At 61.3% G+C, this 57671-nt stretch carries 42 protein-coding genes, 2 rRNA genes and 1 pseudogene (1 of these 45 running past the window's edge); 20 read left to right on the top strand and 25 right to left on the bottom strand.

Translation table 11 applies throughout. From position 1 onward, the window contains the following. From C8K63_RS26855 to C8K63_RS26840, 4 genes are all read right to left on the bottom strand, one after another. Positions 1-79, bottom strand: partial view of an amino acid adenylation domain-containing protein gene (locus C8K63_RS26855; protein ID WP_108219439.1) — the 5' end (the start) only. Its footprint begins 3020 nt before the window's first position; 79 of the gene's 3099 nt are visible here — the first part of the coding sequence; its start codon is at positions 77-79; the stop codon falls past the left edge of the window. An 11-nt stretch (positions 80-90) separates the two neighbouring features. Next, entirely contained in the window at positions 91-1149 is a 1059-nt protein-coding gene (locus tag C8K63_RS26850; RefSeq protein ID WP_108219438.1) for a TauD/TfdA family dioxygenase, read from the bottom strand. 52 nt (positions 1150-1201) lie between these two features. Further along, the gene (locus tag C8K63_RS26845) at positions 1202-10438 is read right to left on the bottom strand and encodes a non-ribosomal peptide synthetase (protein ID WP_108219437.1); all 9237 of its coding nucleotides are present in this window, start codon (positions 10436-10438) and stop codon (positions 1202-1204) included. Positions 10439-10697: 259 nt separating this feature from the next. Next, positions 10698-11432, bottom strand: coding sequence for a thioesterase II family protein (locus tag C8K63_RS26840; RefSeq protein WP_108219436.1), 735 nt, complete (start codon positions 11430-11432; stop codon positions 10698-10700). Between the two features lie 308 nt (positions 11433-11740). On the opposite strand from C8K63_RS26840, the gene C8K63_RS26835 reads away from it, so the two are divergent. The 4 genes from C8K63_RS26835 to C8K63_RS26820 all read left to right on the top strand — a co-directional run bounded on the left by C8K63_RS26835 (position 11741) and on the right by C8K63_RS26820 (position 15828). Then, the gene (locus C8K63_RS26835; protein WP_108219435.1) at positions 11741-13564 is read left to right on the top strand and encodes a glycoside hydrolase family 15 protein; all 1824 of its coding nucleotides are present in this window, start codon (positions 11741-11743) and stop codon (positions 13562-13564) included. A 303-nt stretch (positions 13565-13867) separates the two neighbouring features. Further along, positions 13868-14257 (top strand): hypothetical protein, encoded by a 390-nt coding sequence (locus C8K63_RS26830; protein WP_108219474.1) that lies wholly within the window; start codon positions 13868-13870, stop codon positions 14255-14257. A gap of 11 nt (positions 14258-14268) precedes the next feature. Further along, a complete protein-coding gene (locus tag C8K63_RS26825) occupies positions 14269-14901 on the top strand; it encodes a BRCT domain-containing protein (protein ID WP_108219434.1) in 633 nt (210 codons plus the stop codon). A gap of 24 nt (positions 14902-14925) precedes the next feature. Further along, positions 14926-15828, top strand: coding sequence for an alpha/beta fold hydrolase (locus tag C8K63_RS26820; protein WP_108219433.1), 903 nt, complete (start codon positions 14926-14928; stop codon positions 15826-15828). Here C8K63_RS26820 and C8K63_RS26815 read toward each other — a convergent pair. Beyond that, positions 15797-16780 carry a GlxA family transcriptional regulator gene (locus C8K63_RS26815; RefSeq protein WP_108219432.1) on the bottom strand — a complete coding sequence of 328 codons (984 nt, stop codon included), beginning with the start codon at positions 16778-16780 and terminating at the stop codon, positions 15797-15799. The genes C8K63_RS26820 and C8K63_RS26815 overlap by 32 nt on opposite strands. Positions 16781-16868: 88 nt before the next feature. On the opposite strand from C8K63_RS26815, the gene inhA reads away from it, so the two are divergent. Next, positions 16869-17555 carry an isonitrile hydratase gene (gene inhA / locus C8K63_RS26810; protein WP_108219431.1) on the top strand — a complete coding sequence of 229 codons (687 nt, stop codon included), beginning with the start codon at positions 16869-16871 and terminating at the stop codon, positions 17553-17555. A gap of 296 nt (positions 17556-17851) precedes the next feature. Here inhA and C8K63_RS26805 read toward each other — a convergent pair whose 3' ends face one another. Next, positions 17852-18331, bottom strand: coding sequence for an SRPBCC family protein (locus tag C8K63_RS26805; protein ID WP_108219430.1), 480 nt, complete (start codon positions 18329-18331; stop codon positions 17852-17854). 197 nt (positions 18332-18528) lie between these two features. Here C8K63_RS26805 and C8K63_RS26800 point away from each other — a divergent pair, with 197 nt between their 5' ends. Together C8K63_RS26800 and C8K63_RS26795 are read left to right on the top strand one after the other, a co-directional pair. After that, entirely contained in the window at positions 18529-18927 is a 399-nt protein-coding gene (locus tag C8K63_RS26800) for a GFA family protein (protein WP_108219429.1), read from the top strand. A 62-nt stretch (positions 18928-18989) separates the two neighbouring features. Further along, positions 18990-19391 carry a lysozyme inhibitor LprI family protein gene (locus C8K63_RS26795; protein ID WP_108219428.1) on the top strand — a complete coding sequence of 134 codons (402 nt, stop codon included), beginning with the start codon at positions 18990-18992 and terminating at the stop codon, positions 19389-19391. A gap of 139 nt (positions 19392-19530) precedes the next feature. Here C8K63_RS26795 and peaD read toward each other — a convergent pair whose 3' ends face one another. The 5 genes from peaD to C8K63_RS26770 form a co-directional block, all read right to left on the bottom strand. Beyond that, positions 19531-20649, bottom strand: coding sequence for a quinohemoprotein amine dehydrogenase subunit beta (peaD, locus tag C8K63_RS26790; protein ID WP_108219427.1), 1119 nt, complete (start codon positions 20647-20649; stop codon positions 19531-19533). 21 nt (positions 20650-20670) lie between these two features. Beyond that, entirely contained in the window at positions 20671-20994 is a 324-nt protein-coding gene (gene qhpC, locus C8K63_RS26785; protein ID WP_007971075.1) for a quinohemoprotein amine dehydrogenase subunit gamma, read from the bottom strand. Position 20995: 1 nt separating this feature from the next. Next, on the bottom strand, positions 20996-22426 hold the full coding sequence (gene peaB, locus C8K63_RS26780; protein WP_108219426.1) for a quinohemoprotein amine dehydrogenase maturation protein: 1431 nt from the start codon (positions 22424-22426) through the stop codon (positions 20996-20998). A gap of 81 nt (positions 22427-22507) precedes the next feature. Further along, the gene (peaA, locus tag C8K63_RS26775; RefSeq protein ID WP_108219425.1) at positions 22508-24088 is read right to left on the bottom strand and encodes a quinohemoprotein amine dehydrogenase subunit alpha; all 1581 of its coding nucleotides are present in this window, start codon (positions 24086-24088) and stop codon (positions 22508-22510) included. A gap of 374 nt (positions 24089-24462) precedes the next feature. Beyond that, positions 24463-24717 carry a DUF1652 domain-containing protein gene (locus C8K63_RS26770; protein ID WP_108219424.1) on the bottom strand — a complete coding sequence of 85 codons (255 nt, stop codon included), beginning with the start codon at positions 24715-24717 and terminating at the stop codon, positions 24463-24465. A 277-nt stretch (positions 24718-24994) separates the two neighbouring features. Between C8K63_RS26770 and C8K63_RS26765 the strand changes: the two genes are divergently transcribed. Next, the gene (locus C8K63_RS26765; protein WP_108219423.1) at positions 24995-26485 is read left to right on the top strand and encodes an aldehyde dehydrogenase; all 1491 of its coding nucleotides are present in this window, start codon (positions 24995-24997) and stop codon (positions 26483-26485) included. Positions 26486-26574: 89 nt separating this feature from the next. Here C8K63_RS26765 and C8K63_RS26760 read toward each other — a convergent pair whose 3' ends face one another. The 6 genes and pseudogenes from C8K63_RS26760 to C8K63_RS26735 all read right to left on the bottom strand — a co-directional run bounded on the left by C8K63_RS26760 (position 26575) and on the right by C8K63_RS26735 (position 34867). Next, the gene (locus C8K63_RS26760; RefSeq protein WP_108219422.1) at positions 26575-27873 is read right to left on the bottom strand and encodes an NAD(P)/FAD-dependent oxidoreductase; all 1299 of its coding nucleotides are present in this window, start codon (positions 27871-27873) and stop codon (positions 26575-26577) included. Beyond that, positions 27870-28547 carry a S8 family serine peptidase gene (locus C8K63_RS26755; protein WP_108219421.1) on the bottom strand — a complete coding sequence of 226 codons (678 nt, stop codon included), beginning with the start codon at positions 28545-28547 and terminating at the stop codon, positions 27870-27872. Before C8K63_RS26755 ends, C8K63_RS26760 begins: the two co-directional genes overlap by 4 nt. Further along, positions 28537-30255 carry an ABC transporter ATP-binding protein gene (locus tag C8K63_RS26750; RefSeq protein WP_108219420.1) on the bottom strand — a complete coding sequence of 573 codons (1719 nt, stop codon included), beginning with the start codon at positions 30253-30255 and terminating at the stop codon, positions 28537-28539. The genes C8K63_RS26755 and C8K63_RS26750 overlap by 11 nt, the downstream gene beginning before the upstream one ends. After that, the gene (locus C8K63_RS26745) at positions 30255-32159 is read right to left on the bottom strand and encodes a sigma-54-dependent Fis family transcriptional regulator (RefSeq protein WP_108219419.1); all 1905 of its coding nucleotides are present in this window, start codon (positions 32157-32159) and stop codon (positions 30255-30257) included. The genes C8K63_RS26750 and C8K63_RS26745 overlap by 1 nt, the downstream gene beginning before the upstream one ends. A 210-nt stretch (positions 32160-32369) precedes the next feature. Continuing rightward, positions 32370-32552 (bottom strand): annotated as a pseudogene (locus C8K63_RS26740) (M20/M25/M40 family metallo-hydrolase); the annotation flags it as partial. Positions 32553-32929: 377 nt separating this feature from the next. After that, positions 32930-34867: a potassium transporter Kup gene (locus C8K63_RS26735; protein WP_371920812.1), complete on the bottom strand. Its 1938-nt coding sequence runs from the start codon at positions 34865-34867 to the stop codon at positions 32930-32932. A gap of 543 nt (positions 34868-35410) precedes the next feature. Between C8K63_RS26735 and C8K63_RS26730 the strand changes: the two genes are divergently transcribed. From C8K63_RS26730 to C8K63_RS26715, 4 genes are all read left to right on the top strand, one after another. Continuing rightward, positions 35411-36262: a sugar phosphate isomerase/epimerase gene (locus tag C8K63_RS26730; RefSeq protein WP_108219417.1), complete on the top strand. Its 852-nt coding sequence runs from the start codon at positions 35411-35413 to the stop codon at positions 36260-36262. 14 nt (positions 36263-36276) lie between these two features. Further along, positions 36277-37347, top strand: a complete 1071-nt coding sequence (locus tag C8K63_RS26725; RefSeq protein WP_108219416.1) for an isopenicillin N synthase family oxygenase — start codon at positions 36277-36279, stop codon at positions 37345-37347. Positions 37348-37393: 46 nt separating this feature from the next. After that, entirely contained in the window at positions 37394-38188 is a 795-nt protein-coding gene (locus C8K63_RS26720) for an ABC transporter substrate-binding protein (protein ID WP_108219473.1), read from the top strand. Positions 38189-38252: 64 nt separating this feature from the next. Continuing rightward, positions 38253-39800: an amino acid ABC transporter permease/ATP-binding protein gene (locus C8K63_RS26715; protein ID WP_108219415.1), complete on the top strand. Its 1548-nt coding sequence runs from the start codon at positions 38253-38255 to the stop codon at positions 39798-39800. A gap of 24 nt (positions 39801-39824) precedes the next feature. Here C8K63_RS26715 and C8K63_RS26710 read toward each other — a convergent pair whose 3' ends face one another. From C8K63_RS26710 to C8K63_RS26690, 5 genes are read right to left on the bottom strand one after another with little or no spacing between them, the layout of a single operon-like run. After that, on the bottom strand, positions 39825-40658 hold the full coding sequence (locus C8K63_RS26710) for a class I SAM-dependent methyltransferase (RefSeq protein ID WP_108219414.1): 834 nt from the start codon (positions 40656-40658) through the stop codon (positions 39825-39827). Further along, positions 40652-41809, bottom strand: coding sequence for an acyltransferase (locus tag C8K63_RS26705; RefSeq protein ID WP_108219413.1), 1158 nt, complete (start codon positions 41807-41809; stop codon positions 40652-40654). Before C8K63_RS26705 ends, C8K63_RS26710 begins: the two co-directional genes overlap by 7 nt. Continuing rightward, positions 41806-42672 carry a bifunctional 2-polyprenyl-6-hydroxyphenol methylase/3-demethylubiquinol 3-O-methyltransferase UbiG gene (locus C8K63_RS26700; protein WP_108219412.1) on the bottom strand — a complete coding sequence of 289 codons (867 nt, stop codon included), beginning with the start codon at positions 42670-42672 and terminating at the stop codon, positions 41806-41808. Before C8K63_RS26700 ends, C8K63_RS26705 begins: the two co-directional genes overlap by 4 nt. Next, positions 42669-43973, bottom strand: coding sequence for a glycosyltransferase (locus C8K63_RS26695; RefSeq protein ID WP_108219411.1), 1305 nt, complete (start codon positions 43971-43973; stop codon positions 42669-42671). Before C8K63_RS26695 ends, C8K63_RS26700 begins: the two co-directional genes overlap by 4 nt. Then, on the bottom strand, positions 43967-45673 hold the full coding sequence (locus tag C8K63_RS26690; protein WP_108219410.1) for a glycosyltransferase: 1707 nt from the start codon (positions 45671-45673) through the stop codon (positions 43967-43969). The genes C8K63_RS26695 and C8K63_RS26690 overlap by 7 nt, the downstream gene beginning before the upstream one ends. A 424-nt stretch (positions 45674-46097) precedes the next feature. Here C8K63_RS26690 and C8K63_RS26680 point away from each other — a divergent pair, with 424 nt between their 5' ends. From C8K63_RS26680 to C8K63_RS26645, 8 genes are read left to right on the top strand one after another with little or no spacing between them, the layout of a single operon-like run. Beyond that, positions 46098-47012 (top strand): GDP-mannose 4,6-dehydratase, encoded by a 915-nt coding sequence (locus tag C8K63_RS26680; RefSeq protein WP_108219408.1) that lies wholly within the window; start codon positions 46098-46100, stop codon positions 47010-47012. Further along, positions 47009-47980: a GDP-mannose 4,6-dehydratase gene (gene gmd / locus C8K63_RS26675; RefSeq protein ID WP_108219407.1), complete on the top strand. Its 972-nt coding sequence runs from the start codon at positions 47009-47011 to the stop codon at positions 47978-47980. The genes C8K63_RS26680 and gmd overlap by 4 nt, the downstream gene beginning before the upstream one ends. Before the next feature lie 3 nt (positions 47981-47983). Beyond that, positions 47984-49426 carry a mannose-1-phosphate guanylyltransferase/mannose-6-phosphate isomerase gene (locus C8K63_RS26670; protein WP_108219406.1) on the top strand — a complete coding sequence of 481 codons (1443 nt, stop codon included), beginning with the start codon at positions 47984-47986 and terminating at the stop codon, positions 49424-49426. Further along, on the top strand, positions 49427-50224 hold the full coding sequence (locus tag C8K63_RS26665) for an ABC transporter permease (protein ID WP_108219405.1): 798 nt from the start codon (positions 49427-49429) through the stop codon (positions 50222-50224). Next, positions 50224-51483 carry an ABC transporter ATP-binding protein gene (locus C8K63_RS26660; protein ID WP_108219404.1) on the top strand — a complete coding sequence of 420 codons (1260 nt, stop codon included), beginning with the start codon at positions 50224-50226 and terminating at the stop codon, positions 51481-51483. The genes C8K63_RS26665 and C8K63_RS26660 overlap by 1 nt, the downstream gene beginning before the upstream one ends. Then, positions 51480-52856 carry a glycosyltransferase family 1 protein gene (locus C8K63_RS26655; protein ID WP_108219403.1) on the top strand — a complete coding sequence of 459 codons (1377 nt, stop codon included), beginning with the start codon at positions 51480-51482 and terminating at the stop codon, positions 52854-52856. Before C8K63_RS26660 ends, C8K63_RS26655 begins: the two co-directional genes overlap by 4 nt. Then, positions 52840-53970, top strand: coding sequence for a glycosyltransferase family 1 protein (locus C8K63_RS26650; protein WP_108219402.1), 1131 nt, complete (start codon positions 52840-52842; stop codon positions 53968-53970). The genes C8K63_RS26655 and C8K63_RS26650 overlap by 17 nt, the downstream gene beginning before the upstream one ends. Further along, entirely contained in the window at positions 53971-55101 is a 1131-nt protein-coding gene (locus C8K63_RS26645) for a glycosyltransferase family 4 protein (protein WP_108219401.1), read from the top strand. Positions 55102-55137: 36 nt separating this feature from the next. Here the strand turns inward: C8K63_RS26645 and mrdA are convergent, their stop codons facing one another. The 3 genes from mrdA to C8K63_RS26630 all read right to left on the bottom strand — a co-directional run. Further along, complete coding sequence (mrdA, locus tag C8K63_RS26640) at positions 55138-57030, bottom strand: penicillin-binding protein 2 (RefSeq protein WP_108219400.1); 1893 nt, start codon at positions 57028-57030, stop codon at positions 55138-55140. A gap of 294 nt (positions 57031-57324) precedes the next feature. Next, positions 57325-57440 (bottom strand): 5S ribosomal RNA (gene rrf / locus C8K63_RS26635). Positions 57441-57592: 152 nt separating this feature from the next. Continuing rightward, a 23S ribosomal RNA gene (locus C8K63_RS26630) occupies positions 57593-57671 on the bottom strand; the annotation flags it as partial.

The raw sequence follows: 57671 nt of genomic DNA, 5'->3' as shown, positions 1-57671 counted from the left end.
CCTGGGCACGCAAATAAAAGGCCTGCTGGGCCGAAGTCTGGAATACGTCTACCGAAGGTTCGAGGGCGGTGGTGTTCATGTCGGGTGTCCTTATTCCTGATCCAGGTCGGCGCTTTTCTGCGCGATGGCCATGGCCGTGAGGATTTTTCTGTAGCCAGTGAATTCGTTGCGCGCATGCACGCTGAGGATGTTGTCGAGCAGCACCACGTCGCCCTTCTCCCAGGCGAACTCGACCATCACCTCGCGGTAGATGCCTTGCAGGTGGCGAATCACCTCGTCGGGAATCGGCGAGCCGTCGCCGAAGAAGGTGTTCTGCGGCAAGTCTTGCGGGCCGAATTCACGCCGCAGGTTGTCGCGGATGCTGTCCGGCAGGGTCAGTGCGTTGAAGAAGGTGCCGTGGTTGAACCAGATGCGCTCGCCGGTCAGTGGATGGCGCACGATGGCCGGGCCGTTCTGCCGGGTGCGCAGGCGGTTGCCCGGTTTCCACTCGGCCTGGATGCCGATTTTGCCGCAGTAGGCTTCGACCTCGGCGCGGTCCTCGCTCTGGAACACGGTCTGCCATGGCAGGCCCATGCCGTCGCCGTAGTTGCGCACGTACATGATGCGTTTGCGGGCAAACTCTTCGCGCACCGCCGGGTCGATCCGCGCGAGGATCCGGCGGGTATCGCCAAAGGGTGTTTCGCCACCGGTAGTCGACGGCGTGTCGCAGTAGAAATACAGGTGACGCGGGAACACCGGCGAATAGGAGTGTTCGTTGTGCGGGAAGATTTTCTCCGGCGCCGGGTAATCGGTGGAGCTGTAGATCTTGAACTGGCCGCTGATCTGGGTCCGTGGCGAGGCGCGGAACAGGTACTCCAGGGCTCCGCCGGAAATCCCGTCGACGCAGCGATTGAACTCGCCGATATCGGCCACCTGGAAGCCTCGAAACAGGATCACCGCGTGTTCCAGCAGCTTGCTGTCGATCAGCGCGCGATTCTGGCTCGCCCATTCCACCAGGCTTACGCCGGACACAGCCGGACGGCACACCAGCGGCATGCTGAGGCCTTCGAACATCGGTGCGAAACTCACCAGCCGCGTCGGATCGGTGGACAGGCTTTTGCGGGCACCACGACCCATCTTGGGCATGGACCTGGTCGTTGAAACGGTCATAAACCCCTCCAGAAAATGATGACGGCGGCGCTCGATGGCACCACCGACTGAATCAGTCCGCTGCGATCTGTGGTGTCGGCGCGCCACGGTTCGCCGAGCGACGCTTGATCGCCTTGGCGCCGCCGAGCAAGGCCTTGCGTTGCTCGTTCAAGCGCGTATCGGCACGGCGTTGCACATCGGCCGCCAGCTCCAGCAACTCGCCAACCTGCCCCCCGTCAGCGCGTATCAGCGCCTGGAGCACCGCCCGAATCTGTTCGAACAAACACTCCAGCGTGCTCGGCTGGTACTGGCCCACCGGCGTTTCGAAACTCAAGTGAATGTGCTCGGCATCGTTGTAGAACGCGGCGACCATGCCGATCTCGGCGGCCTGACGCCCGGACGGGAAGTCCTCGACCTGCAGCCCCTCCATCGACGGCAGGCGACCGACGCCTTCCTGGTAAATCAGCTTGATGTCGAACAGCGGCGAACGGCCGGCCCGGCGCGGCAGGCGCAAGGCCTCCACCAGGCGCTCGAACGGCAGGTCCTGATGGTCCGAAGCCTCCAGTACCGCCCGGCGACAAGCGTCCAACAACTGCGCCGCCGACTGCTCGGCATCGACCTCCACTTGCAGTACTAATTGGTTAACGAAGAAGCCGACCATTTCTTCAAGCCCGGCTTGATTTCGGTTGGCAATATCGGTGCCGATGCGCACCCGACTGACCTCGGTACGCTGGCGCAGGACCAGGGTGAAACCTGTCAGCAGCAGCATGAACAGCGACAGATCGTGCTGCTGGGCAAAGTCGCGCAACTGCTGGCTGAGTTCGCCGCTGAAGGTGAAATGGGCGCTGGCGCCTTCCTGTGTAGTGCGCCGGTCGCCATCGGCGGGCAACTCGAGCACCGCTTGTGGCTCGGCAAGGCGCTGCTGCCAGTAATCGAGCTGGCGCTGCAACTCGCCGCCCTGCTCCAGCCACTGGCGCTGCCATTTGGCGAAGTCGGCGTACTGCACGCTGTGTGCCGGCAGTTGCGGGGTCTGGCCACGGTCGAGGGTTGGATACAGCGTGACGAATTCATTGATCAGCACGCGGAACGACCAGTCATCGGCGACGATGTGATGCACCGTCAGCAACAGCACATGCTCCTCATCCGCGACCCGCAGTACCCGCACCCGCAGCAACGGACCGTGGCGCAGGTCGAATGGCCGGGCGACTTCCTCGCGGGCCAGCTGTTGCGCTTCGACGTCCGGAACCGGCAGATGCCGCAGGTCGCTGTCGACAAAACTCAATGGCAGTTGCGAATGCACCCGCTGCCAGGCCTGGCCGTCCTCTTCGTAAAAGGTGGTGCGCAGCACGGCGTGGCGCTGCACCAGGGTTTCGAAGGTCTGGCGCAAGGCCGCCAGATTCAACTCGCCCCGCAGGCGCAAGGCACCCGGCATGTTGTACATCGAACTGTCCGGTTCCAGGTTCCACAGGAACCACAGGCGCTGCTGGGCAAAGGCCAACGGCTGGCGTTCGCCAGAGGTATCGGCCACCAGCGCCGGGCGTTCACAGGTGCGTTGCAGCATCTGCACCTGAGCGGCGAAATCCTCGAGGCGCGGATGTTCGAACAGGCTGCGCAAACTCACCGACAGGCCCAGGCGCTGGCGGATCTGCGAGACGATTTGCGTCGCCAGCAACGAATGCCCACCCAATTCGAAGAAGCTGTTTTCGCGGTCGACGCTATTGACCTGCAACACCTGTTGCCAGATCTGCGCCAGTTCGATTTCCAACTCACCTTGCGGGGCGCTGCCGGCTTCGGCCTCCCAGACCTGCGGGGCCGGCAGCGCTGCGCGGTCGAGTTTGCCATTGCGGTTAAGCGGCAATGCGACCAGCAACACCAGTTGCGCCGGCAGCATGTAGTCCGGCAGGCGCTCGCCCAAGGCGCGGCGCACGGTGTCGGTGAGTTGACGCGCATCAGCGTCCAGCAGTTCATCCGAGGCCGGCACCACATAGCCGATCAATTGCTTGCCGCCGACGCCTTCGTGCACCAGCACCGCGGCTTCGCTGATCATCGGCAGGCCTTGCAGGTGCGCTTCCAGCTCACCCAGCTCGACCCGGAAACCACGGATTTTCACCTGATGATCGATACGCCCCAGGTACTCCAGGGCACCGTCCTCGCGATAGCGCGCCAGGTCGCCGCTGCGGTACAGCCGCGCCCCCTGGGTGCTGGAAAACGGATCGGCGATGAAGCGCTCGGCGCTCAGGCCCGGACGCTGGTGATAGCGCTGGGCAAGGCCGGCGTCGCCGCCGATGCACAATTCACCGACGCAACCGGTGGGCAGCAGGTGCCCTTCGCTGTCCAGCACATACAGCGCACGCCTCGGCAGCGCTTTGCCGATGGGTACGCCAAGGTGATTGCGGGTATCGGCCAGCGTGCATTCGTGGGTGCTGGACACCACCGTGGCTTCGGTCGGCCCGTAAGTGTTGAGCAGGCGCACATCACCCAAACCGGCGGCGTGCCACAGCTTCAGGCCTTCGAGGGACATGGCTTCACCGCCGACATGGACCTGACGCAAGCGCCCCTTGTCCCGCTGCGGTTGCGCGGCCCACTCCTGAGCCAGCAGGAACCAGTAGGCCGCCGGCAAATCCGCCAGGGTCACGCCCTGTTCGATGATTTGGCGATAGAGGGTGTCGGTGTCCCACAGCTCATCGCCGCGCATCACCAGCGCCGCGCCCACGCACAAGGGCGGGTAGCACTGCTCGACAAAGCCGTCGAAGCTGAACGTGGCGAATTGCAGCACGCGGTCTTGCGGGGTGAGTTGTGAATAGTCCGCCGCGATCACGCAAAACTCGCGCAGTGCGGCATGGGCCAGGCACACGCCCTTGGGCCGTCCGGTGGAGCCGGAGGTGTAGATCAGGTAGGCGAGGTCTTCGGCGCTGGCGAGGTTGACCAGGTTGTCGGTGCAATACCCGGCGTCTGCGCCCGGCTCCAGCGCCAGGCACGGCAAACCTTGCGGCAGTGCTACATCGATCAGCAACCCCGGTTGCGCCAGCAGCAGGTGCATGCCGCTGTCTTCGATCATGTAGGCCAGACGCTCGGCCGGGTAGTCCGGGTCCAGCGGCACATAACCGGCGCCGGACTTGAGGATCGCCATCAGGCTGACAATCATCTGCGCATTGCGTCGCACCGACAGGCCCACCCGCTGCCCCGGCGCCACACCCTGGGCGCGCAGGCGATGGGCGAGCTGGTTGGCTTGTGCATTCAACTGGGCGTAGGTCAGGCGCTCGTCACCGACCATCACCGCCAGTGCATCGGGGGTGCGTGCCGCTTGCTGCTCGAAACGCTGATGGGCCAGCAACGAGCTAGCGATTGGCGGTGCAGGCGGACGGGAACACGCCAACACCTTTGCTCGGGCCTGTGCATCCAGCAAGCTGACCGCGCCCAATGCCTGTTGGGGCCGTGCGACGAACTGCTCCAGCACCTGCAACAGGCTGGCGCCCAACTGGCTGATCTGCGCGGCGCTGAACCGGGAACGGTCGAAACTGAAATCCAGACGCAGGCTGGCGCCGACTTCGATACCCAGGGTCAGCGGGTAACTGGTGATTTCGTGATTGTGCAGCGCGCCGAAGGTCAGGCCCGCCGGTGCCCCTTGCTTGAGGGCTTCGGCCACCGGGAAGTTCTCGAACACCAGCAGGCTGTCGAACAGCGCCCCCTGCTGCCCGGCCCAGCCCTGAATGTCGTACAGCGGCACGTGTTCGAACTCGCGCAGGCTCAGGTTCAGGGCTTGCAGGTCGTTGAGCCACCGGGCCACGGACTGGCTCGCTGGCGGACTGGCAATGATCGGCAAGGTGTTGATGAACAGCCCCAACTGCTGCTCGATGCCCGGCAACGGCGCGGAGCGTCCGGCAACGGTTGCGCCGAACGCCACACAGGGCTGGCCGGTGTAGCGCTGCAACAACAGACCCCAGGCGCCTTGCAGCAGTGTATTGAGGGTGATTTTCTGCTGGCGGGCGAAATCGCTCAGGCGCTGTAGCGCGGCGCTTTCAAGGGTCAATTGATGCTCGCCCATGCCGTGCCCTTCGGCTGGCGTCGGCAAGGCTTGCGCCAGCAGCGTCGGCGTTTCCAGCGGCGCCAGCGCCTGTTTCCAGAACTGCTCGCCGGCCAGCAGCGGCTGCTGTTGAATCCAGCCCAGGTAGTCGCGGTACTGTCCCAACGGTTTGGTCAGCGTCTGGCCGGCATAATGCTGGATCACTTCGCCGAGCAACTGGGCGTTGCTCCAGCCGTCCATGAGGATGTGATGGCTGGTATGGATCAGGTGCCAGTCTTCACTGCCCCGACGCACCAGCAGCAAGCGGAACAGCGGCGCGGCGCTGAGTTCGAAGCCACGGCTGCGCTCCTCGGCGGCCAGTACATCGAGGTCGATGTCGGCTGCTTCGATCACTTGCAGTTGCAGGTCGATCTGGCGATGAATCACCTGATGCGCGGATTCCAGTCCCAGCCAGTGGAAACTGCTGCGCAGGATGTCATGCCGGTTGATCGCCGCTTGCCAGGCCCGGCCGAATGCCGCCAGGTCCAGGCCCAGGATGTCCAGGCGCAATTGATTGATGTAGGCCTCGGCCTGGGGTTCGTACAGGGTGTGGAACAGCATGCCCTGCTGCATCGGCGTCAGCGGGTAAACGTCCTCGATGGCCGGCGCAGGGACAGGCAAGGCATCGAGTTGTGCCTGGGTGATGCGCGCCAGCGGGAAGTCCGATGGCGTGACCTGGCCTGCCGCTGTCGTGCAGCAATGCTCGATCAGTGTCTTGAGCTCTTCGGTGTAGGCATCGGCCAGTCGTTGCACTGTGGACTCGGCAAACATGTCACGGCTGAAGCCCCATTGCAGCGAGAGCTGGCCGCCATAGACCTGGCCCTCCACGGTCAGCCAGTTGGCCAGCGGCGCATCGTCGCCTTGGGCCTGGCCACCGCTTTCCGGGGCCGGGACGAACAGCGCAGCGTCGTCGAACTGACGGTCGAACTGCCCCAGGTAGTTGAAAGTGATCCTTGGCGCCGGCAGGTCTTGCAGGGCCTGGCGCTGCGCCGGTTCACCGAGGTAGCGCAGCAGTCCATAACCCAGGCCTTTGCCGGGAATGGCGCGCAGTTGTTCCTTGATCGACTTGATTGAGTTCGCCGCCCCGGCCTCGGGTTGCAGGCGCAGCGGAAACAGGCTGGTGAACCAGCCGACCGTGCGGCTCAGGTCGATGTCGTCCGACAGGTCTTCGCGGCCGTGGCCCTCAAGCTGGATCAGCGTCGAGCCCTGCCCGCTCCAGCGGCAGATGACCCGCGCCAGCGCCGTGAGCAACAGATCATTGACCTGGGTGCGATAGGCCGCCGGGGCCTGTTGCAGCAGCAGTCGGGTCAGTTCGGCGTCCAGTTTCGATTCGATCTTGTGCCCGTGGCGCTGCTGCAAGCTGCCCTGCGGGTTGTCGCATGGCAGGTTCTGGGCATCCGCCAGTTGCGCCTGCCAGTACGGCATTTGCTGATCGAGTGTGCGGGCGTGCTGTTGCAGATGCATGGCCCAGGTTTGAAAGGCGCTGGTTTTCGCGGGCAACGCCACTTGCCGGTAGGCCTGTTGCAAGTCTTCAAGCAACACCCGCCACGACACCCCGTCCACCGCCAGGTGATGAACCACCAGCAGCAGGCGCTGGCTGCCATCGTCGAGGCAAACCAGCAAGGCGCGCAGCAACAGCCCGTTTGCCAGATCGAGACTGCGTTGCGCCTCACCGCAGAGGGCAGTCAAGGCTTCGGACGAAGACGCCCGACGCTGCCACAATCCAGCGGACTCGACTTGCGGCGCATGGCGTTGCTGCCAGCCTTCGGCACCGTCGATGAAACGCAGGCGCAAGGCGTCGTGGTGGTTGATGACGGTAACCAACGCCCGCTCCAACGCCTCAGGATTCAGCGCTTCCCGGGGCGTCAGCAGCAGCGACTGATTCCAGTGTTGACGCTGGGCGATGGCCTGTTCGAAGAAGTAATGCTGCGCTGGGGTCAGGATCACCTCGCCACTGACCGGGCCTTGATCGATGGTGCTGCGGCTGTCGAATGCCGCGACCAATGCCAGGCTGCGCACGGTCTGGTACTGGAACAGGTCACGCGGGCTGAGGCGGATACCCGCCTGGCGGGCGCGGCTGACCACTTGAATGGAAATGATCGAGTCGCCACCGAGTTCGAAGAAATTGTCTTCGAGGCTCACTCGCTCCACGCCCAGTACGTCTTGCCAGATCTGCGCCAGCGCGGTCTGCATCGCATCCTGCGGCACGACGAATGCCTGTCGCGGCACAGCGTCGGGTGACGGCAGGGCCTTGCGGTCGAGCTTGCCATTGGCGGTCACCGGCAAGGCGTCCAGCGGCATCAGGTAAGTGGGCACCATGTATTCCGGCAGGCTGCCGAGCAGCCAGGCCTTGAGGGATTGCGGCCACTGCGAGTCGGCATCGGGATTTTCCAGCACCAGATACGCCACCAGATGCTTGCCGCCCTGCACCAGCACCACGGCTTCGCGCACCAGGGCATGCTGCATCAGGCGGGTTTCGATTTCTCCCAGTTCGATGCGCAGGCCACGCAATTTGACTTGATGGTCGAGGCGCCCCAGGTATTCGATCACCCCATCGGCACGCTGGCGCACGCGGTCGCCGGTACGGTACAAGCGCGCGCCGTCATGGAAGGGGCACGGCACGAAACGCTCGGCGCTGAGCGCCGGACGCCGGTGATAACTGCGCGCCAGCCCGGCGCCGCCGAGGTACAACTCCCCCGCCACGCCGGCCGGAACCGGCAGCAATTGCGCATCCAGCACATGGGTGCGCAGGTTGGCGATGGGCCGGCCGATGGGCACGCTGTCGGCGCCTTCGTCGATGCAGGTCCAGTGGGTGACGTCGATGGCCGCCTCGGTCGGGCCGTACAGGTTGTACAACCCGGCGCCCGGCAGCTTTTTGAACACCTGCAATTGCGCATCCAGCGGCAAGGCTTCACCGCTGCAGACGATGCGCTTGAGGCCGTTACAAGCCTCCACACCCGGTTCGTGGATGAACGCCTGGAGCATCGACGGCACAAAGTGCAGCGTACTGATGCCATGGTCATCGATCAGGCGGATCAACTGCGCCGGTTCACGATGCGCCCCCGGCGGCGCTACCACCAGGCGCGCGCCGGTCATCAGCGGCCAGAAGAACTCCCACACCGACACGTCGAAACTGAACGGGGTTTTCTGCAGCACCGAGTCGCTGCCATCCAGCCCGTAAGCCTGCTGCATCCAGCACAAGCGGTTGACCAGCGCCGCATGACTGTTGCCCGCGCCTTTAGGCTTACCGGTAGAGCCGGAGGTGTAGATCACATAGGCCAGGTTCAACGGATGCACGTCGACCCGCGGGCAGATGTCGCTGTAGCCGTCGAGCCAGTCTTGCACCTGATCCAGGGCGATGACCGTGACGCCATCGGTAGGCAGTGCGCCGAGCAAGGCGCTTTGCGTGAGCAGCAAGCCAATCGCGCTGTCTTCGATCATGTAGGCCAGGCGTTCGGCCGGGTACTCCGGGTCCAGCGGTACGTAAGCGCCACCGGCCTTGTGAATCGCCAGCAGGCCTATGACCATCTCCAGGGAGCGCTCAAGGCAGATGCCCACCAGCACATCCGGGCCGACGCCCTGCTCGCGCAAGCAGTTCGCCAGTTGATTGCTGCGGGCATCGAGTTGCGCATAGCTGAGCTGACGATCGCCAAACACCAGTGCCGGCACCTCGGGGGTGCGTCGGGCCTGGGCCTGGATCAACGGGTGCAGGCACTGCTCGACCGGATAGACCTCGGCGGTGCGGTTCCAGTCCTGCACCAGCACTTGCTGCTCATCCGCCGTCAGCATCGGCAACTCGCCGACTTTTTGCGCCGAATCGTCGACTATCGCCTGCAACAGGCGCGTCCAGTGCCCGGCCATGCGCGCAATGGTATCGGCCTCGAACAGGTCGCTGGCGTAGGTCAGCGCGGCATGCAGCTTGCCGCCCTTCTCCCAGGTGTCGAGGGTCAGGTCGAACTGGGTGGTGCGGCTTTGCCAATCGATGCTGCCCAACTCCAGACCGGACGCGGTGCTGACCGAGGCCATGTCGGCCACCTGCGGCTGATGGTTGTACATCACCTGGAACAACGGCGTGTGGCTGAGGCTGCGCTCCAGTTTCAGCGCTTCGACCAGGCGCTCGAACGGCAGGTCCTGATGGGCCTGGGCACCGAGGGCGGTTTCCTTGATCGCGCGCAGCAGGTCGTCGACCCGGGTCTGGCCGTCCAGTTGCGTGCGCAGCACCTGGGTGTTGACGAAGAAGCCGATCAGGCCTTCGATTTCCGCGCGATTGCGGTTGGCGATGGGCACGCCGACGCGGATGTCGGTTTGCCCGGTGTAGCGATGCAGCAGCGCGTTGAAGGCGCCGAGCAGCAGCATGAACAGGGTGATGTTGTGCTTCTTCGCGGTGCTGCGCAGTCGCTCGGCCAGTTGCGCCTCGACCGCGAATTCGTAACGGGTGCCGCGATAGCTCGGCATCGCCGGGCGCGGATGGTCCAGGGGCAATTCCAGCACCGGATGTTCATCACCCAATTGCGCCTGCCAATACGCCAGTTGCCGCGCCTGCTCGCCCGCCTCCAGCCAGCGGCGCTGCCACAGGGCGTAGTCGCTGTACTGGATCGGCAATGCTGTCAGCTGCGGTTGTGCACCCGCATCGAAAGCGTCGTAGCAGCGGGTGAATTCGTCGATCAGCACGTTCATCGACCAGCCGTCGGAGACGATGTGGTGCAGGGTCAGCAACAGCACGTGTTCTTGGTCGGCGAGCTTGAGCAAGGTGACCCGCAGCAGCGGACCGGTCGACAGATCGAACGGCAGCGCCGATTGCTGCTCGGCGGTTTCAGCCACGGCACGTTCGCGTTCATTGGCAGGCAATGCGCTGAGATCCACCTGCTCGATCCGCAGCGGCGCCGTGGCAGGAACTTGCTGCAAGCTGTCGTCGGACTGACGCTGGAACACCGTACGCAGGGTTTCATGCCGTGCCACCAGGCTGGCGAACGCCTGCTCCAGCGCCGGCAGGTTCAAGCACCCGGTCAGCCGCACCGCGCCCGGCAGGTTGTACGCGCCGCTGAGGGGATCCAGTTGCCAGATAAACCACATGCGTTGCTGGGCGTACGACAGCGCCTGGCGATCCTCGGCCTCGATGCCGGCGGGAATCGGAAAACGGGCGAAATCCACGCCCTCCTGGTGCAAGGCCGCAAGGAACATCTGGCGCTTTTCCAGGGGCAACCCGATAAACCGGCAAGCGAGTTTCAAGGAGTCTTCAGCATTCATCTATCGGCATCCGCATCAGTAGGCAGCAGGCGCAAAGGCGCGTCGTGCCTATAAAACGAATGCAGGCGGGAAAAATTAGCGGATGGGGACAAGTATCAGGACGGAGTAAACCGCGAAATTCAGGGCTGCTGAAAATCAAAAATGTGGGAGCGAGCCTGCTCGCGAAAGCGGTGGATCAGCCAACATCAACATTGATTGATAAACCGCATTCGCGAGCAGGCTCGCTCCCATAGGGATCGGATGAAATTTGGGAGTGGTGTTAACCCACGGCGGCCATGGAAAGCCGTCGATGATGCCCCTCAAGCTGATCCTTGATCACCCGCAGCACCTTGGCTTCCTGTTCATGAATGAAGAAGTGCCCGCCGGCCAGCATGTCCACCGAGAAACTGCCACGGGTTTCCTGGCTCCAGCCGATCAACTGTTCGGCGGTGGCGCGGTCGGTCTTGCCGCCGAGCACGTGCACCGGGCACTTGAGCAACGGGCGCTGCACCGGTTCGAAACGTCCGCACAGCAGGAAGTCCGCGCGCAGCACCGGCAGGGTCAGGCTCATCAACTCTTCATTGGCCAGGATCTCTTCGCTGGTGCCGTTGAGGGTACGCAGTTGCTCGATCAGTTCGGCGTCGGTTTTCGGCTGGGCAAAGCCCCGGTCGTAGTCGGCGCGCATCGTCGGTGCGGCGGTGCCCGAGGCGAACAGTGCCACCGGTTCCGGGCAACCCAGCGCGCGAAACGCGTGGGCCATCTCACAAGCCAGCAGCGCCCCCATGCTGTGCCCGAACAGCGCGTACGGCGCCTTGAGCATGGCTTTCTGTTCGAGGGCCAGTTGCAACGCCAGGCGGCGCATGTCGGTGTGCAAGGGCTCGCCGTACCGTGCGCCCCGCCCCGGCAGTTCCACCGGTTGCAACGTGAGCCACTGCGGCAGTTTGCGTCGCCAGCGGCTATAGACCATGGCACTCGCGCCCGAATAGGGCAGGCACAGCAATGTCAGCGGGGTCACCGGGATTTCCTCGAAAGTTGTCTGTTTGGAGAACGGATGAGGTGTAGCCGGAATTAGCCATACAGTGATCCCCTGTAGGAGCGAGCCTGCTCGCGATAGCAGTGTGTCAGGCACTGATGATGTCAACTGATAGTCCGCTATCGCGAGCAGGCTCGCTCCCACAGTTGATTTGTGTACACCGTCCCATGTGGGAGCGAGCCTGCTCGCGATGGGGCCAGCAAAACCACCACAACCACCCCGCCAAATGAACTCTCGGCCACCCAAACCAGTCACCTACTTAGGCCCCAGTTTCCCGGAGCACTGCGACAATGGCTGATCACCCCGAACGCCAAAGCTCCATCGACGCCCACGGCATCATCGGCGACATGCGCAGTGCGGCGCTGGTCAACGATAAAGGCAGTGTGGATTTTTTCTGCTGGCCGGAATTCGACAGTCCGTCGATCTTCTGCTCGCTGCTGGACACCCCCGAGGCGGGGATTTTCCAGTTGTCGCCGGACTTGCCCGATGCCCGCCGCGAACAGATTTACCTGCCCGACACCAATGTGCTGCTGAGCCGCTGGCTCAGTGATCGCGCCGTGGTCGAAGTCACCGATCTGCTGCCGGTCGGCGACACCGAAGATGACCTGCCGCTGCTGATGCGGCGGATCCGCGTGGTCAGCGGCAGCGCCACTTTCCACATGCGTTGCGCTGTGCGCCATGACTACGCCCGTGCCACGACCCACGCACGCGTGGACAAGCGGGACGTGATCTTCGAGGCCGCCAGTCAACCGTCGCTGCGGCTATCTTCGGATCAGGCCTTACGCATCGACGCCAATGTGGCGGTCGCCGAATTCACCCTCGAACAAGGCCAGACCGGCCAGTTCCTGCTCGGCGCCGTCAACGATGCTCGCTTCAAGGAAGGCGCTGCCGAACTGTGCCTGCAACGTACCCTCAAGTTCTGGCGCGACTGGGTCGGCCAGTCCAACTACCGCGGCCGCTGGCGCGAGATGGTCAACCGCTCGGCCCTGGCAATGAAGCTGCTGACCTCGCGCAAACACGGCGCCATTCTCGCCGCCGCGACGTTCGGCCTGCCGGAAAGCCCCGGTGGCAAACGCAACTGGGATTACCGTTTCACCTGGATCCGCGACGCCTCGTTCACTGTCTATGCATTCATGCGCCTGGGCTTCGTCGAAGAGGCCAACGCCTACATGCGCTGGTTGCGCGGGCGGCTCAGCGACTGTCAGGGCAGGCCGATGAAGCTCAACATTCTCTACGCCATCGACGGTCGTCAGGAGTTGCCGGAGGTCGAGCTGCCGCACCTGTCCGGCCATGCTGGCGCACAACCGGTGCGCATCGGTAATCAGGCGTACGAACAGGTTCAGCTCGATATCTTTGGCGAGCTGATGGACGCGATTTACCTGGTCAACAAATACGGCGAAGCCATTTCCCATGAAGGCTGGAAACACACGGTGGAAGTGGTGGATCAGGTCTGCGAAACCTGGGCGCAAAAGGATGTCGGCATCTGGGAAATGCGCGGCGGGCAATACCATTTCCTGCATTCACGGCTGATGTGCTGGGTCGCCCTGGACCGCGCCATCCGCCTCGCCTCAAAACGTTCGCTGCCGGCACCGTTCGCGCGTTGGGACCAGACCCGTCAGGCGATCTACGCCGACATCTGGGAGAACTTCTGGAATGAAGAGCGCGGGCATTTCGTCCAGCACATCGGCGGCACCGGCCTGGATGGCTCGATGCTGCTGATGCCACTGGTGCGTTTCGTCAGCGCCCGCGACCCGCGCTGGCTGGCGACCCTGCAGGCCATCGAAAAGAACCTGGTACGCGACGGCATGGTCTACCGCTACCGCAACGACGACCGTCAGATCGACGGCCTGCCCGGCAGCGAAGGCGCCTTCGCTGCCTGCTCGTTCTGGTACGTCGAATGCCTGGCCCGTGCCGGCCAATTGGACAAGGCCCATCTGGAGTTCGAACAGTTGCTCAGGTACGCCAACCCGCTGGGGTTGTATGCCGAAGAGCTCGACAGCCATGGGCGGCACATGGGCAATACACCGCAAGCGCTGACGCACCTGGCGTTGATCAGTGCGGCGTGTTTTCTGGACCGGAGGTTGAGTGGGGAGAAAAGCTTCTGGCAGCCTTAACACCGCTTTTCCCTTGTGGCGAGGGGGCTTGCCCCCGTTGGGCTGCGCAGCGGCCCCAAACCTATCGATCAAGTCTCTCGGTTGCCTGACTTTACGACTGCTACGCAGCCGAACGGGGCGGTGCGGCGGTCCGACAAGCCCCCTCGCCACAGGTCTTGTGCAATCCAAGTCTTACGTTTCTTAAACAAAACAGCTTCCAACATCCCGAAAATGTCCGGTTGCCTGCTGTTAAATCCCCACCTAACATCGACCATCAAGGATACAGCGGAGCTGTCCAGAACAGCCCGAATTCAAGGAACCAGAATGACCCAACGCATCCAGCGCAGTATCGATTCCCCGCTCCGAACCGGTTTGAACCGCGAAGAACTCTGGGAGGCCGGTGACAAGGGCCTGATCAAATGCTGGGAAGTCGGCCGCCAGCGCGCCACCCGCTTCCCCGACCTCGCCCGACAGTGCCTCGCCGGCGAGTTACCGGTACTAGGCTGGAAAGGTGGCGTGAGCCGCAGTCTGAAGAAACTCGAAAAATATGGCTCCCTCAAATACCTCGCACAGTGGCAAGGGTTGCGTGGGGAAGACCTGGACGTGGATCTGGCACAGGAACGAGCACTGACATGTACTCGGACCGGCATGGTGGTGACGTTTACGCCGGATCGGGCGAAGTATTTCAATCAAATAGCGGAAGTTGAATCCTAGGAGCATGGACGATGGTCGATTTGCATCAGGAATTTCAAAACAGTGGATTCTTCCACGAAGCGCGCATTGATAAACGTTCAGCCGACGCACTGGTAGGTATTGCGGCTGGGCTCGCTGCCGATGGCAAGATCAACCAGCAGGAAGCCGAGTTTCTCAAGAGCTGGATCGAAGTTCATTTGTGTCATCTGGGTGATCCAGTCGTGAACATCCTCTATAAACGCCTCTCCAACATGCTGAGTGATGGCGTGCTGGACTCCGAAGAATCGGCTGAGCTACTGGACATGCTGCACCAGTTTGCAGGTCTGCCGATTGGCTCTGACCAGATCTTCACAACGCCTTGCAGTCTTCCACTCGATAACCCTGCACCCGCACTGAACTGGATTGATCGGGTTTTCCTGTTCACCGGCGTTATGGCTTACGGTCCGCGCAAAGAATGCGAGTCACTGATAGTCGAACGCGGCGGTCTGATTGGTGGCTCGGTCAGCAAAAAGATCAACTATCTGGTGGTCGGCAGCATCGGAAACGATCAATGGCTTCATAGCACTTATGGCACCAAGATCAAAAAAGCCGTTGAACTGAGAGAGAGCGGTGTTCCTATCGCGATCATCAGTGAAGAACACTGGCAAAGGGTGCTGTTCGGGTGACACAACTATCGGCACCCAGGGGGGATGATGATTGAGCAGCCACTAAAGACCGTCCGCACGTCCCAACTCGACATTGCCTACGAAGAACACGGCCCCGCTACCGGCGACACGGTCATCCTGCTTCATGGCTTTCCCTATTCACCGCGCGCCTACGACGAAATCGCCCCCGCTCTCGCCGCTAACCGTTACCGCGTGATCGTCCCGTATCTGCGGGGATACGGCCCGACGCGCTTCATCAGAGCCGATACGCTGCGATCTGGCCAGCAAGCCGCCCTTGCCCAGGATTTGCTTGACCTGATGGATGCCCTTTCCATTAAACAGGCGTCCCTCTGTGGCTACGATTGGGGTGGTCGGGCGGCGTGCATTGTGGCGGCACTGTGGCCGGAACGGGTGCGCTGCCTGGTTACGGGCGATGGCTATAACCTTCAGGACATCCCCCATTCGACACTGCCTCTGGCTCCTGAGGCCGAGCATCGCTATTGGTATCAGTACTATTTCCACACACCTCGTGGCGTCGCGGGCCTGACCGAAAATCGCCACGCTTTTTGCGAATTGCTCTGGAAACTGTGGTCACCCACCTGGGCCGATAACGCTGCACGCTATCCGTTGAGCGCCCTGGCCTTCGATAACCCGGATTTCGTCGACGTTGTGATTCACTCCTACCGCCACCGTTTCATGTATGCCCTTGGCGATCCGACGCTGGAATGGATGGAGCAGGCCCTGAGCAAACAGCCGAGCATCAGCGTACCGACGATTTCCTTGTGCGGTGCCGATGATGGCGTCGGTCCCGCGGAAGAACTCGACGAAGATATCAGGCATTTCACCGGCCCCTATGAGCGTCGAGTGCTGGCAGGCGTTGGCCACAACATTCCCGAAGAAGCGTCGGAAGCAACACTCAAGGCGCTATTGGATCTGCTCCAACACTGACCGAAAACCGCTCCCGATAAGCCTGCGGTGTCACGCCCATGGCCCGCAGGAAACTGCGGCGCAGGGTTTCTTCGCTGCCGAAGCCGCATTGCACCGCCAACCGCTTGATCGGCACACCGGTGTCGCTGAGCAGACGCCGTGCGGTTTCGACGCGGATCAGTTCGATGGCCCGGGCCGGGGTCTGGCCGGTGTCGGCGCGGTAGTGGCGCACGAAGCTGCGTTCGCTCATGCCGGCCTGCAAGGCCAGGGTCGGGATACCCAGGTCCTGGGTCAGATTTTCGCTGATCCAGGCGTGAAGTTCGTCGAAACGGTTGCCTTCCTGTTGCAGGGACAGGGTCACGCTGAATTGCGACTGGCCACCCGGACGCTTGAGAAACACCACCAGTTGCCGGGCGACCTCCAGGGCCATGTTGCGCCCCAGGTCCTGTTCGACCATGGCCAATGCCAGGTCGATACCGGCAGTCACTCCGGCCGAGGTCCAGACCGGACCGTCGTTGATGAAGATCGGATTGGGCTCGACCTGCAAGCGCGGGTGCTGTTGCGCCAGTTGCTCGCAACGGGTCCAGTGGGTGACCACGCGCCGGCCATCGAGCCAGCCGCTGGCCGCCAGCAGAAACGCACCGGTACACACCGAAGAAACCCGCCGGCAGCCATGGGCATGTTCGCGCACCCAGGCGACCAACGGCGCATCTTGCGCCGCTGCGTAAACACCCCAGCCACCGGCGATGATCAGGGTATCGCTGCCCCCATCCGGCAATGGCTCGGCCAACAGCGCCAACCCCGCCGACGACATCACCGCCCCGCCGCCGCTGGCAATCACCGTCGGCGCGTAGGGTCGCGGCAGGCCTTGCTGTCGGGCAATGTCGTTGGCCGAAGCGAATACCTGCAGCGGCCCGGTGACGTCGAGCAATTGCACATTGGCGAAAGCGAGTACATGGATGGTTTTCGACATTTGGCGTAATTCGTGGGGATATTGGCGTATGCGCCAAAGCCTACGAGCCTACAGTCAAACCGTCCACCCACTTCACGAGAAAAACACCATGACGTTGCAGATCGGTTTTCTGTTGTTTCCACAGGTTCAGCAGCTGGATCTGACCGGCCCTTATGACGTGCTGGCCTCGCTGCCGGATGTGAAAGTGCATCTGATCTGGAAAGACCTGATGCCGGTCACCGCCAGCACCGGCCTGCTGTTGAAACCGACCACCACCTTCGATGATTGCCCGGCACTGGACGTGATCTGCGTGCCCGGTGGCAGTGGCGTCGGGCCGTTGATGGAAGATGACCAGCCCCTGGACTTTCTCAGGGCTCAGGCCGCCAACGCCCGCTACATCACGTCGGTGTGCACCGGCGCGCTGGTGCTGGGCGCGGCGGGATTGCTCAAAGGCAAACGCGCCACCACTCACTGGGCGTATCACGAACTGCTCGAGCCGCTGGGCGCAATCGCGGTGAAAGACCGGGTGGTTCGCGACGGCAACCTGTTGACCGGTGGCGGCATCACCGCCGGTATCGACTTCGCCCTGACCCTGGCCGCCGAGCTGTTCGACCAGGCCACCGCCGAGCTGGTGCAGCTGCAACTGGAATACGCCCCGGCCCCACCGTTTAGCGCGGGCAGCCCGGAGACGGCCCCGGCCAGTGTGCTGGAGGAGGCTCGCCAGCGGGCTGCCGGCTCATTGAAGCTGCGGGCGCAGATCACCGAGCGTGCGGCGGCGAAACTCGACCGACAGTGAAAAGATGGTGGCGGGAACCCCGGTTCCTGCCACCACGACTTTTCATGCACGCAAAAAAAAACCCGCCGAAGCGGGTTTTTCCAAGACCATGACGACTCCTTGTCGTAGCGTTCCTTGCAGATGGTCGATCATCCATGATCCTGAGCACATCCTGTGCTTCAGTGGGTGAGGCAAGATTACGCATCGGATCCAATTTGTAACAGGCGACATTGCTACCATCGCGTGTAAGACATTCGCTATAGACCCCCTTCCGAAAACCCTTGGACGCCACAGGCTCCGAGCCGACTTCAGCCACCCTACTGCTCGTGGGCTTTGGCATTTTCGGTCAAAAACTGCTCGATATTGTTCATTTGCTCTTCCCAGCCACGACTGTCCATGCGGAAGGCCTTTTCGCGACGGGCCTGGGGAATGTGATCGAAACCGGACTCGGAAACCTTGAGCAACGTGCCGTTGTCCATGTCTTCGAGCTCGAATTTCACCAGTGTGGTGGGCTCCTGGGAGTAATCGACTTCCGGTTTCACGGCATAGGGGTGCCAGCGAAACGAAAACAGCCGTTCCGGCTCGACCCGCTCTACCAGTACGTTCCAGCGCAAATGCTCATAACCGGGGTAGGTAACCTGCCCCTGAGTCCACTCGCCTGCCACAAAACGCTTGCCCTCCAGTGCCACACCAAACCACCGTCCGAACATTTCGGCATTGGCCAGCACGCGCCAGACTTGTGAACGCTTGGCCTTGAGCAGGACTTTCCTTTCGATGCGATCAGATGCTGGGGTCATAAGTCACCTCCTGTACTTGAACAGTAGTCAGTAAGACCACACGATCAACCCTAAAGTTGTACCAATCGGGATGTGCAATCAACCATGCCCGAGACATTCGATTGCATTTACGCGGATAGTTCTGGCGCAATCACAAAAGTCAGAGGGTCGAAACTGCTAACGTTCACCCTCGAAACAGCATAGAAAAGGATAGCGCCATGAAAAAATTGCGCGGCAGTTGCCTGTGCAAAGCCATCGAATACGAGCTCGATAGCCTGGACATGCCCATCAGCCACTGCCATTGCCAAACCTGCCGCAAGGCACACGCAGCGGCTTTTGCATCGACCGCCGGGGTCATGCGCGAGCACTTTCACTGGATCAAGGGGCAAGATCGGCTGACGAGCTACGAATCGTCGCCGGGCAAGTTTCGGTATTTCTGTTCGGCCTGCGGTTCACACCTGATAGCCGAACGGCCGGCTCAGCCGCACGTGATCGTTCGTGTGGCGACACTGGATACCGATCCGCTGATGACGCCCCAGGCGCATATCTGGACGGCCCATGACGTGCCATGGCTGGAATACGATTCGGTAGACAAACACGCGCAATGGCAAGCGTAGCGGGCTGAATGCCCCTCGGCGCTACACTGCACCTCTCTTTAGGTCACAACGAGCGCTCCAGCATGAACCCACGCTTACTCTTGGCGCTGACGCCCCTGCTGTTCACCTCCATGGCGTTCGCCGTGGACTGCGACAATGCCAGCGACCAGGCGGCGATGAACCAGTGCGCGGCGCAGCAGAATGCGGCCGCCGACAAGGAATTGAATGCGCTGTACCAGCAGATCACTTCGCGACTCAAGAGCAACCCGGACAGCAAGAAGCAGTTGGTGGGTGCGCAGCGGGCGTGGGTTGCTTTCCGCGATGCCGAGTGCAAGTTCTCGGCGTCAGGGGTGGAAGGCGGGAGTGTGTATCCGCTGATCTACAGCAATTGCGTGACGGAATTGACCAAGGCGCGGGTAGAGACGTTCAAGACTTACCTGAAGTGTCAGGAGGGGGATCTAGGGTGTCCGGTGCCGGGGGTTTGATTCTTTAGCGCCTGTCAGGGCCTCTTCGCGAGCAGGCTCGCTCCTACAGTGGATTTTCGGTGAACACAAGTTTTGTGCCTGACCGGGAACCCTGTAGGAGCGAGCCTGCTCGCGATGGCGTCAGTCCAGGCGCCGCACACTACCGCACAAAAATCTGCGCCGTGGTAATCGCCATATCCCCGCCCGGCAGCTTGATGCTACCCGTCTGTTTCAGGCTGTCGGCATCGAAGATCGCCACGTCGTTGAAGGTCCCCGCCAGGTAGATCTTGCTCCCGTCCTTATTGAAGGAAATGCAGTAGTACGAGTGATCGAGCGTGGCGGACTGGAGCATTTTCTTCTGCTTGATGTCGTACTTGGCCAGGCGGTTGAGCACGCCGAACATCAGGTTCGGGTCCTTGGGCGAGCGCATGCCGCTGAAGTAGATTTCGGTCAGGGGCCCGAAATCGGTGGTTTCGGTCTTGCCGGTCTTCAGGTCGACGCTGAACAGGCCGTACAGGTATTCGGCGGTGGCCGGGTCCTGTTTCTTGTCCTTGAATTTCGCCGCGGTGTAGAGCAGCGAGAAGTCATGCCGGTACGTCTGCTGGTTCCACACGTAGAGCACGTCCGGCGCGCTGTAGTTCGGGCGTTTCCAGTGACGACTGGGGATCAGCACGTCGAACTTGCCGGTTTGCACATTGACCTTGTAGACATCCGCCCCCGCCACATACAGCGTGCCGTCGTCACCGCTCTGCATGATGGTCAACTGGCGCGGCGCCGGGAAACTGCGCACCGGTTTGGCGTCCATGCCGGCGTCGGTCTTGTACACGTCGAGCCGTGGCTGCTGCACTTCGTAGCGGTCATTCATCATCAGCGTCGGGTTGGCGACGGTGTACAACTCCTTGCCATCGTGACTGAGGGTAAAGGCGAACATCGACTTGGCCTTCTCCCCCGGCTTCTGGGTGATGCTGGCGTGGAACACCTGCTTGCAGTTGTCCAACTCAACGCCGTAGACATCCGCATAGTGGTTGTTCAGCACGTAGGCGGTCTTGCGGTCCGGCGACAATTGCACGGTGCCGGGGCCGAAGGCGTCGGGCATCTTGCAGGTCTTGAACAGGGTGTCGGTGGCCAGGTCGATCACGTGCAGGTTGTTCGGGTAGTTGGTGGTCACCATGTATTCGTGACCGACTTGCAGCGCGGTGTTTTCATCGGCCAGAACACTGACAGAACAGCTGCTCAGGACGGCGAACGCGGCCAGGCCGCAGGCTTTGATGTTGTGCATGCTGGAATCCTTCTTCTGTGATCACTTGTCTTTGGGGAAGACAGTGCCGAGGTTGCGCCAGTTTTCGTTGGACGCCTGGGCATCCTTGTTCCAGTCCGGGTAGGTACTCATCATGTCGGGCACCTGGGCCGGCCACCAGCAAGGGTCGGAGCAACCGTAGAGGTCGGCCTCCATCGGCTGGCACAGCGACGACACACCGCCAAACGCATCGATTTCCCAGCCCGGGTCGGTGGTCGAGGCACAGCCCGCCACGGAACTCATGGCCACCACTTCTTCAATGCGGTTTTCATCCGCGGCCTGATCCAGCTTCAACGCTTTGTTATTGATTGCCTTGAGATGTTTCATATCAGTGAGCCTTGCGCGGAGTGATGTAGCTGCTGATGAACGCAGGGTTATTGGCCATGATCCGGGTGTAGACCTCGATGCCGAAGTCGACCCAGTCACGCATCAGTTCGCAGTAGTGATAGGTCGGGTGCGTCGGGTCGCCGTAGCGGGCGTAGCTCTCGTGGTAGCAGCCGCCGGAACACAGGTTGCGGATCTGGCAGTCCTCGCAGCCGGTGTTGCTGCGGTCCAGGCGCTGGGACAGGAAGTCGTTCAACTCCACCTGTTTCACGCCGCTGTGGACGTTGCCGAATGTCGGCAGGCTCGAACCGGTAAAGCGGTGGCACAGGTTCAGTTCGCCCTTGTGATCGACCGCCAGCATCTTCAGGCCCGCGCCGCACGGCAGGGCCTTTTTGTGGCCTTCATGGATGTCGGTGATGAGTTGGTGCAGGTTGGAGAAGCCGATGTTGCGGTGCTCCAGCGCCGCTTCCAGGTAACGACGACCCAGCTTCTTCATGTTGGCGAAGACTTCGATCAGCTCGTCACTGGTCAGGTTGAACGTGCTGATATCGCCGGAGGTCACTGGGGCGAAACCGACTTCGGCAAAACCCAGTTCGTTGAACAGGTGATCCCAGATGGTTTCGACGTCGGTGACGCCGGTGGTCAGGGTCACCCGCGCGCCCACCGGACGACTGTTGTAGCGCGACAGCAACATCTCGGCCTTGCGCCGCACCACGTCATAGGTGCCCTGCCCGCCCACGGTGATACGGTTGCGGTCGTGCACGGTCTTCGGCCCGTCGATGCTCACTGACAAACCAAAGCGGTGGGCGTTGAGGTAGTCCACGGTTTCTTCGGTGAGCAGCGTGGCGTTGGTGGTCATGACGAATTCAACGAACTTGCCCGCCTCGCGAAAACGCTTCTCGCAATAGTCGACCATGTACTCGATCAGCTTGCGGTTGCTCAGCGGTTCGCCGCCGAAGAACACCACGGTGAAACGCTCTTCGTCCGGGGATTCGCGCAGCAGCATTTCCACCGAGGCAATCGCCGTCTCGACGTCCATCTTCTTGCCCGCCGACGGTTTGTCGAGGTCTTCCTTGTAGCAATAGGTGCAGCTCAGGTTGCAGCCGGTGTTGACGTTGAGCACCACGGTGTTGATGGCCGTGCGCTCGACCCGCTTGGTGGCGATGTCCGGGGTCAGCGGCGAGCCATCGCTGACCAGTTCCAGGGCCATCAATTCACGCAGGGTCTCGGTGACTTCTTCGCCGTTGAAGCGCGCGGCCAGGCGCTGGATCAGGTCGTCCGAGGAACAACCGGGCCCGCGCAAGGTATCGATGATGGTGCCCGTCAGTTCATCGCTGGCGAACAGCGAACTGCTGGGGATGTGAAACAGCATGCGGTCGGCATCGATCTGCACTTCGTGCAGGTTGCGTTCGACCAGATTCAAGATAGCGCCCATAACCAACCTCCTGTGCAAGCCCCGGTCTGCGGGGCTTGCGGTCATTCCGAAAAGTGTCTGAATCGTTGAACGCCAGGCACATCACGGAATGGGTGGATTGTTCCAGCGTTGCACCGTCACGATCATGTGGCCTTCGCCGGTCAGGGATTTCCCTGCGTCGTCGATGGCGGCGATCACCTTGAGGTTGCCGGCATTGTTGGTGGACATCTTGCGTGCCGGGTTCGGCCCGGCATCTCCCGGGGTGAACACGCCGGCGTCGGCCTGCATGGTGCCGGCGAACTTGACGTCTTCGTCCTCCTTGGCGCGGTCGTCGAAGGCCTCGACCTTCCATTGCGCCGGGAACACACCGATGCGGTACGGCTTGCCGTCGGCGCCCTTGCCCCAGGCTTCTGCGTCGAAACGGCCCTGGACTTTCGGCGTCGAACCGCCGCCCTCGCCGATCCGTGCTACCGAAAATTCCGGCACCACTTTGACCGAAGCGATCTTGCTGTACACCGACAGGCTCGGGCCTTTCAGCGTGCCGACACTGACCGCGCGCGCACCCGGTTGGGCATTGGCGGCGGCCTTGAGTCTGACCTTGATCTGCTTCGGGCTCTGCGAGACGACTTCGAGCACTTGCACGCCTTTGCCGAAGTCCGGCTTGCCGGTCAGGCCACTGCCGATCAGGGTCACTTCGGTTTCGCTGCCGGCTTTCAGATAGCCCGGCTGCACCGCCAGCAAACGACTGGAACCTTGCCTGGCGGCAACGAAGTCCAGGCCGCGCTCGTCGTGCTCGGCCTCGAACATCCGGCCCTGCATCGCATTGCCTTGAGCGGCGAACACCTGGCGCATGGTCACGCCATCGATGGTCACGTTGCCGCGCCATTCGTAGCCGGTGTAGAGAATCGCACTGCCGTCGCCATTGAACGGGCTGCCGTCGGCGTATTGGCCTTTGACGCTGACCTTGAAGGTGTCGCTGCCATCGGCACTCACGGTCATGACACCGGCCAGTTCACCCTTGCCCGGCAAGTGGCCGCTGAAGCTCCAGTCGCCCACCAGGGCCTCGGCCTTTGGTGCCGCGCTCTGCCATTTTTTCCAGGCCGGGTTGTCCAGCGGATAACGCTTGGCCAGCAGCGGCACCATGTCTTTGCGGGCCATATCGAACCAGTCGCGGTCCCGGGACAGCGCCTGGTATTCCAGGGACGGCCATTGGCCGAGGTGGAAATTCACCAGGCGTTCCCACTCCTGCGCCGGCCGCCGTTGCAGGGCCACCCGCGCACCGGAGTGGCAGCGGCCGCACATTTGGCTGGTCTGGTCGTCGAGCTGCTCGACGGTGTTGAGTCGCCGCTCCAGCGCATAACGCACGCCATCGGTTTCGCTCGGCGCCAGACCCTGGGTGTCGGCCAGGTACTTGACCAGGGTGCGGCGGTCGTCATCGCTGATCTGCAAGCCGTGCATGGTCTGCATGCGGGCAATGCTCATCAACCAGCCTTCCGGCGTTTTGCGCTGGTGGCTGATACGGCTCAGGGCGTTATCGGCTTCGGGGGTGTGACAGCCCTGACAGGTTTCCTTGAGGATGGTCTGGGCGTCGCGGGCTGCCAGGCTATGAGGCGAATGCAGCGCTACACAAGCGGCTACGGCCAGCAGGCTGGCGCTCATGCCTGATCGGAGTTTTCTCTTCATCAACGTCGAACCTCGCACGGTGCGTTCTTATTGTTGTGGCTTATCGTTTTTATGGTTTCTGCCGTCGGCTTTGATCCGCTGACGGAGGCAGGAGAAACGTCTGAGATGTGCAATACACAGAGCGTGCCAGCTTGCCGATAAGCTTTTTTATCAATCACTTACGCTAATTTGACTGCATTGGGCCATGCCCCGACGCGATCTGCCGCGTCTAGTTTCGCGACAGTTGTTGCAGTCTGAGACAGCGTAGTTGCCCGGCCCGAGCCGCTCATCGCCCGCCGATTGACGGGGCCTGCCCAGCCGGTAAGAAAAGGGGATCGGGGAGGATTGCCTAAAGGCCTGCGCCGCACCACGCGTGTAGTGCGGCAGGCCTCGGTTCAACTGTTAAACGTCGGGTGCACACCTTTGTGCGCGTTGATTTCCTGTTGCATCTGCACCACCAGCGTCGCAATCGCGTGGGGTGAATTCAGCTCCCAAAGCGGAACGTGGGTCGCCACCAGGTCGACTTTGCCGGTCACGCAATCACACACGCGAATGGTCAGGGACTGATCCGGCGCCACGCTGCACGTGCATACCGACGGCAGAAAACTGTGTTCAATGATGTTTTGGATTTCCAGTGTTGAAAGGTTCATCGCTGCCTCCCTCACGCCAGATGTATTGCCGGGACAATGCTCCGTCATTTCGCCCGCCAGGCGAGAAAATTCTAGCCCTCGCCACAGGCGCTCTCAAGATCGCGAACGGGTTGCTCGTCGTCTCACCGGCTGTCGCGAAATGCGACAAACACCCCTACCCGGCCCCCTTGATCTGCTGCGGAAAAATCCCGCCCGACCACGGCCGACCGGCGCTTTTGGGGACTTGGCACAGCCATTGCGAAAGCCCGGTTCTCACGAACAACAAGAGGCCTCGCCAATGTCGCTCCCAAACGTGCTTCCCGCCACTTCGGCGTTCATCCAACGCGCCCCGCGCATGCTGATCGGCAGTGGCTGGGTCGAGGCCGCCGACGGCCAGACCATGCCCCTGCACAACCCGGCCACCGGCGAAGTGCTGTGCGTGGTGCCACGGGCAACGCCTGCGGATGTCGACCGCGCGGTGCTTGCCGCCCGCCAGGCGTTCGACGATTCGGCCTGGACCCGCACCCGCCCCCGGGAGCGGCAGAACCTGTTATGGAAACTCGCCGACCTGATGCAGCGCGACGCCGAGCTGCTGGCGCAACTGGAATGCCTGAACAACGGTAAAAGTGCGGCGGTGGCCCAAGTGATGGACGTGCAACTGGCCATCGACTTCCTGCGTTACATGGCCGGTTGGGCGACCAAGATCGAAGGCTCCACGGTTGATGTGTCGGCACCGCTGATGCCCAACGACCAGTTCCACAGCTTCATACGTCGCGAAGCGGTGGGCGTGGTCGGTGCCATCGTCGCCTGGAACTTCCCGCTGCTGCTGGCCTGCTGGAAACTCGGTCCGGCCCTGGCCACCGGCTGCACCGTGGTGCTCAAACCCGCTGACGAAACCCCGCTGACCGCACTGAAACTCGCCGAGCTGGTGCTGGAAGCCGGGTATCCCGAAGGCGTGTTCAACGTGGTCACCGGCACCGGCATCACTGCCGGTTCGGCCCTGACTCACAACCCGCTGGTGGACAAGCTGACCTTCACCGGTTCCACCGCCGTGGGCAAGCAGATCGGCAAGATCGCCATGGATTCCATGACCCGGGTCACCCTGGAACTGGGCGGTAAATCGCCGACCATCGTCATGGCCGACGCCGACCTGAAAACCGCTGCGGCCGGGGCGGCCAGCGCGATTTTCTTCAATCAGGGCCAGGTCTGCTGCGCAGGTTCCAGGCTGTATGTACAGCGCAAGCATTTCGACAATGTGGTGGCCGACATCAGCGACATCGCCAAAGCCATGAAACTGGGCAACGGCCTGGACCCGAGCGTCGAAATGGGCCCGTTGATCTCGGCGCGCCAGCAGGAGCGCGTCTACGGCTACATCGAAAAGGGCCGGGAAAGCGGTGCGACCATTGCCTGCGGTGGTGAGCAGTTCGGGCCGGGGTTCTTCGTCAAGCCGACGGTGATCGTCGACGTCGATCAGAAGCACTCACTGGTGCAGGAAGAAATCTTCGGCCCGGTGCTGGTGGCCATCCCGTTCGATGACGAAGCCGATGCTCTGCGCATGGCCAATGACAGCCCTTACGGGTTGGGAGCGAGTATCTGGTCCAATGACCTGGCGGCGGTGCACCGGATGATTCCACGCATCAAGTCAGGCTCGGTGTGGGTCAACTGCCACAGCGCCCTGGACCCGGCGCTGCCGTTCGGCGGCTACAAGATGTCCGGGGTCGGGCGTGAGATGGGGTATGCGGCGATCGAGCATTACACCGAGCTGAAGTCGGTGTTGATCAAACTGTGAAACAGTTTTTGTAGGAGCTGGCGAAGCCTGCGATCTTTTGATCCTCGGTACGTTTGAGGCAACCAAAAGATCGCAGCCTTTGGCAGCTCCTACGGTTTGAATCCCTGCCCCATCAACCAACTCCTGACCATCCTTCCCTGCTCCACCGTCAAACCGGCCAACACCTGATCCGCCGGCTCGCCCTGCTTTAACCTCTGCACCAACGCCGCCACCTCAACCCCTTGCACATGCCAGATCCCCAACGGCTGATCGACCGTGATCACCACCTCGGCCTCATCGACAAACCCCTCACGCAACACCGGCGCCCGCTCAACCCTCAGCGCATTGAAATCCACCGCGGCATGAGCCACCTCGACGTCCGGCCAGTTCCGTCGTGCCTGCCAGAACGGCTGATCCAGCCAGCGCTGCTCATCGGCATAAAAATCCCGGCCGATCCGCGCAAACCGCAAAAACAACTGCTCCACCCGCTGCTGGTGGAAACGCTGGGCCAGAGCCGCTCGTTCGGGTTTGCACAGCAGCGTGTTGATCACTGCCGGCGCCTGCAACGCCGAGGACAACGACTGAAAGATCCCGTTGCCCGACAGCGGGTCGACGGCCATTGCCGCATCGCCGACCCGAATCCAGTTTTCGCCACACACCTGCGGGCTCAGAATCGCCGTGCTGCTGCGGGCGTGCAGCTGCAGATCACTTTCCGCTTCGCCTGCAAAAAATGCCGTGGCCAGCCGCGAACCCTGGCGCCGCTGCCGGCAGTAATCGAGCAACATGGCCTTGCCCGGCAACCCGGCGCTGGCCACGTCCACTGTCCATTGCCAGTAGCACTGACCGTCGGCGCGCCGCGCCATCCACGCCCAGCCATCCTCGAGGCTTTCCACGGCGCTGGCGGTGCTGCCCGGCGAACCCTGCCAGCGATTGAGCAAGCTGACCGTCTCGGGGCCGCGCAAGCCTTTGCCGGCAGCTGGAGCCTGACGTCCGCGGGCCTCGACGAGAAACGCTGCGAGCAGCGGTTCGCGGCCATCGACTTCGATTCGATGGCCATTGGTCGATGACTGAACCGTCAACACCCGGCCTTCGATCAGCTCAACCCCCGCCAGACGCAAATCCTCGCGCAGGCCTCGGTCAAAAGCCGGGCGGTCGAGCAGATACTCGATGTTCTGTGCGTGGTGTTGACCATTCCAGTTCACCTGGCGTTGAGAAGGCAGCGTCGCCTCCGCCAACGCCTGATGCAGGCCGGCGCTGCGCAAGGCCTCCAGCACCCGCACGGACACACCTTCGAGCGCCGCAAACCGGCGCCATTCGCTGATCAGCGTGACGCCATGGCCCAGCCGCCGCAGCCCCAGTGCGACAGCGGCGCCGGCCGGTCCGGCACCCAGAACGACGATGTTCGTCATGGCCCGATGCGCCGTTCAGGGCCGCGGTAACGGGCGTGCTCGCGCAACCACTCGACGACTTGCTGATTGCTGGCGCCAGGCTGTTCGGCGAGAAACCCGGCAATGTGCCCGCTCAAGGCGGCACAACCGAGGCTCGCCCCGGATTGCCCCGGATAGGTGCCCTGCACACACGCAGCGAAATCCGCCTGGGCACTGTTGAGCCACGACCATTCCTGCTCGGCGCAGCGCGCATCGCCGGTCACCCGCAACACCTGCGGATAGTTGGCCGGAAACACCCCTTCCCCCTGGGCTGGACTCGACGCACACAGCAGTACGCCCCGTGCCACCGCTGCCGCGCAGGCTGCGCGCAACAAGCTGCGATCCTGACGCAGGCCAAGGCTCAGATTGATCAGTCGCACGTCCTGCGCCAGCAGCCAGTCAATCGCCGTGGCGATCTGCAAGGCGCTGGTGACACCGCGCTGGTCGAACACCTGCGCCACGCAAAACAGCGCCGAGGGGGCACGCCGGCCGATCGCCTCGATCACCGCACTGCCATGCCCCAGCGGATCGTCGCGCAAGTCGCCCTCGGCCAGGCCGTCTTCGAGCAATGCAAAGCGTCGACCGGCGATCACTCGCACCCGCTGTGCCGCCGAGTGGCCGCTGTCCACCACACCCACGCGCAACTCAGGTTTCATGCAGCACCGTTTTCGAGGTCAGCACGCCGTCGAGCAATTCGAAACGCAGATCGGCATCGGCCAGGGTTGATGGGCGATGGCTGATCAGGATGCGCGTGCGCCCGGCAAACAAGCGGTCGATGGCGTCGATGACTTCGCGCTCGGTGGCTTCATCCACCGCGGACGTGGCTTCATCGAGCACCAGAATCAAAGGGTCCTGCAACAGCGCACGGGCAATCGCGATGCGTTGCTTCTGCCCACCGGACAACTGCTGACCGCGCTCGCCCAACGGACTGTCGAGGCCTTCGGGCAAGGACTCGATCAGGCTGTCGAGTTGCGCCAGCCGCGCCACGTCGGCAATCGCCTCGCGGCTGGCGTCCGGCACCGCGTAGGCCAGGTTGTCGGCGAGGCTGCCGCGAAACAGCACGATGTCCTGGCTGACGATGGCAATGCGCCGACGCAACTGGAACAGATCCAGTTCGCGCAGATCGACATCACCCAGCAGGACCCGGCCCGATTGTGGATCGTGATGACGTTGCAGCAGGTCGATCAGGGTGGATTTACCCACGCCGGAGCCGCCGCTGAGGGCCACTTTCAAGCCGTAGGGGATCCGTGCTTCGATGCCGCGCAGGGTCGACTGGCGACCGGGATGGGCAAAGTGCACGTTGTCGAACCAGAGGTCACCGGAACTCGGCATCGGGCGTGGCGTGACAGGCGTCGACACGGTCGGTTGTTCGCCGCGCAACTCCATGACCCGGCCGAGGCTGACGGTCATCCGCTGAATGGCAACGTACAGCCCGAGCAGGCTTTGCACCGGCCCCACGGCCATGCCCAGGTAGGTGGAAAAGGCAATCAGGGCACCGAGCTGCCAGGTGCCCTGCACCACCCAGTAACCGCCGATCAGAAATGCGCAGGCCCGGGACAGCGAGGTCAGCGTACCGGGCACGGCCTGGGTGAAAAACTCGGTGACTTGCAGGCGCAGCAACTGGCTCATGTAGCCCTGCCCCAGCGTCTCGAGGCGCCGCGCTTCGCGCTGTTGCTGGCCGGCGGACTGGATGAACTTCATCACCGGCAGCGTCTCGACCATGAACGACGACATGTCCGCCGAACGCTCGCGCAACTGCCGCACATCGCGCTCGACCTTGCGCCGCATCCAGCGCAGCCAGAGGACATCGAGGGGAATCAGCACCACCGCCAGCAGCGAGAGTTTCCACGACAACGTCAACAGCATCGCGATGGCAACCACCAGACCGATCACACTCGACACCGCCGAGAACAGCGAGTCCACGGCGAACCGCTGGATTTCCGCGACGTCGCCATCGAGGCGCGACATCAGGTCGCCGATGCGCCGCTGGCCGTAGAAGCTCGGCGACAGGGTTTGCAAATGCCGGTACAGGTCGTCGCGCAAGGCAAACAGCATGCGCCCGGACAGTCGCGTGTGCAGGTAGCGGTTGATGCCCGAGAGCGCCGTGCCCAGCAACCCGGCCACGATCATCAGCCCGGCGATCAATACCAGCATCGGGAAATTGCGCGCCAACAGGCCATCATCGATCAACAGTTTGGTCAGCCACGGCTGCACCAGCACCAGCGCCGAGGCGCACACCGACAGGCCCAGCAGCCCGGCAATCGCCAGACGATGGGGGCGCACGAAGCTGTACAGCCAGCGCAGTGACGCTTGCAGCGCCTCGGGGTTCTGGCTGTCGATCAGCCGAACGATCAAGCGCTGCATCATGGACGCAACTGTTTGAGCTTGCGATAAAGCGTCGCGCGGCTGATGCCCAGGGCGTCGGCGGCGGCCGAGACGTTGCCCTGATGCGTGTCCAGGGACTGACGGATCAGCTCCAGTTCGTTCTCCCGGATGCTGCCGGCCTGGGGCCGTTCGCTGGCGGTCAACTCGTCGAGCATGCTGTCGGGCAAGTGATCGAGGGTCAGCACGGTTTCACCCGGCTCGCGCATGGCCAGCGCGGTGCGCAGGACCATCTCCAGTTGGCGGATGTTGCCGGGCCAGTGATAGCCGCCGAGCAAGCGATCGAGATCATCGTGCAGGACTACGGCGGGTGCGCCCAGTGTCGTCAGCATGCGGCTGACCAGTGCGGCGAAATCTTCGCGTTCGCGCAGGGCCGGGAGCATCACGCTGATGCCGTTGACCCGGTAGAACAGGTCCTCGCGAAAGTGTTTTTCTTCCACCAGACGCTTGAGGTCGCGGTGGGTGGCGCAGATCAGCGCGACGTCGATGTCCTGCTCCTCGCCTGCGCCCAGGGGCGCGACCTTGCGATCCTGCAATACCCGCAACAGTCGGGCCTGCAAGGCCAGGGGCATGTCGCCGATTTCATCGAGGAACAAGGTGCCGCCATGGGCCTGCTGCAGGCGCCCGACCATGCCGCCCCGGCGTGAACCGGTGAACGCGCCTTCGCGATAGCCGAACAGTTCGGACTCGATCAGGCCTTCAGGAATGGCCGCGCAGTTCACTGCCACGAAGGGTTTGTCGCAGCGCGCTCCGGCCATGTGCAGGGCGCGGGCGATGACCTCTTTACCGGTGCCGGTTTCGCCCAGCAACAAGACGGGTAACTCATTGGCCAAGCCTTGACGGGCCATGCGCAAGGCGCGGGCGTAGCGTGTATTGCTGCCGGCCAGCGCTTCCAGATCCGGTTGTGCCTTGGCAGTTTTCGCCGCAGTGCGCGGTGGGCTGCTGACGTTGATCGAGCGTTGCGGCGCGCGCAGGGTTTTGTAGAAGAACTCGCCCTTGGCGGTTTGCAGGCTGCCGGCCCCGCCCTGATGCAGGCGCGCCAACAACTGCAAGCCGTCGACGCCGAGAAACTCCTCGCAGCGCCGACCGACCAGGGCCGAGCGCTCGGCGTGGAGCAACTGGCAAGCCTGGGCGCTGACCGCGAGGATCTGCCCGCCGAGACTCACCGCCAGCAGGCCTTGCCACGGGGATTCCAGATACTGCCTGCGGCTGTGGAAGGCCAGCACGATTTCGTCCGGATAGCTGGCGTTGAACACCCGGCTTTCGATCTGGCTGACCGCCATGGCCAGCAGCGCAGTGCTGTCGTGGGCGCGGCCAAGGGGGCCTTCGCGGGTCAGGTCGAGGACGCCAAGAATGTCGCCCTGGGGGCAATGGATCGGCACCGAAGTGCAGGAAAAATCACTGAGGCGATCCAGATAATGTTCGCCGCAATCGATCAGGGTCGGCCGGGCTTCCACCAGTGCCGTGCCGAGGGCGTTGGTGCCGCGGACCGCTTCGCTCCAGCAGGCGCCCAGGGTGATGTCCTGCAAGCCGCTGCCCTTGAGACGGTCGGCGCGGCCTTCGACGGCGAGGATGGTGGCGTCGGAGTTGGCCAGGATGATCAGCCCTTCCTTGCCCTGACGCTCGGCCAGGTAATCGATCGCCGGCAGCGCGGCGTCGATCAGCAAGCGATTGTTGGCCAGCAATACGTCAAGGCTGGCACTCGATTCCAGCGCCAGCTCGTGCTTGGCATTGAAATGCACGCCATGGCTCAGGCTGCGTCGCCACGAAGCATCGATTTCCGCACGCAGGACGCCATCCGGCACTTCGCCTTCCAGGTGCAACTTTTCCCGGGCCAGCCGGGCTTCGCGATGCTGTTTGGGGGAGTTTGTTTTTATTAGCGTCATCAAGCGCTCCGGGTCATCCGCCCTGCGCCTTCATACGTTGGCGCCCTGGCGCAATCTTTACGTTAACGTAAGGGCTATGGCAAGTGCCGTAGGGCGCTTGTAATTCACCAGATAGACCGAGTTATCGTTCTTCGCGAGCAAGCCCGCTCCCACACTTGACTGTGTTGAACCAAAAATGTGTGGTCAACATCGGACAATGTGGGCCTGCGTTCAGTCGATTTTCCCGGCGCGGGCCAACACAGCGTTGAGCAAAACATCCGTGCCCTGGCGCACGTCTTCGGGCAGTACGTCTTCGGCTTCGTTGTGACTCAGGCCGCCCACGCACGGGATGAACACCATGGCCGTCGGGCAGTACCGCGCCAGGTGGATCGCGTCATGTCCGGCGCCACTGACGGTCCCCTAGGTGTTTACCCACCCGCCGGCCACCCCCAGGACCGCGCAGGATTCGATACTTCGGCGCGCTATTCATCCTGTCGGTGATCCTGATTTACACCCTCTGGAGCTCCTACGTGATTCGCGCAAAAGTGAGGACTGGTGATGGCCTCCTCTAGTAGATCAATTGCTCGAATCACGAAAAGGCAGATGCCCCTTTTATAAGCACGCCGCTCAGTTGGGCCTGATGTTTGGCGTTGTCCACTGTAGTGGCGATGGAGTTGGCCCCTGGAGCGTTCTGACGAGTCCGGGAACCGTTGGTGAGCGCCCGTCGATTTTTCATCTTTTTTTCCACATCCCGTGGGGAAAGTCGGGGAAGTACAAGCTAGCAGAATTCCTTACATCTCAACCTGTGTGCCCAGCTCTATCACCCGATTCAACGGCAACTTGAAGTACTTGAGGTTGCTGTTGGCGTTCTTGAGTAAAAAGGCGAACAGGCCTTCTCGCCAACGGGCCATGCCGATGCGCTTGGTCGGGATCACCGTTTCCCGGCTCAGGAAATAGGTGGTGCGCATCGGACTGAAGTCCAGCTCAGCCAAGTGACAGAGACTCAACGCCAAAGGGACATCGGGCTCCTCGATAAAGCCGAAGTGCAGGCTGACCCGGAAGAACCCTTCGCCATATGCTTGAACCTCAAACCGTCGATCAGCACTCACACGAGGGCTGTCTTCAGACACCACGGTGAGCAACACCACTTGCTCATGCAAAACCTGGTTATGCAAAAGGTTGTGCAGCAGCGCATGCGGAACGGCATCGGACCTGGCTGTCAGAAATACCGCCGTACCTTGTACACGATGAGGAGGCTGCGTGCGGATGCTACCGATGAATACTGGTAGAGGCAGCGCGGTTTCGTCCAGCCGTTCAACAATGATCTTGCGGCCCCGTTTCCAGGTGGTCATCAAAATGAACAGGCCAATACCGGCAATCACCGGGAACGCACCGCCCTGGAAGATCTTCGGAGCATTGGCCGCGAAGTACAGGCTGTCTACCAGCAGAAAACCGAGCAGCATCGGAATGGCCAGCCAGCGCGGGGTTTTCCATAGCAACAGGACGACAGCCGAGGACAGGATGGTGGTGATCAACATGGTGCCCGTCACAGCGACCCCATAAGCGGCGGCCAATGCACTGGACGACTCGAAACCAAGCACCAGCAGCACAACACCGACCATCAATGCCCAGTTGACCGTGCCGATGTAGATCTGTCCCTGCTCCAGGCTGGAGGTGTGCTGGATAAACATGCGAGGAACATACCCAAGCTGGATGGCCTGGTGGGTCAGGGAAAATGCGCCTGAGATCACGGCTTGAGAGGCGATGATGGTAGCCAGTGTGGAGAGTGCGACCATCGGCAGCAGTGCCCAGCCCGGCGCGAGCAAATAAAATGGATTGCGCACCGCCTCAGGGTTTTCCAGGATCAAGGCACCTTGACCAAAATAGTTGAGTACAAGTCCTGGCAGTACCAAAATGAACCACGCGCGGGCAATGGGTTTGCGACCGAAGTGTCCCATGTCTGCATACAGTGCTTCGGCGCCCGTCAGCGCGAGTACCACTGCCCCAAGGATGGCCACACCGATTCCCGGATGAGCGATAAAAAAATGCGCTCCCCAGTACGGATTGAGCGCTTGCAATACTTCCGGTCGCTGGAAAATGCCATAGATCCCCAGCGCACCCAGCACGACAAACCACAGCACCATCACTGGGCCGAACAGGATACCGATGCGAGCGGTGCCGTGTTTCTGTATCAAGAACAGCGCCACCAGCACGATCACTGACAAGGGCACGACCCAGTGTTCGATTCCGTCAAACGCCAGTTGTAGACCTTCAACCGCAGAGAGCACCGAAATGGCCGGGGTGATCATGCTGTCCCCGTAAAAAAGCGCCGCACCGAACAGGCCAAGCAGAACGAGTATTTTACTCATGCGCGGATAAGGGGCGGCCGCGCGGCGGGCTAAAGCCGTCAAGGCCATGATGCCGCCTTCGCCCTGGTTGTCGGCACGCAGGATGAACAGCACGTATTTGATCGAGACGACCCAAATCAGTGACCAGAAGACCAACGACAGAATACCCAACACGCCGTCGTGGTTGGCCTGAACGCCATAGTGACCAGAAAATACTTCTTTCAACGTGTACAGAGGGCTGGTGCCAATGTCCCCGTAAACCACTCCGACCGCGGCAACGAGCAGGCCCAGTCCTGACGTTTTGGATTGCGGGTTTTCATGTGCTCCGATTGCTGTTTCACTCAAGGGTCGCTTCTCTCGAATTGCGGGGAGGAAGTGCATGCCATCCTTGGGCAAAACAATATGCCCAGGCCACTGAAGCCTCGAGGCGCATGGACGATCTGAAAAGTCGCGGCCAGTATCTTTGAGGGCTGAAACGGCAGTCGTAAAGAATGCGTAAAAATTTACGGCGATACGAACTCTATCCATTCAAATCATCAGATTGGATCTGGCGGTGCCGGGTGTGCTCGATATTGCCGGACTGACATATTGAGTCACTTGCAGCCCTGCACGACAGGCAGCACAGTCAAAAGCGAACCCTCAGCAGCCCGGTGTCGCTTGGAACTCTTCAAAATGATGCCGTAACAATGGCATCTCTCGCTAATAGCCAACGTAGACACGTTCTCGCCCATAAAACCCCTCCTGGCAAACGAGATAAATAGCTAGCTATTTGTTAGTGAAAGTCTGAAGTATTCATTTGAACTTTCAGATTCTTTCACCGCGCGGCCTGTGCCTAACATCGACTCCACAGCGAACCAGCCTCTTCGCAGCCGGGCGCCGTCGAAGTGCTTTTGCAGCAGACCCTGGGATTTTTGAGGATCACCGATGAAGCTGGAAATTTTCCGCACGCTGTGGGGCTATACCGCCAGCAAGGCTCAGGCGCTCGAGGAGTTGCTGCACGCGGGCTTTGACGGCATGGAAGCACGCCTGCCGCTGGACGCCCGTGAACGGGCCGAGTTCGGCGCTTTTCTCCAGGCCAATCGCCTGGGCTATATCAGCACCGTCTTCACCGCGTACGACGTGCTGCCGGACCAGTCGGCAACGCCCGCCGTTCACCTCGATGACCTCGACCAGAAACTCGCCTGGGCTGCCGAACTCGGCCCACGCTTCGTCAACGTGCTGGCGGGCAACGATCGCTGGTCCTTGCCACAACAAGTTGAATTTTTTGGCCAGGCGCTGGATCTGGCGCGCAAGCACGGCCAGGTCTGCAGTTTCGAGACTCACCGCTCGCGTTCGCTGTTCAACCCCTGGGTGACCCTGGAGTTGATCCGCCAACTGCCCGACTTGTTGTTCACCAGTGACATCAGCCACTGGGTCGTGACTTGCGAGCGTCTGTTGAATGACCCGGCCGATGACCTGAGCGCTTTCATCGAGCGGGTTCACCATATCCAGGCCCGGGTCGGTTACGACCAGGGCCCGCAGGTTCCGCACCCGGCGGCGCCCGAATATGCCAAAGAACTGGCGTTCCATCAGCAGCACTGGGAAAGCATCTGGCGCTCGCAGCAAGCCCGCGATTACCAGGTCAGCACCCTGACCCCGGAATTCGGCGCCGACGGCTACCTGCATCATTTGCCCTTCACCAATGTCCCGGTCGCCGACCTGTGGTCATTGAACGTGTGGATGGGCCAGACCGAGCGCGAACACTTCGAGCGTTTCAGCCACTCAAGCCATCCTTAGGGAGCCGATGCGTCATGCCTGACAATAAACACAACAGCGCCAGCACTGACACACACAAAGCCAACTTCAACAGCATTCCGGTGGTCAACATCGCCGGTCTGTTCAGCGTTGAACTGGAACACCGCCTGGCCGTGGCCGAGCAATTGGGGCGCGCCGCCAGCGAGGTCGGGTTCCTCTATATCACCGATCACGGCATCGACCCGCAACTGATCGCCAACCTGCGCCAGGCTGCCAAGGACTTTTTCGACCAGCCCTTCGACACCAAGATGCGCCACTACATCGGCACCTCACAAACCCACAAGGGTTTTGTACCCGAAGGCGAAGAGGTCTATTCCAAAGGCAAGCCGGACCACAAGGAAGCCTTCGACGTCGGCTTCGAAGTCCCGGCCGATGACCCGCTGGTGCTGGCCAACACCCCGTTGCTGGGGCCCAACGACTGGCCGCAGCTGTCAGGCTTCAAGGCGTCGGTACAGGCCTACTATGCAGCCATCTTCGCCTTGGGCCGGCGCCTGTTCGGCGGCTTCGCCCTGACCCTGGGCCTGGAAGAAAACTATTTCGACAGCCTGGTCACCCGTCCGCCGTCCAAGCTGCGCCTGATCCACTACCCCTTCGACGGTGCCGCCCATGATGCACCGGGTCTTGGCGCCCATACTGACTACGAGTGCTTCACCATCCTTTTGGCCGACAAACCGGGCCTTGAGGTGATGAACGATCTTGGCCAATGGATCGATGCACCACCGATGGCCGATGCCTTTGTCGTCAACATCGGCGACATGCTGGAAGTGATGACGGCAGGCGCTTTCGTTGCCACTGCGCATCGGGTGCGCAGCGTGAAGGAGGAGCGCTATTCCTTTCCGCTGTTTTATGCCTGCGACTATCACACCCAGATCAAGCCGCTGCCCGGGTTCGCCCAGGCAGGCAAGGACTACGAAGAAATCACCATCGGCGAACACATGTATGGCCAGGCGCTGCAGACCTATCAGTATCTGCGCCAGAGGGTGGCCAACGGGGAAGTTCAGCTGCCAGGCAAGGCACGCAAGCCCGCCAGTTTCGGACATTTGAAAAATCAGGCGCAACCGTCCTGATTGAAATTTTCAGCTACCCCCCTACCTACGCCGGAGTCAGTACATGATGAAAAACAACAAGAAAAACCTTTTGAGCCTGGCTGTATTGGCAGCCGGCATGTTCGGTGCCACGGTGAGCATGGCCGCGGCAGAAACGTTCAAGGTCGGCATGGAAATCACCTACCCTCCTTTCGAGTCCTACGACAAGGACAAGAATGTGGTGGGTTCGGACCCCGAGCTGGCAACGGCTCTGGCCAAGCAGATGAACGCCAAGGTGGAGTTCGTCGACACCAAGTTCCCGAGCCTGATCCTGGGCCTGAACTCCGGCAAGTACGACGCGATCATTTCCGGCATGTACATCACGCCGGAGCGCCAGACCCAGGCCCAGACCATCGCCTATGCCAACACCGGGGCCGCGGTCATGGTGCCCAAGGGCAGCGAGATCAATGCGAAAAAACCTGAGGACCTGTGCGGTTTGAAACTGGGCCTGGAACAGGGCACGACCTGGGTCAAGGAATTCAGGAAGCTGTCCGATGAATACTGCGTGCCGAACAACAAAGGGGCGATCACCGTCAGCGAATACCCCTCAGCCCCCGAAGTGACCCAGGCCCTGCTGTCCAGGAACATCCAGGCCCAGGTCGAAATCGCCGGCGCAGCAAAAATGATCGCGGAAAAGACCAACGGCCGGGTCGTGATCACCACCGAGCATCCGATCTATCAGCAAACCCTGGGCATCTTCGTCAAGAAAGGTAACGACGAAACCTTCCAGGCAGTGCAGAAGGCCTTCGAGGAGAGCAAAAAGAGCGGTGAATACGCCGCAGTCCTCAAGAAATATGGTTTGGAAGAACCGACTGCCAACTAAGAACCTGTCCTTGTAGTCTGGTCATCTGCCTCCCCTGCACCGGGGCGGCAGATCGAGGTGCCCCATGCCATTCGATTGGTCGTATTTCTTCTCCCTGTTCTCCCTGCCGGACTTCTGGAGTGCCTGCGTCACGGTGGTCCAGCTCAGTGCCCTGGCCTGGTTCATCGGCATGCTGCTGGGTTTTGTCCTGGCCACGGCCAAGCTGTCCCAATCGCCCTTGGTGCGCATTCCCGCAGCGGTCTACATCTGGTTCTTCCGCAGCATCCCGTTGCTGGTGCTGGTGGTGTTCGTCTACAACCTGCCGCAATTGTTTCCCGGTAGCGGATCGATTCTGTCCAACCCCTTCTACGCAGGCCTGCTGGCCCTGGTGGTCACTGAAGCGGCGTACATGGCGGAAATCCATCGTGGCGGCCTGATCTCCGTGGCCAAGGGCCAGAAGGAAGCCGGGCGTGCGCTGGGTGTCGGCCTGTTGGGCATGCAACGGCTGATCGTGATCCCCCAGGCTTTCCGTATTTCGCTGCCGACCTTGATCAATGAATACATCACGGTGGTCAAGCTGACATCGCTGGTCTCGGTCATTTCCCTGACCGAAATCCTCACAGTCGGCCAACGCCTCTATGCCACCAACTTCCTGGTCATGGAAACGCTGGCGGCGGTAGGCGTCTATTACGTGTTGATCGTCACCGTGTTCGGTTATTTCCTGCAGCGCCTGGAGCGCTACCTGGACCTGAACCTGCGCAAGCCGCACACGCTCGACGCGTCCACCATCGCCAGGTTCAAGGCCAGCGCCGAAGCGTTGCCCGACACTGCGCGCAAGGCAGCAGGCACTAACGCGACGCCCATCCTGCAACTGAAGAACATCCAGAAGAGCTATGGCACGCACAAGGTGCTGCTGGGTATCGACCTTAATGTCGAATGCGGCCAGGTGGTCTCGATCATCGGGCCATCCGGTTCCGGCAAGACTTCGCTGATCCGCACGGTCAACGGCCTGGAAACCATCGATACCGGCGACATTCTGTTGTTCGGCGAAAAATTCATCGAGGCTTCGAACAAACCCAATGGCTCCCGCCTGCGCAAAGGCGTGCGGCACATCGGCATGGTGTTCCAGAACTTCAACCTGTTCCCGCACCGCACCATTCTCGACAACGTCACACTGGCGCCGCGTTACCACGGCCAGCCGGGCGAGCTGAGTGAACATCGTGCCTATGCGCTACTGGACAAGGTCGGCCTGCTGGCCCATGCCCACAAGTACCCGCACCAGCTCTCCGGCGGGCAACAGCAGCGCGTGGCGATCGCTCGAGCCCTGGCGATGGAGCCGCAGATCATGCTGTTCGACGAGCCGACCTCGGCCCTCGACCCGGAATTGGTCAACGACGTGCTGAGCGTGATCCGCGACCTGGCGAAAGAAGGCATGACCATGCTGATCGTGACCCACGAAATGGACTTTGCCATGTCGATATCCGACCGGGTCGTGTTCATGGAGAACGGTAATATCCAACTGGATGCCGCCCCTGAAACCATACGATGCGATGCCAAAGGAGAACGAGTGCGGCGCTTCATGGGAATCAGTGCTCGAACGCCAAGCCTGGCTGCAACGCTGGATCATGCGTGAGCATGGGTGCTGCCTTGATGCCGATCAGGGTTTACGCGCAATGATCACCTGACTTTTCGCCACCACGGCATCCAGCGCCTGCTTGATCTGTGCACCCCGTGGCGAAGCCAGGATCGCCTGCCAGGTATCCGCCCAGTGGTTGAGCAATGGATGGTCCGGGTTGCTGAAGTCGACCTTGGCTTCCCAGAACAACAACATCCACATCGACCAGTAGAATCCGTACTGGCTGTGGCTGATCACTTCCAGGCCGGCATCGCTGACCATGGCCTTGAACTGCTCTTCGCTGATGATGCGAATGTGGTTGGGTTTCTGGAAATACTCGGCCGCGGCGATATCTTTCTGCAGGTCTTCGGAGCTGGGATGCGGGACGCTCAGCAGATACAACGCGCCCGGTTTGCCGACGCGCACCAGTTCAGCGAGGAACTGCGCCGGATCGTCCACATGCTCGATGACCTCGGTCGACACCACCCGGGTGGCGGTCGCATCGGCAATCGGCAGCGGGTTGCAGTCGGTGACGTGGCATTCGACGTCGCGGGCCGGTGTATCGGTCAGGCGCTGGCGGGTCGCTTCGACCTTGGCCGCGTCGATATCGGCGATGATGATCTTCGCCCCGCGCATCCCGCAGAAATGCACGTTGCCGCCGTCGCCGCAACCGACATCCAGCAGTGTGTCCTCGGGGGTCACCGGGAAGCCGGTGAACAGTTCGCCGGTTTGCTGATTGAACCAGCCGCTGAGCATCGCGTCGTGCAGGCCGAGCATGTAAGGGTCGACTTTCTCCGCCACTGACGCCGCGGGCGCTGTCTCTGGCTGCACAGGCGCAGGCGTGCCCGCCGTGAGTTTCTTCAAAAGGCTCAGCATGAGGTGGCTCCAGAGGATGGGACGGCTGTTCGGGAGGTGCCCAGGCGTTTGACCAGCGAGGCGCCGCGGTTGCGCATGGGCATTTCGATGTAGCGATAGTTGAGTTCGCTCAGCAACACGATCAGGCCGCCAGCCATCAGCAACATCAGAATCGGATGGCCAGCCGGACTGGGCAGCCCGGCAGCCTGTAAACGGAAAATGAATTCACGAACCAGCAAGTAGGCCGGGATATGGATCAGGTAAATCCCGTAGGAACGGCTGCCGACCCACGTCATCAGGTTTTTGAACACGCCGCGTGGCAACAGGTAATCGCGGTTGTAAGAAGCGATCCACACCAGCAGCGCACACAACAGCGCAATCGCGCCGATCCGGTAAGAAGTGAAGGTGAAACGATCTGTTGCCATGAAGCTGAGCAGCAGCGACACCGCGACCAGTGCGGCAACACCCGCCCATGGATAACGCAGGAATTTTGGCTCCCGGCGCCGGTACGAAGGCTGCACGCTCCACATCGCCAACAGTACGCCAAGGGCCAGCGCGTCGGTGCGCACCACCATCAGGATCGGCGTGCGCAAGGTCAACAATTGCAGCGCCACCAACGCCAGCAAGGCACACACCAGGTGTTTGCGTAACAGCACGATCAGCAGCGGAAACAGCAGGTAGAACTGTTCTTCCAGCGACAGGCTCCAGTACACGAAACTGGTGCCGTACTCGTAGTGATAAAAACTGTCGGCAAAGCGGAAATTGGCGTACTGCGCGACGCCGGCCAGGGTCGCCTGAAGGTTCGCGTGCAGGGTGCCGAACGCACCGGAGCGATTGAGAAAAAGGCACGCCAGCAACATCAGCGCCAGCCATAACCAGGCCGAAGGCAGTAAACGAAAGGCCCGGCGCAACCAGAAATTGCGCGTTTGTTGCCAGTATTCCTGGCGAGTTGTGCAGCGACGCAAGGCGGGGATCAGGCTGCGGGCAATGACGAAACCCGAGATCGCGAAAAACAGATCCACGCCCCACCACGGCTGGCTGTATAGCGTGATGGTCTGCAGCAACGGCACAGCCGCCGCGAACAGGCTGTCCTGCAGGTGATGAAACAGTACGCCGAGCACCGCTATGCCGCGCAGCAACTCGATGTCCATGATCCGTTTTTCGTTGCTCATGCGCCCTCCTCGACATGGGGTTTGCGGGCAATGATCACCTGGCTCTTGGGCATGAACTGATCCAGCATCTGCTTGATCGCCAACCCGTCAGGCTGGGCCAGCAAGTCCTGCCAGGTTTTCGCCCAGCTCTCCATCAGCGGCGGATACGGCGCCTGAATCCGGTCACGAACCGCACCGCCCAGATCGCGCCCGGCGGCCCGTTCACTGGCCCAGAAAAAAATCATGCCCATCACCCAGAAAAACCCGGTGGCCTGACGATGCTCGATGACCAGGCCCGCGTCCTCCACCAGCGCAGCGAATCGCTCGGGGCTGAAAATCTGCACGTGATTGGGCGACTGAAAATAGCTGGCCGGGGCAATGCCTTTCTGCAAATGCTCGCCCACCGGGGATGGCACGCTCAGCAGGTACAGCGCGCCAGGGCGGCCCATGCGCACCAGTTCGGCCATGAAGGGTTCTGGATGGTCGATGTGTTCCAGCACTTCCATACACACGACTTTGCTGGCGCAACCATCGGCCAGAGGCAGCGGCAGGCTGCTGCTGACCAGACCGAGATTCGCCTTGTCCGATTGTGCTTGCACTTGCTGCGCCAGGTCGCGGACCTTGTCGTGTTCACTGTCGGTGAAGATCACCGACGCGCCTTGACGCACCGCAAACAAGGTCGCGACCCCTTCGCCACAACCGACATCCAGCAGGGTGTCGTCGGCGGTGATGGCAAAGCCTTTGAGCAACTCGCCGCTGTCGCCAAGAAACCAGCCGTCGAGCAGGGCGTCGTACAAACCGATATCCCGGGGCGAGACCCGCGTTTCTGGCTGGGCGACCTCTACCGGTGCGGGCCGCAACTTCGCAAGCAGGCGCCGAATCATGTGCCCGACGCTTGTGCGGAGTTTGCTTCACGCCGTTCCAGCAACTGCTCGAACACCGCCTTCAGGCGCTGCTCGGCAACGGCCTGGCTGCAGAATCCCTGCAGGCTGTCCACGGCATGGGCCGACATCCGTTGATAGCGCTCGACGTCCTGTCTGGCGACGTCATGGCTGGCGGAAAAAGCCGTACGCAGCGAGTCCCAATTCGTGACGTAACGTAAGGTACGATACGCTGCGCGAGGATCGTGGGGCCAGGATGTCAGTTCGTCGGTACTGTCGACGATAAACGCGTTGTCACGGTCGATGTAGTCGGCCATGGCAGTGTTCAGCGGCGCAATCGCCGGCTTGCCGCAGGACATGAACTCCATCAACGGCAGGCATTGCCCTTCGCCGTAGGAGCAATTGACGACGTAACTGGTGGCCTCGACCAGGCGCTCGTAGTCGATGTCGGACAGATAGCCGTGGACCAGCACGATGCGGCACTGATAGGACTGATTCTTGTAGACGTGGTGCAGCATATCGTTCAGTGCATTGGCGATGTCATGGTGCGTGAGCTTGAGCACCAAGGTTGCGTCGGGCGTGTCGCGAAAGGCGGTGCAGAACGCACTGATCATGTCCTTCCAGTTCTTGCGTCCGTCGTAGGGATTGAACACCGAGGTGTAGACCACGCCCTCGAGCAACAGCTCGCAGTCGCGCGGCGGTTGGTCGAAGGCGATCGGCGTGCCCTCGCGCAAGCGTTCGGGGCCGTAGGGGCGCAAGTCCGCGGTGCGACTGTCGATCAACAGCCCGCGCAGGTTCAGACGCGTGCGACCCACGACCGGACGCTTGTCCAGAAGCTCGCCACGGGCGGCAAACCGGTCCCAGACAGGCGCCGCAATCGCGCTGATCGGGTAATCGGGGCCCATCACATCGCGTACGGCATTCACGGTAAAACTGGAGTGCGTGATCGCCGTCCCGCTGGAGCCCAACACCGTCCGCCAGTCATGCCGTGGTTCGCCCTGCCAGCTCTCGGTAGGAATGGTGCTGAACTCCCAGGCGAACACCGGAATCGTCGGGCACGCGTAGTGGACCGGCGTGCGATGCGGCGGAGAAAAGGACAGGAACACACAGTCTTCGCCCCGGCTCAGGCACTCGAAATACAGCCGATCGACCAACTCGTCCGGGTTGCTGACCTCGATCACCTGCCCCAGCCGTTCGAGCACCGGGCGGAACTCCTTGAGGACGAAGTAATAGCTGTACTCGGGCCGCCCCAGGTTCTGCTGGATGTTGCTCTTATTGGTTTCCGAATGAATGATGATCAGCACGATGCAGCCCCCGTTTCGGCAACCACCGGAACGACGTCACGGACAAGTTCTTGTTTGAAGAACAGCGCCAGTCGCTGCTGCACTGGCGCGAAGCTGCAGTACTGGTGCATGCGTTCGCTGGCCGCGTCCGCCATGACCTTCCAGGTGTCCGGCTGGTTCTTTGCCATCGCGTAGCTGTTCTCATAAGCCATCTTCAACGAGCCCCAGTCCGGACGGTGGCGCAAGGTGCGGTACAGGATGCGCGCGTCTTCCGGCCAGATCGTCGGCTCCTGGCTGGACTTGACGACGAAGGCCACACGCTCGTCGATGTAGTCGTGCATCGCCGTGTGATTCGGGGCGATGACCGGCCGGGCACAGGACATGAACTCCATCAGCGGCAGGCACAGCCCTTCGCAGCGTGAAGCGTTGACGTAGTAACTCGCCGCGCCATAGAGCCGGGCGAACTGCTCGTCCTGCAGATAACCGTGCATGACCACCACGCGACAGGCGAAGGGCGAGAGCTGGGACAACAAGGTGATGAGCTCGACGTAATAGGTCAACAGGTCGTTCTGGGTCATCTTCAGCACGAGCGTAGCGTCTTGCACATCACGCAGCGCCCAGCAGAACGCCGTGATCAGGTGGTGCCAGTTCTTGCGACCATCATCGGGATTGAACACGCTCACGTAGATGACGCCATCGACCTCGATTTCGACCGTTTGGCTGGTGTCGGGGAAAGCTGCTTGTGGATGCTCGTCCTGCGTGGAGGCTTCGCTGACGACAGGTTCATCCGCCACAGGGGCTTCGCTGATGGCATGTTCATCCGGCACGGAGGCTGCGCTGATGGCAGCTTCATCCGGCACGGAGGCTGCGCTGATGACGGGTTCGATCGGCAAAGGCTGAGGTTTCCGAAACCTGGCCAGCCATGGGCGAACGGCATCCGGCACCAGATCGCGAACGGCTTCGCGATACCACAACAGCAGGTAATGTCTGGTTATGAAGTAGCGTCGACGCAGGGTCAACGGCGGCACAGGAGGTTCCGGTTCAGGCTCGATTTCGGGTTCCGGTTCAGGCTCGATTTCGGGCTCGGGTTCGGGTTCGGGTTCGGGTTCGGGTTCGGGTTCGACGATTTCCTGCGGCGGTTGCTCGATGATCGGCGCGATCAAGCCATCGGCGGACAACCCCATCGAGCGACTGTCCAGGATGCAACCCTTGATCTGCAGTGTGGCACCCGCGTTCACCGGTGTACCGGGATATTGCTGGCGAATGTCGGCGAAACGCTCCCACAAAGGCGTCGGCAGCACCAGCACCGGGAAGTCGTCGCCCAGGGTCCGGCGGATGGCTTCGGCTGTATGGGTGGACAATGTGATCACCCGCCCCAGACGTGCCAGTGTCTGGCTCCAGTCTTGACGCGGATCGTTGTCCCAGTACTCGGCGGGAATGGTGTCGAATTCCCAGGCGACCACGCAAACCATCGGGCATTGCAAGTCGCTGGGAGTCTTGTGCGGTGGCGCGAACGAAATGAACAGGCAGTCCTGACCGGCCTGCTGCAATTGCCGATACAGCGGATCGACCTCGGCGGCCGATGACACCACATGCACCGGCCCGAGGCTTTCAAAGAGCGGTCGATACGCCTTGAGCACGAAGTAGTAACTGTATTCGGGACGACCGAGGCTCTGGCTGATGGAGCTGTCGTTGACGTCGGAGTAAAGAATGAAATTCATGGCACCCCACGGTGACGCCGCCATTCCGGCAGCCTCACGCTATGACGGGGAGGACAGGGTTCGAGTCAGTGTTCACTGGCGCTCGTCCATTGTCTTGCTGCCCGCCTTCGTTCTTGTTTTAGTGGTCAGTTTCTCGCAGTTTCGAAGCGACGCTGCCGAACCCTGGATCATCGTGACGAGGGGCATTCTAAACACATCCTTCGAGGGTTCGTGAACCGCCCGGCGAGAATAAATCGGGCTACGCTGATGAGAACCGATCAGTCACTTTTGGACTTGTTGAAATTGCCGAGCAAATGGCACAGATTGGCTACCAAACAACTACAACAAACATTTCACCTGTCTTTCGAGCGATCATATCGATTCGTGAAACCTTTCCACGAAGACTGTGGAAACTGGATGAAATGCATGACCAAGGGGTCGCTGTTTGAAAAAGCGTCTGTTTGTCACGGGGTTGACCGGATTCGTAGGACAACACGTCCAATCGCGGTTGCAGGCGGATGCCTCGGAATGGGAGCTTCTGCCTGTTCCCCACCGCTACGATCTCGCCGCGCCGGACAGCCTCGAAAGCTTATGGCCGCAAATGCCCGATGCGGTGATTCACCTGGCCGGCCAGACTTTCGTCCCGGAGGCCTTTCGTGATCCGGCGCGCACCCTGAACATCAATCTGCTGGGCACCTTGAACCTGCTGCAAGCCCTCAAGGCGCGCGGCTTCACCGGCACGTTTCTGTACGTCAGCTCCGGTGATGTCTATGGCCAGGTCACCGAGGAGCATCTGCCCATCACTGAATTGCAGCCACCCTGCCCGCGCAATCCCTATGCCGTGAGCAAATTGTCGGCAGAGTTCCTGAGTTTGCAATGGGGCCTGAGCGAAGGCTGGCCGGTACTGGTCGCCCGCCCGTTCAACCACATCGGCACAGGGCAGAAAGACAGCTTCGTCATCGCCAGCGCCGCCCGTCAGATCTGCCGGATCAAGCAAGGCCTGCAAGGGCCACGACTGGAGGTCGGGGACATCGATGTCACGCGCGATTTCCTTGATGTCGCGGACGTGGTCTCGGCCTACCTGGCTTTGCTGGAGAAAGGCACACCGGGGCAGGTGTACAACATTTGCTCGGGGCACGAGCAGAGCATTCGCAGTTTGATCGAGCAGTTGGCAGTTCTTGCCCAGGTCGACCTGCAATTGGTCCAGGACCCTGCGCGACTTCGCCGTGCGGATCAGCGTCGGGTGTGTGGCAGCCCTGCCAGGCTGGTCCAGACCACCGGATGGAAGTCTGAAATCACAACACAACAATCCCTGCGGGCGATCCTGTCCGACTGGGAGAAGCGAGTACGACAAGAATGACTAAAAGTGCATTGATCACAGGTATCACCGGCCAGGATGGCGCGTATCTGGCCAAACTGCTGCTCGACAAGGGCTACAAAGTCCACGGCCTGGTGGCGCGTCGCAGCAGCGACTCGCGCTGGCGCCTGCGCGAGATGGGCGTCGAGGCGGACATCGTCTACCTGGACGGCGACATGGCCGATGCCTGTTCAGTGCAGCGCGCGGTGATCAAGTCGGCGCCGGATGAGGTCTACAACCTGGCCGCGCAAAGCTTTGTCGCAGCCTCCTGGGATCAACCGGTGACAACCGGCATCGTCGACGGTCTGGGCGTTACCCACTTGCTCGAAGCGATTCGTCAGTTCAGCCCGCACACGCGTTTTTACCAAGCGTCCACCAGCGAAATGTTCGGCCTGATCCAGGCCGAGCAGCAGGACGAGAACACGCCGTTCTATCCGCGCAGCCCTTATGGCGTGGCCAAGCTGTACGGCCACTGGATCACCGTGAACTACCGCGAGAGCTTCAACCTGCACGCCAGCAGCGGCATCCTGTTCAACCATGAATCACCGCTGCGCGGCATCGAGTTCGTCACACGCAAAGTCACCGACGCCGCCGCCCGGATCAAGCAGGGCAAGCAGCATGAACTGCGCCTGGGCAACATCGACGCCAAGCGCGACTGGGGCTTTGCCGGGGACTACGTCGAAGCCATGTGGATGATGCTGCAACAGGACAAACCCGACGACTTCGTGGTGGCCACCGGCGTGACCACCACCGTGCGCGAGATGTGCCGGATCGCCTTCGATCATGTGGGCCTGAACTACCGCGATTACGTGAAGATCGACCCGGCGTTCTTCCGCCCGGCCGAAGTCGAAGTGCTGCTCGGCAACCCGGCCAAGGCCCAGCGTGTGCTGGGCTGGAAACCCAAAACCGATCTGGATGCCTTGATCCGCATGATGATGGATGCGGACATGAAACGCGTCGCCAAGGAGTAGGCCATGCTGATTCCCGTGATTCTCTCCGGCGGTGCCGGGACAAGGTTGTGGCCGGTGTCGCGTGAAGGCCATCCCAAGCCGTTCATGGCATTGCCCGACGGCCAGTCGCTGCTGGGCAAGACCTATCGGCGGGCCGCGGACCTGCTCGACGGCTGGGGCGATATCGTCACGGTGACCAACCGCGAGTACTACTTCCAGAGCAAGGATCACTTTCGCGACGCGCAACTGGGCCGGCATCGCGGGCACTTCCTGCTGGAGCCGACGGGGCGCAATACGGCGCCGGCCATTGCCGCCGCCGCCCTCTCGCTGCAGTCCCTGCATGGCGACGACGCGATCATGCTGGTGATGCCCGCCGACCACTTGATCGTCAATGTCGACGCACTGAAGGACGCAGTCGAGCATGCCGTGACATTGGCCAGGCGTGGTCACCTGGTGACCTTCGGGGTGGTACCGACCGCTCCGGAAACCGGTTTTGGCTACATTGAAGCCGGCACATCACTGGACGATAAAGGCGCTGCCAGCGTGCGGCGCTTCGTCGAAAAACCCGACCTGCAAACCGCGACTCATTATCTGGAAAGCGGCAACTTCCTGTGGAACTCCGGGATGTTCTGCTTCTCGGTCGCCACCCTGCTGGCCGAACTGCAAACCCATGCGCCCGCGTTGCTGGAGCAGACGCAAACCTGCATGGCTGCCAGCGCTCCCGTGGAAAACGCCGGGGATGTGCAACAAGAACTGTCACCGGTCCTGTTTGGCGAAATCATGGACATCTCCATCGACTACGCATTGATGGAACGCTCAGACAAGGTGGTCGTCGTGCCCGCCCGTTTCGACTGGAGCGATATCGGCTCCTGGGGGGCGGTGGCCGCGCTGGTACCGGCGGATGCACAAAACAACCGCGCCGTCGGCGAGTCGATCTTCATCGACAGCCACAACAATTTCGTCCAGAGCGATAACCGTCTGGTGGCGACCGTGGGTGTGAATAACCTGATCATCGTCGACACCCCCGACGCGGTGCTGGTGGCCCACGCCGACCGCGCCCAGGATGTGCGCCGGGTGGCCAGGCAACTCAAGGACAAAGAGCACGAAGCCTATCGCCTGCACCGTACGGTCAGTCGGCCATGGGGCACCTACACCGTGCTCGAGGAAGGCCCGCGCTTCAAGATCAAACGCATCGTGGTCAAGCCCGGCGCCAAGTTGTCGTTGCAGATGCACCACCATCGCAATGAACACTGGGTGGTGGTCGAAGGCATGGCCAAGGTCACCAACAACGGCACCGGCACGCACCTGGTGGCCAAGAACGAATCGACCTTCATTGCAGCCGGTCACAAGCATCGCCTGGAGAATCCCGGCGTGATCGACCTGGTGATCATCGAGGTGCAAAGCGGCGAATACCTGGGAGAGGACGACATCGTCCGCTTCGAAGATCAATACGGCAGGACGGTTTGAATGCTGCGCAATCTTTATCAATCGCTGTGGAGTTACCGGGGTTTCATCCTTGGCAGTGTCAAACGGGAGTTTCAGGCGCGTTATCGCAACTCGCTGTTCGGTGCCTTGTGGACCGTACTCAATCCGCTGTCGATGATCCTGGTCTACACAGTGATCTTCTCCACCATCATGCGCGCCCGCTTGCCGGGCGTGGATGACGGGTTGGCCTACAGCGTCTACCTGTGCGCCGGCCTGCTGACCTGGGGCCTGTTCGCCGAGATCACGACGCGCAGCCAGAGCATGTTCCTGGAAAACGCCAACCTGCTGAAGAAAATCAGCTTTCCGCGCATCTGCCTGCCGGTCATTGTGCTTCTCAATGCCGGGATCAATTTCGCGATCATCCTGGGGTTGTTCCTCGGCTTCCTGCTGATCAGCGGGCGGCTGCCGGGCATGGCGTTGCTGGCGCTGGTGCCGTTGCTGATCCTGCAAGTGATCTTCGCCGCGGGGCTGGGGATGATTCTGGGCGTACTCAACGTGTTCTTTCGCGACGTCGGGCAGTTCTTCGGCATCTGCCTGCAGTTCTGGTTCTGGCTGACGCCGATCGTTTATCCATTGTCGATCCTGCCGCCGGGTATCCAGCACTTTATCGAGCTGAACCCGATGACGGCGCTGATGAACAGCTACCAGAACCTGTTTCTCTACAACCAATGGCCAGACTGGAGCTCGCTGGTCCCGTTGCTGGTGATCGGCCTGTTGTTCTGTGGGATGGCGCTGCGGCTGTTCCGCCAGCGTGTCGGTGAAATGGTGGACGAGCTCTGATGGGACATATACGTGTCAGTGGCCTGGGCAAGGCCTACAAGCAGTACCCGAATCGCTGGAGCCGGCTGTTCGAATGGCTGGTACCGTTTTCCCGCACCCGACATCAACTGCACTGGGTGCTGCAAGGGGTCGATTTCGAGATTCAGCCAGGCGAAGCCGTGGGCATCGTCGGGGTCAACGGAGCCGGCAAAAGCACGCTGCTGAAGATGATCACCGGCACCACCCAACCCACCTGCGGCAACATCCGGCTGCAAGGTCGCGTGGCGGCGCTGCTGGAGCTTGGCATGGGCTTTCATCCGGACTTCACCGGTCGGCAGAACACCTTCATGGCCGGGCAGTTACTAGGCATGCAGGTAGAAGAAATCGAAGCACTGATGCCGCAGATCGAGAGCTTCGCCGAAATCGGCGAGGCCATCGACCATCCGGTTCGCACCTATTCCAGCGGCATGCAGATGCGCCTGGCGTTCAGCGTGGCCACCGCGCGGCGGCCCGACATCCTGATCGTCGATGAAGCGTTGTCCGTAGGTGACGCCTACTTCCAGCACAAAAGCTTTGATCGCATCCGCAACTTCCGCAAGGCCGGCACCACGTTGCTGATCGTGTCTCATGACCGCTCGGCAATCCAGTCGATCTGCGACACCGCCATCCTCCTGGAAAACGGGCGCATGGCCATGCGCGGCAAGCCCGAAGAAGTGATGGACTACTACAACGCCATGCTCGCCCAGCGCGAGGGCCAGACAGTGCGCCAGGAAATGCTCGCCAACGGGCAGGTGCAAACCATTTCCGGGACAGGCGAAGCAGGCATTCTCAGCGTCCGCCTGCTTGACCCCAAGGGCCGTTCGGTGGAGGTGGCGGAAGTCGGTCAGGCGATGGTCCTGGAAGTGCAGGTCGAGGTGCATCAGGACATCGAGCGGCTGATTCTCGGTTTCATGATCAAGGATCGCCTCGGCCAGCCCATGTACGGCATCAATACCCACCGGGTCGACAAAGCCCTCACCGACCTGAGTGCCGGCGAACGCATCACCTACCGTTTTGCCTTCGACATGCGCCTGGGCAAGGGCAATTATTCGGTGGCCCTGAGCCTGTCGCGACTGGATTCGCACCTGGATCGCAATTTCGAATGGCGTGACTACGGGCTGGTCTTCCACGTGATCAACAATCGCCAGGAAGACTTCGTGGGCTGCTCCTGGCTCCAAGCACAGACAAGCGTGACCCGTTCCAGTGAGAGTCGGGTGGAATCCATTGGGGAAACACGATGACCAGACTGTTGGTGGAATGTACCTACGTCTTCGAACACCCGGATGTCAACTCGGGCATTCAACGGGTCGTTCGTAATGTTATTCAGCAATTGCCGGCCGCAGACACCCAGCGTGAATGCATTCCGGTGGTGATGCTCAATGGCGAGTTGTTCGAGGTGAAAAGCCTGGCGCCCTTGCCGACCGTCAAAGTGGACCTGGTGAGCCTGCGGGTGAAGCTGGAACATTTCGCCAATCTGTTCTGGCAGCGCCATCGGGCACTGGAGCGGCGCCGTCCTTTCAGCACATCGAAGTTCGCCCGCCGGGTGCTTTATGTCGGTTGTCGCCTCACCGCGTTCGCCTGCCTGAGCCTGCCGATGCGCCTGCTCGATCGGGTACTCAAGGGCCAGAAGGTTCCCGAGCGCTGCGTGCCGTTGCAGCATCGCGCCGGCGATCAACTGGTGCTGCTGGATTCGTCCTGGCACGCCAACTTCTTCCCCCTGGCCGAGCAACTCAAGCGTGACGGGGTCGGCATCATTTCGGTGATCTACGACCTGATTCCCCTGACCCACCCGCAGTTCTGCGACGCAGGATTGGTGAAGGTGTTCAACGAATGGTTCGACTGGATCGCCCGCACCGCCGATGGTTATGTGGCGATATCGACCACCATCCGCGACCAGGTTCGCCAGGAGATGACCCGCAGGATCGGCTCCACGCAGGTGCAGCAACGCTGGTTCGACTACTTTCACCTCGGCTCCGAACTCGACCTGACCGATACCCGGTCCGCCGTCGACCCGGGGCTGCTGCAGATGTTCAAGACGCCGGACCCTGTGTTTCTGATGGTCAGCACCATCGAACCGCGCAAGAACCATGCGTATCTGCTGGACGCGTTCGAGCGCGCCTGGGCGGCCGGGTCCAAGGCCCGGTTGTGCATCGTCGGCAAGATCGGCTGGAAGTGCGAGGCGCTGATCGAGCGTATCCGCCAGCATCCGCAATTGAACCAGCGCCTGTTCATGTTCAACACACTTTCGGACAAGAGCCTGGAACACGCCTATTCCCACGCGACATCGCTGGTGTTCCCGTCCTACGTCGAAGGGTTTGGTTTGCCTCTGGTGGAGGCCATGCAGCGAGGCCTGCCGGCCATGGCCAGCGACATCCCGGTGTTCCGCGAAATCGGTGGCGAGTACATGGCGTATTTCGACCTCGCCGACCCCCAGAACCTGGCCGACCTGGTCACCGACATGGAAAGCGGTGGCGCATTTCCCGCCCCCCTCAACCTGGATAACTGGCGTTGGCTGAGCTGGCGCGAGGCGAGTGCGCAACTGGTCGGACGCGTCCAGCGCAACCTGCACAACGATGCGAAGGTGCCTGAGAGGCAGCATGCGCATTGCCCTTAACGCCCGCATCCTCCAGGCCCCGCGCACCGGTATCGGCCACTACGTCGCCGAACTGGCGAACGCCCTGGCGGGTGAACCGGATATTGAACTGGCGCTGTTTCATGGCTGGGGCTGGAGTGCTGTGCTGCCTGAAGCGGCCATGCCCGGTTATTCCCGACTGACGCCATTGCTGCGGCAGATTCCGGGGGCCTATCAGGCCCGACGGTGGCTGGAGCAGAAACGCTTCGATCAAGGCCGCGCGCAAGCCATCGACCTTTACCACGAACCAAGTTTGTGGCCGCTGTCGTTCGACGGTCCGACAGTCATCACCCTGCATGACCTGACTCACCTGCACTATCCCGAAACGCAGCCACCGGCGCGCTTGCGAGAAATCGAACGGCGCGTGGCCGACGGCGTGCGACAGGCAAGCCTGATTCTGACCGACTCGCAGTTCATTGCTGACGAAGCCCGGGCACATTTCGGGTTACCGGCCGAGCGATTTGTCGTCGCCCCACTCGGTGTAGCCGCGCGTTTTCACCCGCGGTCCCCCGAGGCTATCGACTCCGTACTCAAGACCCATGGCGTCGAAGCGCGGGAATACTTCCTCTGTGTCGGCACCCTGGAACCGCGCAAGAATCTGTCCCTCGCCCTGCGCGCCCACGCCCGATTGCCGGAATCGGTCCGTCAGCGTTTTCCTTTGCTGATCGTCGGCATGGCCGGCTGGCAGCGCGAGCAGTTCAGCGAAGAATTGCACCAGGCCCTGGCCAGCGGTCATGTCTGTTTGCTGGGCTATCTGCCTGACGAGCACGTTGCGCAGCTGTTGGCCGGCGCCCGGGCATTGATTTTTCCGTCGCTTTACGAAGGTTTTGGCCTGCCGGTGCTGGAGGCCATGGCCTGCGGCACGCCGGTCGTTCTGACCAGTCGTTCGGCCATGCCCGAAGTGGCAGGCTCTGCGGGTAACTATGTTGAACCGGATGAAACCGACGGCTTGCGCGATGCAATGAGTCGTCTGATCGAGGATCTAGCGCATTGGCAGACATGCCGAGAAGCCGGATTGCTACAGGCAAGGCTTTTTACCTGGGAACGCTGCGCGCAAGTCACGGCCAGCGCTTACCGCCAGGCAATGGGAGGTTGAATGCGAGTTCTTCATTTTTTCAAGACGTACCTGCCTGACTCGGTCGGCGGGATCGAACAAGTGATTTTCCAGTTGTGCGAAAGCGGTGCGCTGCACGGCATTGAAGGCAAGGTGCTGACACTCAGTGCCGATCCGACAACGCCGGTGGTGCAGCTCGGTCATCACGAAGTCCATCGGGCCAAACTCGACATTCAGTTCGCCTCTACCGGGTTTTCCTGGAGCGTCTTCAAACAGTTTCGCGAGCTGGCAGCCGAGGCCGACGTGGTCAATTACCACTTTCCCTGGCCGTTCATGGACCTGGTGCACTTCGCCAGCGGCCTGAACAAACCCAGCGTGGTGACCTACCACTCGGACATTATTCGCCAGAAACACCTGCTCAAACTTTACCGGCCGCTGATGAATCGCTTTCTGCACAGCGCCGACCGGATCGTCGCTGCGTCGCCCAATTACCTGCACACCAGTGATGTGTTGCAACAGTTTGAGCACAAGACCCGAGTGATCCCCTATGGATTGAACAAGGCAGGTTACCCACAGCCGGACAGCGATCGAACGGCCCACTGGCGGCAAAAGCTCGGCGACAAGTTCTTTCTGTTTGTCGGTGTGATGCGCTACTACAAAGGTTTGCACATCCTGCTCGACGCCCTGAAGGACCTGGATTACCCGACGGTGATTGTCGGTGCCGGCCCACTGGAAGCACAGCTGCATGCCCAGGCGACCGCCCTGGGTTTACACAATGTTCACTTCCTCGGGCGTCTGGGGGACGAGGACAAAGTGGCGCTGCTGCAACTGAGCTACGCCATCGTGTTCCCATCGCACCTGCGCTCCGAAGCCTTCGGCATTTCGCTGCTTGAAGGCGCGATGTATGGCAAACCGATGATCTCCAGTGAGATTGGCACTGGCACCAGTTACATCAACATCCATAACGAGACCGGGCTGGTGGTGCCGCCGAGCAATCCATTGGCGTTCCGTGAGGCGATGCGCACGCTTTGGGAAAACCCGGTGCTGGCGGCGCAAATGGGCGAGAAGGCACAGGCCCGTTATCAAAATCTGTTTACCGCGGACGAAATGGGTCGCAAATGGACGGCCTTGTATGAAGAACTGCTGGAAGAAAAAGCCCTCGCCTACGCATGAACAGCCGTGATGCCTGTGCTATGAAGCCATGTGGGTTCAGACGTGAGGATCGCCCGGCACCTTGCTCGGCGCAGCGTACTGTGGCTTCAGATGCCCATCCTGATCGAGTAGCCAGGCGTCCATGATCTCCCGGACGACCGGTCCGGCGACGCGGCCACCCGCCTCGCCGTTTTCGATCATCACCGAGATCACGATCTTCGGATGCTCGGCCGGGGCGAAACCGACGAACAAGGCGTTGTCGCGGTTACGCTCGCGGGTTTTCTCCCGGTTGTAACGTTCGCCCTGCTTGATCGCCACCACTTGCGCGGTACCACTCTTGCCGGCGATACGATACTGCGCCCCTGCCGCTGCGGCCCGGGCAATCCCGCGGGCATCGTGCATCACCATCTGCATGCCATGGTTGACCTGCTCCCAGTCGCGCGGATCCTTGAGCAGAATGTTCGGCATCGGATGCTCATCCACCGGCGCGACGCCGTCCACGGTTTTGGCCAGATGCGGGCGATTCCACACGCCTTTGTTGGCAATCAGCGCCGTCGCCTGGGCCAACTGCAGCGGCGTGACCTGCATGTAGCCCTGGCCGATGCCGAGAATCACCGTCTCGCCTGGAAACCAGGCCTGACGACGGGTGGCGCGCTTCCAGGCTTGGGATGGCATCAGGCCAGGGGACTCTTCATTCATGTCCAGGGAGACTTTCTCACCGAGCCCGAACATGGCCATGTAGTCGTGCAGGCGATCGATACCGAGCTTGTGTGCGAGGTCGTAGAAATAGGTGTCGTTGGAACGCATGATCGCTGCATCCATATCCACCCAACCATCGCCGCTGTGATTCCAGTTGCGGTACTTGTGATCGAAATCCGGTAGCTGGTAATAACCGGGGTCGAACACCCGGGTCTGTGGCGTGACGACACCTGCATCGAGGCCGGCGATTGCCACTTCCGGCTTGATGGTCGAACCCGGGGCATAGAGACCACGCAGCACACGATTGAACAGCGGCCGATCAATGGAATCCCGTAGCGAAGAGTATTCCCTGGAACTGATACCGGTGACGAACAGGTTCGGATCGAAACTCGGGTTACTGACCATGGCCAGCACTTCACCGGTCGACGGATCCAGCGCGACCACCGAGCCACGGCGATCGCCCAGGGCTTGCTCGGCGGCTTCCTGCAGCTTGACGTCGAGGCTCAGGACAATGTTTTCGCCTGGCACCGGGTCAGTGTGCTTGAGCACTCGCAGCACGCGGCCCTGAGCATTGGTTTCGACTTCTTCGTAACCGACATGGCCGTGCAGCTGCGCCTCGTAGAATTTTTCGATTCCGGTCTTGCCGATGGATTGGGTGCCTCGGTACTCGACCGTATCCAGAGCCTTTGACTCTTTCTCGTTGATGCGTCCGACGTAGCCGACCGAATGAGCGAAGTGCTCGCCCAATGGATAGTGCCGAACGAACTGCGGCTCTACATCAAGGCCCGGTAGGCGGAACTCGTTGACGGCGAGAATGGCAATCTGCTCTTCGTTCAGCTCATAGAACAACGTCACGGGTACGAACGGATGACGTGCCTGCTTCATGGCCTTGTCGAACTGCGAGCGGTCTTCAGCGGGCAGGTGCAGGAGATTTACCACTTCGTCCAGCTCTTCGCTGACATTGGAAGCACGTTCGCGGGTGATGGTCAGGTTGAAGCTGGGGCGGTTGTCAGCGAGGAGTATGCCATTGCGGTCATAGATCAACCCGCGGGTGGGCGTAATCGGCAGGACATGTACACGATTGTTTTCGGAGATGGTCGAGTGATAGTCGAACTCGACTACTTGCAGGACATACATGCGCACTACCAGCGCACAGGTGACAGCGGCAACGAACAAGGCGCAGGCCATGAGTCTCTTGTTGACCAGGCATGTCTCTTTTTCGTGGTCCTTGATCGGTATCGGTTCGGGCACTTGTGCAGCAACTCTTTGAAAGGGGATGCCGATCCGTGGGCGCAAACTCAGTCCGTTAACAAAGAGCCGCACCATACCAAAACCGTGGAGTCACGTTGGTGTGGTTTTTTTTACAATTGACCTTGTAGGAGCGAGCTCGCTCCGGGCGGCGTTCCGACGAAGAACGCCAGGACACCGCGTGGCCCCAGGCAGTTAGCGTCGTCGTTGACGACCATCGCGAGCGAGCTCGCTCCTACACGGCGGCCAAAAACAAAACCCCTACCTGCGTACGCAGATAGGGGTTTCGGAATTTAATCTTGACGATGACCTACTCTCACATGGGGAAACCCCACACTACCATCGGCGATGCATCGTTTCACTGCTGAGTTCGGGATGGGATCAGGTGGTTCCAATGCTCTATGGTCGTCAAGAAATTCGGGTACCGAACCGTCTTTCGACGTTTCAGCAAATTGGGAATGTGATAGCTTTCGGTGTTTTGCGAGCGTCGAACTTTCGGTTCTTTCGTCTTCACACACCGCAATCTGATGCTTCTTTCGAAGTAGGCAGATTGCTTGGGTGTTATATGGTCAAGCCTCACGGGCAATTAGTATTGGTTAGCTCAACGCCTCACAGCGCTTACACACCCAACCTATCAACGTCGT

Source organism: Pseudomonas sp. GV085 (assembly GCF_003050925.1).
In the GTDB taxonomy this organism is placed as follows: domain Bacteria; phylum Pseudomonadota; class Gammaproteobacteria; order Pseudomonadales; family Pseudomonadaceae; genus Aquipseudomonas.
This window is presented reverse-complemented; position numbering and strand designations above follow the sequence as displayed.

What these genes read in the sequence shown, in the direction of transcription:
- C8K63_RS26850 (WP_108219438.1), bottom strand. Translation starts at nt 1,149, where the DNA reads ATGACCGTTTCAACGACCAGGTCCATGCCCAAGATGGGTCGTGGTGCC.
- C8K63_RS26845 (WP_108219437.1), bottom strand. Translation starts at nt 10,438, where the DNA reads ATGAATGCTGAAGACTCCTTGAAACTCGCTTGCCGGTTTATCGGGTTG.
- C8K63_RS26835 (WP_108219435.1), top strand. Translation starts at nt 11,741, where the DNA reads ATGGCTGATCACCCCGAACGCCAAAGCTCCATCGACGCCCACGGCATC.
- C8K63_RS26830 (WP_108219474.1), top strand. Translation starts at nt 13,868, where the DNA reads ATGACCCAACGCATCCAGCGCAGTATCGATTCCCCGCTCCGAACCGGT.
- C8K63_RS26825 (WP_108219434.1), top strand. Translation starts at nt 14,269, where the DNA reads ATGGTCGATTTGCATCAGGAATTTCAAAACAGTGGATTCTTCCACGAA.
- C8K63_RS26820 (WP_108219433.1), top strand. Translation starts at nt 14,926, where the DNA reads ATGATGATTGAGCAGCCACTAAAGACCGTCCGCACGTCCCAACTCGAC.
- C8K63_RS26815 (WP_108219432.1), bottom strand. Translation starts at nt 16,780, where the DNA reads ATGTCGAAAACCATCCATGTACTCGCTTTCGCCAATGTGCAATTGCTC.
- inhA (WP_108219431.1), top strand. Translation starts at nt 16,869, where the DNA reads ATGACGTTGCAGATCGGTTTTCTGTTGTTTCCACAGGTTCAGCAGCTG.
- C8K63_RS26805 (WP_108219430.1), bottom strand. Translation starts at nt 18,331, where the DNA reads ATGACCCCAGCATCTGATCGCATCGAAAGGAAAGTCCTGCTCAAGGCC.
- C8K63_RS26800 (WP_108219429.1), top strand. Translation starts at nt 18,529, where the DNA reads ATGAAAAAATTGCGCGGCAGTTGCCTGTGCAAAGCCATCGAATACGAG.
- C8K63_RS26795 (WP_108219428.1), top strand. Translation starts at nt 18,990, where the DNA reads ATGAACCCACGCTTACTCTTGGCGCTGACGCCCCTGCTGTTCACCTCC.
- peaD (WP_108219427.1), bottom strand. Translation starts at nt 20,649, where the DNA reads ATGCACAACATCAAAGCCTGCGGCCTGGCCGCGTTCGCCGTCCTGAGC.
- qhpC (WP_007971075.1), bottom strand. Translation starts at nt 20,994, where the DNA reads ATGAAACATCTCAAGGCAATCAATAACAAAGCGTTGAAGCTGGATCAG.
- peaB (WP_108219426.1), bottom strand. Translation starts at nt 22,426, where the DNA reads ATGGGCGCTATCTTGAATCTGGTCGAACGCAACCTGCACGAAGTGCAG.
- peaA (WP_108219425.1), bottom strand. Translation starts at nt 24,088, where the DNA reads ATGAAGAGAAAACTCCGATCAGGCATGAGCGCCAGCCTGCTGGCCGTA.
- C8K63_RS26770 (WP_108219424.1), bottom strand. Translation starts at nt 24,717, where the DNA reads ATGAACCTTTCAACACTGGAAATCCAAAACATCATTGAACACAGTTTT.
- C8K63_RS26765 (WP_108219423.1), top strand. Translation starts at nt 24,995, where the DNA reads ATGTCGCTCCCAAACGTGCTTCCCGCCACTTCGGCGTTCATCCAACGC.
- C8K63_RS26760 (WP_108219422.1), bottom strand. Translation starts at nt 27,873, where the DNA reads ATGACGAACATCGTCGTTCTGGGTGCCGGACCGGCCGGCGCCGCTGTC.
- C8K63_RS26755 (WP_108219421.1), bottom strand. Translation starts at nt 28,547, where the DNA reads ATGAAACCTGAGTTGCGCGTGGGTGTGGTGGACAGCGGCCACTCGGCG.
- C8K63_RS26750 (WP_108219420.1), bottom strand. Translation starts at nt 30,255, where the DNA reads ATGCAGCGCTTGATCGTTCGGCTGATCGACAGCCAGAACCCCGAGGCG.
- C8K63_RS26745 (WP_108219419.1), bottom strand. Translation starts at nt 32,159, where the DNA reads ATGACGCTAATAAAAACAAACTCCCCCAAACAGCATCGCGAAGCCCGG.
- C8K63_RS26735 (WP_371920812.1), bottom strand. Translation starts at nt 34,867, where the DNA reads ATGCACTTCCTCCCCGCAATTCGAGAGAAGCGACCCTTGAGTGAAACA.
- C8K63_RS26730 (WP_108219417.1), top strand. Translation starts at nt 35,411, where the DNA reads ATGAAGCTGGAAATTTTCCGCACGCTGTGGGGCTATACCGCCAGCAAG.
- C8K63_RS26725 (WP_108219416.1), top strand. Translation starts at nt 36,277, where the DNA reads ATGCCTGACAATAAACACAACAGCGCCAGCACTGACACACACAAAGCC.
- C8K63_RS26720 (WP_108219473.1), top strand. Translation starts at nt 37,394, where the DNA reads ATGAAAAACAACAAGAAAAACCTTTTGAGCCTGGCTGTATTGGCAGCC.
- C8K63_RS26715 (WP_108219415.1), top strand. Translation starts at nt 38,253, where the DNA reads ATGCCATTCGATTGGTCGTATTTCTTCTCCCTGTTCTCCCTGCCGGAC.
- C8K63_RS26710 (WP_108219414.1), bottom strand. Translation starts at nt 40,658, where the DNA reads ATGCTGAGCCTTTTGAAGAAACTCACGGCGGGCACGCCTGCGCCTGTG.
- C8K63_RS26705 (WP_108219413.1), bottom strand. Translation starts at nt 41,809, where the DNA reads ATGAGCAACGAAAAACGGATCATGGACATCGAGTTGCTGCGCGGCATA.
- C8K63_RS26700 (WP_108219412.1), bottom strand. Translation starts at nt 42,672, where the DNA reads ATGATTCGGCGCCTGCTTGCGAAGTTGCGGCCCGCACCGGTAGAGGTC.
- C8K63_RS26690 (WP_108219410.1), bottom strand. Translation starts at nt 45,673, where the DNA reads ATGAATTTCATTCTTTACTCCGACGTCAACGACAGCTCCATCAGCCAG.
- gmd (WP_108219407.1), top strand. Translation starts at nt 47,009, where the DNA reads ATGACTAAAAGTGCATTGATCACAGGTATCACCGGCCAGGATGGCGCG.
- C8K63_RS26670 (WP_108219406.1), top strand. Translation starts at nt 47,984, where the DNA reads ATGCTGATTCCCGTGATTCTCTCCGGCGGTGCCGGGACAAGGTTGTGG.
- C8K63_RS26665 (WP_108219405.1), top strand. Translation starts at nt 49,427, where the DNA reads ATGCTGCGCAATCTTTATCAATCGCTGTGGAGTTACCGGGGTTTCATC.
- C8K63_RS26660 (WP_108219404.1), top strand. Translation starts at nt 50,224, where the DNA reads ATGGGACATATACGTGTCAGTGGCCTGGGCAAGGCCTACAAGCAGTAC.
- C8K63_RS26655 (WP_108219403.1), top strand. Translation starts at nt 51,480, where the DNA reads ATGACCAGACTGTTGGTGGAATGTACCTACGTCTTCGAACACCCGGAT.
- C8K63_RS26650 (WP_108219402.1), top strand. Translation starts at nt 52,840, where the DNA reads ATGCGCATTGCCCTTAACGCCCGCATCCTCCAGGCCCCGCGCACCGGT.
- C8K63_RS26645 (WP_108219401.1), top strand. Translation starts at nt 53,971, where the DNA reads ATGCGAGTTCTTCATTTTTTCAAGACGTACCTGCCTGACTCGGTCGGC.